At 59.8% G+C, this 56842-nt stretch carries 47 protein-coding genes, 9 pseudogenes and 1 riboswitch; of the genes and pseudogenes, 34 read left to right on the top strand and 22 right to left on the bottom strand.

What is annotated here, in order from left to right:
- The 3 genes from groEL to NKJ55_RS27715 form a co-directional block, all read left to right on the top strand.
- The coding region (gene groEL, locus NKJ55_RS27725; RefSeq protein WP_352452642.1) for a chaperonin GroEL at positions 1–899 on the top strand (899 nt) is incomplete at its 5' end.
- A gap of 285 nt (positions 900–1184) precedes the next feature.
- Positions 1185–1352, top strand: coding sequence for a hypothetical protein (locus NKJ55_RS27720; protein ID WP_352452641.1), 168 nt, complete (start codon positions 1185–1187; stop codon positions 1350–1352).
- 98 nt (positions 1353–1450) lie between these two features.
- A complete protein-coding gene (locus NKJ55_RS27715) occupies positions 1451–1606 on the top strand; it encodes a hypothetical protein (RefSeq protein ID WP_352452640.1) in 156 nt (51 codons plus the stop codon).
- Positions 1607–1668: 62 nt separating this feature from the next.
- Here the strand turns inward: NKJ55_RS27715 and NKJ55_RS27710 are convergent, their stop codons facing one another.
- On the bottom strand, positions 1669–2070 hold the full coding sequence (locus NKJ55_RS27710) for a hypothetical protein (protein ID WP_352452639.1): 402 nt from the start codon (positions 2068–2070) through the stop codon (positions 1669–1671).
- 258 nt (positions 2071–2328) lie between these two features.
- Here NKJ55_RS27710 and NKJ55_RS27705 point away from each other — a divergent pair, with 258 nt between their 5' ends.
- From NKJ55_RS27705 to NKJ55_RS27690, 4 genes and pseudogenes are all read left to right on the top strand, one after another.
- Entirely contained in the window at positions 2329–3411 is a 1083-nt protein-coding gene (locus NKJ55_RS27705) for an HPP family protein (protein WP_352452638.1), read from the top strand.
- Positions 3412–4324: 913 nt separating this feature from the next.
- Positions 4325–4831, top strand: a complete 507-nt coding sequence (locus tag NKJ55_RS27700; protein ID WP_352452637.1) for a hypothetical protein — start codon at positions 4325–4327, stop codon at positions 4829–4831.
- A gap of 167 nt (positions 4832–4998) precedes the next feature.
- Entirely contained in the window at positions 4999–6654 is a 1656-nt protein-coding gene (locus tag NKJ55_RS27695; protein WP_352452636.1) for an MFS transporter, read from the top strand.
- 32 nt (positions 6655–6686) lie between these two features.
- Positions 6687–7172: pseudogene (locus NKJ55_RS27690) on the top strand (ABC transporter transmembrane domain-containing protein); the annotation flags it as partial.
- Positions 7173–7198: 26 nt separating this feature from the next.
- On the opposite strand, the gene NKJ55_RS27685 reads toward NKJ55_RS27690, so the two are convergent.
- On the bottom strand, positions 7199–7816 hold the full coding sequence (locus NKJ55_RS27685; RefSeq protein ID WP_352452635.1) for a cold-shock protein: 618 nt from the start codon (positions 7814–7816) through the stop codon (positions 7199–7201).
- A 261-nt stretch (positions 7817–8077) separates the two neighbouring features.
- Positions 8078–8294: pseudogene (locus tag NKJ55_RS27680) on the bottom strand (3-methyl-2-oxobutanoate hydroxymethyltransferase); the annotation flags it as partial.
- Between the two features lie 147 nt (positions 8295–8441).
- Here NKJ55_RS27680 and NKJ55_RS27675 point away from each other — a divergent pair.
- Positions 8442–9404, top strand: a complete 963-nt coding sequence (locus NKJ55_RS27675) for an NUDIX hydrolase (protein ID WP_352452634.1) — start codon at positions 8442–8444, stop codon at positions 9402–9404.
- Positions 9405–9557: 153 nt separating this feature from the next.
- Here NKJ55_RS27675 and NKJ55_RS27670 read toward each other — a convergent pair whose 3' ends face one another.
- Positions 9558–9695 carry a hypothetical protein gene (locus tag NKJ55_RS27670; RefSeq protein WP_352452633.1) on the bottom strand — a complete coding sequence of 46 codons (138 nt, stop codon included), beginning with the start codon at positions 9693–9695 and terminating at the stop codon, positions 9558–9560.
- Positions 9696–9835: 140 nt separating this feature from the next.
- On the opposite strand from NKJ55_RS27670, the gene NKJ55_RS27665 reads away from it, so the two are divergent.
- Complete coding sequence (locus tag NKJ55_RS27665; protein ID WP_352452632.1) at positions 9836–10120, top strand: hypothetical protein; 285 nt, start codon at positions 9836–9838, stop codon at positions 10118–10120.
- A gap of 166 nt (positions 10121–10286) precedes the next feature.
- Here NKJ55_RS27665 and NKJ55_RS27660 read toward each other — a convergent pair whose 3' ends face one another.
- Positions 10287–10607, bottom strand: coding sequence for an isopentenyl transferase family protein (locus NKJ55_RS27660; RefSeq protein ID WP_352452645.1), 321 nt, complete (start codon positions 10605–10607; stop codon positions 10287–10289).
- A gap of 92 nt (positions 10608–10699) precedes the next feature.
- Positions 10700–10972, bottom strand: a pseudogene (locus NKJ55_RS27655) (isopentenyl transferase family protein); the annotation flags it as partial.
- 734 nt (positions 10973–11706) lie between these two features.
- On the opposite strand from NKJ55_RS27655, the pseudogene NKJ55_RS27650 reads away from it, so the two are divergent.
- Positions 11707–12046, top strand: a pseudogene (locus NKJ55_RS27650) (PIN domain-containing protein); the annotation flags it as partial.
- 227 nt (positions 12047–12273) lie between these two features.
- Here the strand turns inward: NKJ55_RS27650 and hemN are convergent.
- Positions 12274–13614: an oxygen-independent coproporphyrinogen III oxidase gene (gene hemN / locus NKJ55_RS27645; RefSeq protein ID WP_352452631.1), complete on the bottom strand. Its 1341-nt coding sequence runs from the start codon at positions 13612–13614 to the stop codon at positions 12274–12276.
- 1044 nt (positions 13615–14658) lie between these two features.
- Between hemN and NKJ55_RS27640 the strand changes: the two genes are divergently transcribed.
- The 12 genes and pseudogenes from NKJ55_RS27640 to NKJ55_RS27585 all read left to right on the top strand — a co-directional run bounded on the left by NKJ55_RS27640 (position 14659) and on the right by NKJ55_RS27585 (position 25587).
- Positions 14659–15816: a porin gene (locus NKJ55_RS27640; protein ID WP_352452630.1), complete on the top strand. Its 1158-nt coding sequence runs from the start codon at positions 14659–14661 to the stop codon at positions 15814–15816.
- A 14-nt stretch (positions 15817–15830) separates the two neighbouring features.
- Positions 15831–16040: pseudogene (locus NKJ55_RS27635) on the top strand (bifunctional hydroxymethylpyrimidine kinase/phosphomethylpyrimidine kinase); the annotation flags it as partial.
- 403 nt (positions 16041–16443) lie between these two features.
- Positions 16444–17976, top strand: coding sequence for a Fic family protein (locus tag NKJ55_RS27630; RefSeq protein ID WP_352452629.1), 1533 nt, complete (start codon positions 16444–16446; stop codon positions 17974–17976).
- Between the two features lie 15 nt (positions 17977–17991).
- Positions 17992–18114 carry a hypothetical protein gene (locus NKJ55_RS27625; protein WP_352452628.1) on the top strand — a complete coding sequence of 41 codons (123 nt, stop codon included), beginning with the start codon at positions 17992–17994 and terminating at the stop codon, positions 18112–18114.
- A 37-nt stretch (positions 18115–18151) separates the two neighbouring features.
- A complete protein-coding gene (locus tag NKJ55_RS27620) occupies positions 18152–19759 on the top strand; it encodes a prenyltransferase/squalene oxidase repeat-containing protein (protein ID WP_352452627.1) in 1608 nt (535 codons plus the stop codon).
- Between the two features lie 203 nt (positions 19760–19962).
- Positions 19963–20433 (top strand): annotated as a pseudogene (locus NKJ55_RS27615) (HsdM family class I SAM-dependent methyltransferase); the annotation flags it as partial.
- A 104-nt stretch (positions 20434–20537) separates the two neighbouring features.
- Complete coding sequence (locus NKJ55_RS27610; protein ID WP_352452626.1) at positions 20538–20693, top strand: hypothetical protein; 156 nt, start codon at positions 20538–20540, stop codon at positions 20691–20693.
- A gap of 71 nt (positions 20694–20764) precedes the next feature.
- Positions 20765–21247, top strand: a complete 483-nt coding sequence (locus NKJ55_RS27605) for a type I restriction enzyme subunit R domain-containing protein (protein WP_352452625.1) — start codon at positions 20765–20767, stop codon at positions 21245–21247.
- Positions 21159–21668: a type I restriction enzyme subunit R domain-containing protein gene (locus NKJ55_RS27600; RefSeq protein WP_502904518.1), complete on the top strand. Its 510-nt coding sequence runs from the start codon at positions 21159–21161 to the stop codon at positions 21666–21668. Before NKJ55_RS27605 ends, NKJ55_RS27600 begins: the two co-directional genes overlap by 89 nt.
- Positions 21669–22871: 1203 nt before the next feature.
- A pseudogene (gene glyA, locus NKJ55_RS27595) lies at positions 22872–23253 on the top strand (serine hydroxymethyltransferase); the annotation flags it as partial.
- Positions 23254–23307: 54 nt separating this feature from the next.
- Positions 23308–24483 carry a methionine adenosyltransferase gene (gene metK / locus NKJ55_RS27590; protein WP_352452623.1) on the top strand — a complete coding sequence of 392 codons (1176 nt, stop codon included), beginning with the start codon at positions 23308–23310 and terminating at the stop codon, positions 24481–24483.
- 111 nt (positions 24484–24594) lie between these two features.
- Complete coding sequence (locus tag NKJ55_RS27585; RefSeq protein WP_352452622.1) at positions 24595–25587, top strand: adenosine kinase; 993 nt, start codon at positions 24595–24597, stop codon at positions 25585–25587.
- 32 nt (positions 25588–25619) lie between these two features.
- On the opposite strand, the gene NKJ55_RS27580 is transcribed toward NKJ55_RS27585, so the two are convergent.
- Positions 25620–26294: a transposase gene (locus tag NKJ55_RS27580; RefSeq protein WP_352452621.1), complete on the bottom strand. Its 675-nt coding sequence runs from the start codon at positions 26292–26294 to the stop codon at positions 25620–25622.
- A 288-nt stretch (positions 26295–26582) separates the two neighbouring features.
- On the opposite strand from NKJ55_RS27580, the gene NKJ55_RS27575 reads away from it, so the two are divergent.
- Positions 26583–26834: an MFS transporter gene (locus tag NKJ55_RS27575; RefSeq protein ID WP_352452620.1), complete on the top strand. Its 252-nt coding sequence runs from the start codon at positions 26583–26585 to the stop codon at positions 26832–26834.
- A 61-nt stretch (positions 26835–26895) separates the two neighbouring features.
- Positions 26896–27729, top strand: coding sequence for a helix-turn-helix transcriptional regulator (locus tag NKJ55_RS27570; RefSeq protein WP_352452619.1), 834 nt, complete (start codon positions 26896–26898; stop codon positions 27727–27729).
- A gap of 317 nt (positions 27730–28046) precedes the next feature.
- Here the strand turns inward: NKJ55_RS27570 and NKJ55_RS27565 are convergent, their stop codons facing one another.
- Positions 28047–28298, bottom strand: a complete 252-nt coding sequence (locus tag NKJ55_RS27565) for a hypothetical protein (protein WP_352452647.1) — start codon at positions 28296–28298, stop codon at positions 28047–28049.
- A 551-nt stretch (positions 28299–28849) separates the two neighbouring features.
- Positions 28850–29050: riboswitch (cobalamin riboswitch) on the top strand.
- A gap of 95 nt (positions 29051–29145) precedes the next feature.
- On the opposite strand from NKJ55_RS27565, the gene metE reads away from it, so the two are divergent.
- Positions 29146–31491, top strand: coding sequence for a 5-methyltetrahydropteroyltriglutamate--homocysteine S-methyltransferase (gene metE / locus NKJ55_RS27560; protein ID WP_352452618.1), 2346 nt, complete (start codon positions 29146–29148; stop codon positions 31489–31491).
- 98 nt (positions 31492–31589) lie between these two features.
- Here the strand turns inward: metE and NKJ55_RS27555 are convergent, their stop codons facing one another.
- The 3 genes from NKJ55_RS27555 to NKJ55_RS27545 are packed head-to-tail and all read right to left on the bottom strand — an operon-like array spanning position 31590 to position 34030.
- Complete coding sequence (locus NKJ55_RS27555; protein ID WP_352452617.1) at positions 31590–31808, bottom strand: FMN-binding negative transcriptional regulator; 219 nt, start codon at positions 31806–31808, stop codon at positions 31590–31592.
- A 34-nt stretch (positions 31809–31842) separates the two neighbouring features.
- A complete protein-coding gene (locus NKJ55_RS27550; protein WP_352452616.1) occupies positions 31843–32745 on the bottom strand; it encodes a dihydrodipicolinate synthase family protein in 903 nt (300 codons plus the stop codon).
- Positions 32746–32797: 52 nt separating this feature from the next.
- Positions 32798–34030, bottom strand: a complete 1233-nt coding sequence (locus tag NKJ55_RS27545; RefSeq protein WP_352452615.1) for a trans-sulfuration enzyme family protein — start codon at positions 34028–34030, stop codon at positions 32798–32800.
- Positions 34031–34112: 82 nt separating this feature from the next.
- Between NKJ55_RS27545 and pdxR the strand changes: the two genes are divergently transcribed.
- Entirely contained in the window at positions 34113–35609 is a 1497-nt protein-coding gene (gene pdxR / locus NKJ55_RS27540) for a MocR-like pyridoxine biosynthesis transcription factor PdxR (RefSeq protein WP_502904517.1), read from the top strand.
- On the opposite strand, the gene NKJ55_RS27535 is transcribed toward pdxR, so the two are convergent.
- A complete protein-coding gene (locus NKJ55_RS27535; protein ID WP_352452646.1) occupies positions 35606–36232 on the bottom strand; it encodes a hypothetical protein in 627 nt (208 codons plus the stop codon). The genes pdxR and NKJ55_RS27535 overlap by 4 nt on opposite strands.
- A gap of 20 nt (positions 36233–36252) precedes the next feature.
- Between NKJ55_RS27535 and NKJ55_RS27530 the strand changes: the two genes are divergently transcribed.
- Positions 36253–36456, top strand: coding sequence for a phenylalanine--tRNA ligase beta subunit-related protein (locus NKJ55_RS27530; RefSeq protein ID WP_352452613.1), 204 nt, complete (start codon positions 36253–36255; stop codon positions 36454–36456).
- A 558-nt stretch (positions 36457–37014) separates the two neighbouring features.
- Positions 37015–37536 (top strand): helix-turn-helix domain-containing protein, encoded by a 522-nt coding sequence (locus tag NKJ55_RS27525; protein ID WP_051406236.1) that lies wholly within the window; start codon positions 37015–37017, stop codon positions 37534–37536.
- 277 nt (positions 37537–37813) lie between these two features.
- Here the strand turns inward: NKJ55_RS27525 and NKJ55_RS27520 are convergent, their stop codons facing one another.
- Together NKJ55_RS27520 and NKJ55_RS27515 are read right to left on the bottom strand one after the other, a co-directional pair.
- The gene (locus tag NKJ55_RS27520; RefSeq protein ID WP_023679673.1) at positions 37814–38869 is read right to left on the bottom strand and encodes a cytochrome-c peroxidase; all 1056 of its coding nucleotides are present in this window, start codon (positions 38867–38869) and stop codon (positions 37814–37816) included.
- Between the two features lie 800 nt (positions 38870–39669).
- The gene (locus NKJ55_RS27515; protein WP_352452612.1) at positions 39670–39972 is read right to left on the bottom strand and encodes a DUF982 domain-containing protein; all 303 of its coding nucleotides are present in this window, start codon (positions 39970–39972) and stop codon (positions 39670–39672) included.
- A gap of 560 nt (positions 39973–40532) precedes the next feature.
- Between NKJ55_RS27515 and NKJ55_RS27510 the strand changes: the two genes are divergently transcribed.
- Positions 40533–41003: a Ros/MucR family transcriptional regulator gene (locus NKJ55_RS27510; protein WP_352452644.1), complete on the top strand. Its 471-nt coding sequence runs from the start codon at positions 40533–40535 to the stop codon at positions 41001–41003.
- A 227-nt stretch (positions 41004–41230) separates the two neighbouring features.
- Here NKJ55_RS27510 and NKJ55_RS27505 read toward each other — a convergent pair whose 3' ends face one another.
- Entirely contained in the window at positions 41231–41443 is a 213-nt protein-coding gene (locus tag NKJ55_RS27505) for a cold-shock protein (RefSeq protein ID WP_023679670.1), read from the bottom strand.
- A gap of 342 nt (positions 41444–41785) precedes the next feature.
- Between NKJ55_RS27505 and NKJ55_RS27500 the strand changes: the two genes are divergently transcribed.
- The 3 genes and pseudogenes from NKJ55_RS27500 to NKJ55_RS27490 all read left to right on the top strand — a co-directional run bounded on the left by NKJ55_RS27500 (position 41786) and on the right by NKJ55_RS27490 (position 46381).
- Complete coding sequence (locus NKJ55_RS27500; RefSeq protein ID WP_352452611.1) at positions 41786–42040, top strand: hypothetical protein; 255 nt, start codon at positions 41786–41788, stop codon at positions 42038–42040.
- A gap of 957 nt (positions 42041–42997) precedes the next feature.
- Positions 42998–44416, top strand: a complete 1419-nt coding sequence (locus tag NKJ55_RS27495; protein WP_352452610.1) for a M16 family metallopeptidase — start codon at positions 42998–43000, stop codon at positions 44414–44416.
- A 509-nt stretch (positions 44417–44925) separates the two neighbouring features.
- A pseudogene (locus tag NKJ55_RS27490) lies at positions 44926–46381 on the top strand (NAD-dependent succinate-semialdehyde dehydrogenase).
- 744 nt (positions 46382–47125) lie between these two features.
- Here NKJ55_RS27490 and NKJ55_RS27485 read toward each other — a convergent pair.
- The 5 genes from NKJ55_RS27485 to NKJ55_RS27465 form a co-directional block, all read right to left on the bottom strand.
- Positions 47126–49159, bottom strand: a complete 2034-nt coding sequence (locus NKJ55_RS27485) for a class I tRNA ligase family protein (RefSeq protein ID WP_352452609.1) — start codon at positions 49157–49159, stop codon at positions 47126–47128.
- 305 nt (positions 49160–49464) lie between these two features.
- Positions 49465–50244 (bottom strand): phytanoyl-CoA dioxygenase family protein, encoded by a 780-nt coding sequence (locus NKJ55_RS27480; protein ID WP_352452608.1) that lies wholly within the window; start codon positions 50242–50244, stop codon positions 49465–49467.
- Positions 50245–50289: 45 nt separating this feature from the next.
- A complete protein-coding gene (locus tag NKJ55_RS27475; protein WP_352452607.1) occupies positions 50290–50754 on the bottom strand; it encodes an FAD-dependent oxidoreductase in 465 nt (154 codons plus the stop codon).
- On the bottom strand, positions 50751–52013 hold the full coding sequence (locus NKJ55_RS27470) for a lysine N(6)-hydroxylase/L-ornithine N(5)-oxygenase family protein (protein WP_352452606.1): 1263 nt from the start codon (positions 52011–52013) through the stop codon (positions 50751–50753). Before NKJ55_RS27470 ends, NKJ55_RS27475 begins: the two co-directional genes overlap by 4 nt.
- A 288-nt stretch (positions 52014–52301) precedes the next feature.
- Positions 52302–52451, bottom strand: a complete 150-nt coding sequence (locus NKJ55_RS27465; protein WP_502904516.1) for a hypothetical protein — start codon at positions 52449–52451, stop codon at positions 52302–52304.
- A gap of 1200 nt (positions 52452–53651) precedes the next feature.
- Between NKJ55_RS27465 and NKJ55_RS27460 the strand changes: the two genes are divergently transcribed.
- Positions 53652–54332 (top strand): OmpW/AlkL family protein, encoded by a 681-nt coding sequence (locus tag NKJ55_RS27460; protein WP_352452643.1) that lies wholly within the window; start codon positions 53652–53654, stop codon positions 54330–54332.
- A gap of 392 nt (positions 54333–54724) precedes the next feature.
- Here the strand turns inward: NKJ55_RS27460 and NKJ55_RS27455 are convergent.
- Positions 54725–54922: pseudogene (locus NKJ55_RS27455) on the bottom strand (ArdC-like ssDNA-binding domain-containing protein); the annotation flags it as partial.
- Between the two features lie 356 nt (positions 54923–55278).
- Between NKJ55_RS27455 and NKJ55_RS27450 the strand changes: the two are divergent.
- On the top strand, positions 55279–56451 hold the full coding sequence (locus NKJ55_RS27450; protein ID WP_352452605.1) for an IS110 family RNA-guided transposase: 1173 nt from the start codon (positions 55279–55281) through the stop codon (positions 56449–56451).
- Positions 56452–56842 lie beyond the last annotated feature (391 nt).

Raw genomic sequence — 56842 nt, 5'->3', positions numbered from 1 at the left:
ATGTCGAAGGCGAGGCCCTGGCCACGCTGGTCGTCAACAAGCTGCGCGGTGGCCTGAAAATCGCCGCCGTCAAGGCGCCGGGCTTTGGTGATCGCCGTAAGGCCATGCTGGAAGACATCGCCATCCTCACCGGTGGCCAGGTCATTTCCGAAGACCTCGGCATCAAGCTCGAGAATGTCGGCCTCAACATGCTCGGCCGCGCCAAGAAGGTGTCGATCTCCAAGGAGAACACCACCATCGTTGACGGCGCCGGCAAGAAGGAAGAGATCCAGGGCCGCGTCGCCCAGATCAAGCAGCAGATCGAAGAGACCACCTCGGACTACGACAAGGAGAAGCTGCAGGAACGTCTCGCCAAGCTGGCGGGCGGCGTTGCCGTCATCCGCGTCGGCGGTGCGACCGAGATCGAAGTCAAGGAAAAGAAGGACCGCGTCGATGACGCCCTCAACGCGACCCGCGCGGCCGTCGAAGAAGGCATCGTTCCCGGCGGCGGCGTCGCCCTGCTGCGCGCTTCGCTGGCCATCACCGTCACTGGCGCCAACTCCGACCAGACCGCCGGCATCGCCATCGTGCGTCGCGCGCTGCAGGCTCCGGCCCGCCAGATCGCGGCCAACGCCGGTGCGGAAGCATCGATCGTTGCCGGCAAGATCCTTGAGAACAAGGGCGCGACCTTCGGTTACAACGCCCAGACCGGCGAATATGGCGACATGATCGCCATGGGTATCGTCGATCCGGTCAAGGTTGTGCGCACGGCTCTGCAGGACGCGGCCTCGGTCGCCGGCCTGCTGGTCACCACCGAAGCCATGATCGCGGAGGCTCCGAAGAAGGAGTCGGTTGGCGGCGGCATGCCGGCTGGTATGCCCGGCGGTGGCATGGGCGGCATGGGCGGTATGGATTTCTAATCCAGCCCTCTATCAACCTACAGCGGAAAGGGCGGCAGCAATGCCGCCCTTTTTTGTGTGCCGAGCATGATCGACAGCTTTAGACGTGCAAGTCCTCTACCCAGCCTGATGGCAGCGAAGCGCAACGGCGTCGTCGTGAGACGGGGTCTGGCCGTGTCCTTTCGTTCAGCCGCTGGTCGAAACTCGTGCTGCCTTCCGCCGTGCCGTGGATCTTTACAGGGCTGCGAGAAGGCCTTGCCAACGGCTGGCAGACCCTGGTTGCGGTAGAACTCATCGCATCGTTCGATGGGCTCCGATTACCTGATGGCCTATGGTCGTCAGCTCTTTCAATTTGAACTCGTTCTTTCGGCCATGATCGTGGTCGGCCTGACCGAATTGGTGATCCACGGCCTGCTCACGATTGCCGAAAACTATCTGCAACGCTGGCGTCCGGAGACCCCACGATCAGCCTGATCACGATTGCAGGTCGGGATAGGCTGTCGCACGGCGCTTCCATCGCACCGCCGGCCTTCCGCTTCATCGGCCGACATATGCGGCCGCTTGCGGTGTCGATGGCGCTGCTCGCGATTTGGGAGTTGCTCGCCCATGCCGGCGCTGCTGACCCACGTTTTCTACCGCGGCTGGAAGAGGTGGCGGCCGCGGCATGGCAGAGTTCAGCCGAGGTGGCCTTGGCTCCAATCTTCTGGCGAGCCTGGAACGTGACCTGATCGGTTTCGTGTGTGGCAGTGTGGCGGAAACGCGTTTGGTCTGGTGATCGGATTTTCCCGCCTCATCGAACGCCTGAGAGGCTCGTGGTCGCGGTTGTATTACCGCTATTACGTGACCTGATCACGTTGACGATGCCAGCACCTTCATTGGCCACTTTCTGGACCATGTACGTCACATCAGGCTCCCCCGCCCGATCGACACGAGCCGGCTCTGTAACCAAGCCGCCGTCATATAGCGGTTCCACGACGGCACTGGCGGCAGTCGTCTTCTCAGCGGCTACAGGTGGACGTTTCAGCATGACGCCAACGAATCCGATGGTGGCAAGGACAGGCAGACCAAGCACCGCTAGAAGCTGTACTCCGCTGGAGTTCGCCTCGGAAGTGGAGCGACAAGGGCCTGATTTGTCTTGCCATGCCACATTGTCAGCACGCTTTTCGAAGCCTCTGAATTCCTTAGTGTCCATCCCAGCTCGACCTCCGACCATCCCCATTTCCGGCTGCCCGCGGCACGGCAGCCCTTGGCCTCTAGCTGCGCTCGAGCGGATCAGCGTGCCGTCTGCCTTCTCTAGCCGATCAAAATGTCTGCACCCATTTGGCAATGGCCGTTTCGCGCAAAAGTATTCCCCCGTGAGCCGACTTTCCGAATTGGCTTAACTTCCAAATCTGTGGCTTTGCCTGCATTGCGGAGCGCGGAGTTCCGACCACTCGCCCAAGGGTATGCCATGGCGTTTCGTCTCTTTGTTCCGATCCTTGCCGGTGCAACGCTGCGCGAGCGGCTGCTCGCCTGCATCGGGGCCATGATCGGCATCGCATTGACTGGCGTGATCAGTGCGCTGGCGAACGGGTCTGGCCCACATGTCGCACTGCTAGTTGCTCCAATGGGAGCATCGGCCGTGCTGCTCTTTGCCGTGCCTTCAAGCCCGCTGGCGCAACCTTGGTCGATTATCGGTGGCAATACGATTTCGGCGCTGGTCGGGGTGATCGTGGCGCATTTCGTGCGTGAACCCGTTCTTGCTACCGGCATTGCGGTGGCGCTGGCCATCGCCGCCATGTCGTTTACGCGCTGCCTGCATCCGCCGGGTGGCGCCGCCGCCTTAACTGCGGTGTTCGGCGGACCGGCCGTCTTCAGTTCCGGCTTGCTGTTTCCCTTCGTTCCGGTAGCGCTGAACTCGATCGTGCTGGTCGCACTCGGCTACGGCATCCATAAACTGTCGCGGCGCAACTATCCACATGTGGCGGCCCCCGCCCTTAAAAGCGCGCATGGAACCATCGATCCGCCGGCGCGGGAGCGGGTCGGCTTCCAGCCCGAGGATATCGATGCCGCGCTCGGCGCGCTGGAGGAAACCTTCGATATCGACCGCAACGATCTTGAGCGGCTGCTGCGGCAGGTCGAGTTGCAGGCGATGGTGCGCTCCCACCGCACCCTGCTGTGCGAGGACATCATGTCGCGCGATGTGATTTCGGTCGATGAACATGCGCCTGCCGACCAGGCGCGTCATTTGCTGCTCGATCACAACATCCGGACGCTGCCGGTGACCGACGCCGACGGCGGGCTGGTCGGTGTAGTTGGCCTGCGCGAGCTGACGAAGGCGACCGACGCGGTGAGGGCTGTGATGTCGAAGGCTGGCACCGCCTCTCCCGATACGCCGGCGATGAGCCTGCTGCCGGTCCTCACCGACGGCCGCAGCCATGCCGTGGTCATCGTCGATGCCGAGCGACGCATTATTGGGCTGATCACCCAGACCGACCTGCTGGCAGCGGCAGCGCGCGTGCACATGGCGGACACAACGCTGGCAGCGGCATAAAATAGTGATCCGGACTTGCTCAATCCGGGAACCCGATGGGGCGCCAATAGGATAGTGGTATTAAGTGCGGCCTTCCGCCTAAGACAATTCCTTTTTACGAGTAGATCAACCCTGAAACGCGACCGCGTGCTCAGGCATCTGGTTCACGTAGGCCAAGTACGACTGCAACAACGGAACACTCTTCAACCTTGCCGGTGGCCAGAGCCAGTCCGCTATGTCGACTAAAGGCGTGCGGACTACAAATGGAACCATCTGGTGGACGGCTCCTCTGCAACGATGGTAGCGCGGTTCGCATGTCCAAGGCTGGCTTGAAGCTCTACGTCGCGGGTTGAATGATCCTTGGCAAGGGTCGCGGCTCAGACGCCGAGGACGCGGTTCGCAATTCCATGCAGGTGGTCCTTTCCTTTGGTTCCTGCATTTCGCCTATGGTGAGGCGCGGCCGACTCCCCTCATGCATCACGCCGACGACCGCCGCTTCCTCGCCGCGCCAAGGGTTTGACTAGGCCGACGATAGACCATGCGATAAGCAATTCCGAAACGATGTGGCTTCCTTGCGCCAAGTCGGCTCTGTCGAACAGCGATGTCAACATGATCCTGAGTTCCGAGGGTTCGCCGCGCATCAATCCTATAACCTTAATGACGTTCCTGACTAGGAGGATGAGGCTGCTCCAACACGTCCACGGTGTTAGGAATTGCCATTGCACGAGTTGATCTCGGACTTCTTCGTCGCGCATCGCCAATTTCCAGCCCAATACCGCGCCTACGCTTGGTACCCCAACCACGCGGCCTATCGCCCTCATGCCCGCTTCGAGGACCCTCCAGGATCGGGCCTGTTCGGATAGGTGTGGGAGGCCGAGGCATCAGAGGGAACGGCCAGACGCTACCATGAGGATGCGCCATTTGCCGAAGAGCCGTGCCGTTACCTTCGCCACTGTGCGGAACGCGGGGCGACCGTCGCTTCAGCCATCAGGCTTTGGGTGTCATTTCTCCCCTGGCGGAGTCCACCGCCCCCGACAAAAAGTCTGACCTTTGCCAGTCTTCTACGGGCAAGCGTTCGCGCCAAAAGTTCAAAGCCGCGTCCATAACATTCAACAATGAAAGTCAGCCTAATCAGATCGAGCAGAAAGTCGTCGATGGCATGTGTGAGCGCGTGAGACTTTTGTTCAAGCTGAAGCAGCAAGGCGCGCGCCTCTTCGATCGCGGCCCGGCAACCGTCTGCGTCTATCAGGAATCAATCCTGTCTAAGATCTGCAAGCCCTCACCTCGCCCCAAGCCAGACCCAGCATCGAACGCCGTTGGAGAGAGTTTCCGACGAAAGAACATCGTCGCGTTTCGCGAAAAGGCATCGCTCGGCAAAGTGCGCGTTGATGAAGCATGCTGCGTCAAACTACAAGCAAGAATCCGGGCTCCACCCAGGTGATGTCTTCGAAGGCGGGGTGAGCCGGCTCGGACATGCGTCTCGGCCGCAACCCTTAATCACGAGGAACTGTGCCGCAAGGCAAACAGTTTCTCTCTATTCTTCTAGCCGCCACGGTTCAGCCTAGATTACATGGGAAACGGCAATAACGGAAAGCAAAGGTTGGCAAAATGAGTAGGGTGGCTGGATCAAATGAAGATTTGGCTGCACCAACGACCTTTGCGCCACTTTTGCAGCCCACCTTTCGGTCGATCTGGCTCGCCACGCAAGTCTCGAGCCTCGGCTGGTTGATGCAGACTGTTGCCATCAGTTGGCTGATGGCTACCATCTCGACTTCCGATCTGATGGTTGCGCTGGTGCAGGCTTCATCGAACCTGCCGGCTTTCATTTTGTCCGTGTTCGCCGGGGTTCTCGCTGACAATTTCAGCCGTCGCAGGGTTATGTTCGCCGGCCGCTGCCTTATGGTGATAGCATCTGCGATGCTGACCGCTGTTGTAGCGCTGGGCTTTGTCGACCCATGGATGATTCTCGGCTTCAGCTTTTTAATCGCATGCGGCGGCGCTCTCAACGATCCCGCCTGGCAGGCGTCGGTTGGCGATATGGTGGACCGGCGCGATGTTCCCGCTGCCGTTACCCTGCTTTCCGTTGGCTTCAACACCGTACGGACCGTGGGCCCGGCGCTCGGCGGCATCGTGGTTGCCTCCTTCGGGCTTTTGGCCGCTTTTACCGTGACCACCCTCACCTATTTGGTACCCTTGGCCACCATATGGCGCTGCAAGTGGAAGGTCCGCTCGTCGCCTCTTCCGCGCGAGTCGATGAGGAGGGCCATCTATGACGGGCTGCGCTTCACGGCGATGTCATCGGAAATCAAAGCGGCGATCGCACGCGGAACCCTCTTTGGCCTGGCGAGCATCGCCATACTCGCGCTGCTGCCGCTGATTGTCCGCGACCAGTTGGGAGGAGGCCCGCTCGCCTATGGCACGCTCATGGCAGGTTTCGGAACAGGCGCGGTCTTCGCCGGCCTCTCCAACAGCCTGTTCAGACGGAGCTTGTCGCAAGAACAGCTGATGAGGCTCTCCTGCGTCGCCTGCGCGGCGTGCTCCCTCTCCCTGGCGCTGACCTCTTCGATCGTCGTGGCGGCAATTGCACTTGCTTTGGGCGGCGCAGGCTGGGTCACTGCCTGGTCCGGGGTTGGCGTGAGCGTGCAGCTGGCAAGCCCGCGCTGGGTCGTGGGGCGCACGATCTCCATCTACTATGCATTGATAGACGGCGGCATAGCGGCCGGCAGCTGGGTGTGGGGCACCGTTTCCCAGAACCATTCGCTGACCTGGGCGCTAGAGGGTTCCGCTGCGGCCCTGCTGCTCGTTGCTGCAGCCGGCGTTCTGTTTCCTCTTCGCGAGCGCCGCGAGTCCGAGCCCGATCCTTTGGAGGAATTCGACGCCCCAGCTGTCGCTCTCAGTTTGAAGCCGAGAAGCGGCCCGATCGTGGTCAAGATCGAATATCTGATAGCCGAGAGAAATGTCGAGGCCTTCCTCGACCTCATGCGGCAGCGGCGTCATGTACACAGCCGCGTCGGTGCTCGGAACTGGACGCTCCAGCGCAACCTTCAGAAGCCTATGCAGTGGACAGAAACGTTCCGAACGCCGACCTGGACCGACTACCTTCGCCTCAATCATCGTCTCACGGAAGTAGACAAGGAACTGGACGAGCGTGTCTTCCAGTTACACGCGGGAGAGAAAGCGCCTCAAATGACGCTTTCGATTGAGCGGCCGACAAGCTCGGCCCGGAAACCCGACCAGTCACTCCTTCACCTTCCCCGTCATTGAAGCCTGACCTTCCCATATCTGGGCATCAGCGATCGTTAAAGATCCGGGTGATGGATGAGAATCTCGGCGGCATCCGTGTCGTGCGTGCCTTCGCCGCGCAGCCGCACGAGCTGGAAAAGTTCGACCGCGCCAAGCAGGACGCGCCTTGATCTCGCCAATGAGCGCGTTGACATCCGTGTCGGCAACACCAGCGCCATGAATTTCTCCGCCATGGGCCTGGTGCTCTGGTTCGGTGGCCAGAAACTGATCGCAGGTCAAATCAGCGTCGGCACGCTGGCCCTGTTGCTCACCTTCATGACCATTCTACAGATGCCGTGCGCTAGCTCGGATTGATGGTCAACTCGTTCGCGCGCGCCTCGACCTGCGGCACGCGGCTGTTCGAGTTGCTCGACGCCGAACTTGACATCGAGGACGCGGCGGGCGCCAGGGATCTCGTCGTCACCGACGGCGTGCTGCGCTTCGACAATGTCGGTTTCTGCTACGCGGGCTCGAGCGGCCGCCCGACGCTCTCCGGCATCCTTCGAGGCGAGCAATGCATCGCCGTCTAGGCAAGGCGAATGCTCCGGACTTCCCAGCCTTTCTTGCCTTGCCCGCATTCGACAAACACCTTCTGTCCCGCCACCAGCACGCTGAGCCCTGAGCGCGTCAGGGCGCTGGCATGAACGAAGACGTCCTTCTCACCGTTGTCAGGAGCAATGAAGCCGAAGCCCTTTTCGGGTTTGTACCACTTGACCGTGCCCCCGCTCTCCAGCTGCGCACCGGTTTCAACGAAGGTCCCTCCAGCGACGCGCGTATGTGACGGAGTTTTCGCGCGGAGATCGCCGATCTCCAGCACCTGCGCGACTTGATGACCTTTTGGACTTTTTTCGACCGTGATCTTGAGAGGCGTTCCCGCGGCAACATCCCGGGTTCCGGCCGCCTCTAACACTCGCACGTGCAGATAGGCCTCCGTGCCGTCCGACAGTTTGACGAAGCCAAAACCCTTGCTGACTGTGAACCACAATACCTCCGCATCGACAGGATCTGCCGTCACGGTCGGCGGGCGCTGAAAATAGCTTGGCTCGGAAGTCCGTTCCGAAAAGGAAACGGGGTCATCGTCATAGCGATGCCGGCGTGGCTCGCGATGGTCTCGATATTTGCCCATGATCATCTCGACTGGCATGGATGGCGCACTGCGCTACCGTCAAGATAATCTCAATCGGGCGACGCGTTTATGTCAAAAAGGCCGTGAAGACCGCAGCTGTGCCCGGCCTATCGGCCGAACCCTTTGAAACTAGATTCATTTCCCCTGAAACAATAGTGCCGCCGAGTCGATTTACTGACTCGCATAGGTTGTGTTGGAGTGAGAGTGCGATGATGCTGGCGCGGGCGCACTGGAAGGGCTTTATCAGGCATTCCGGAAAGCCTGCTCCGGGTTTCTTCAAAAGGAACCGAACGGCGGGTCGACGACCATTTGCGCCGGCTCCAGGCTACGGCGCAGGTCTGACCGTGCATGATCATCATCTCCAGCGTCACGCCCAGCGTCGACGCCAAGCCGTGGAGAACTATGCCGCGCTGTCGCCGACGAGAACAACGTCGCAATGTCGATCGACGAGCTTTGAATCGGCGCACTCAATGGGCCTCCTTCCCCAAGCACGGATGTCGCGTTGGCACTTTTTATGCAGCTGCGAAGAGCTAAAATCGCCACGACGGGTGGTGTTGACGCGCCGACAATTATCAGACAAAAACGGAATTCAATCGGTTCAGCGGCCTACGCGGCAGGGCTCTGCTCAACAACCTCGGGGACCATGGACGAACGCGCAAAAGGGATTAGGAAAGGCGGAGCTGGAGGCAAGGCCAACGACGTCAATGCGGACTTAATCGCCGTTGTGGTCGCCATGGACAGCAGCGCCCCCTGCGTTCTGACCATCCCGCAGGCAAACGCCCTGCCCTCGGGCCCGTTCGAGCTTGCTCACCGTTCGCTGCAGTCGGGCCTCAGGGGATGGGTGGAACAACAGACCGGCCAGCCGCTCGGCTATATCGAACAGCTCTACACCTTCGCCGATCGCGACAGGGTTGGCGCTGACGACCGCGTGGTCTCTATCAGCTATCTGGCGCTCACCCACCAAGACGAAGCTGGCGACCCGGCCGGGCGACACTGGGGAAGCTGGTACGACTATTTCCCGTGGGAGGATCACCGCTCCGGCACACCGGCGGTCGTGTTGGACGAATTGCGGCCGCGCCTGATGGAATGGGCGGATGGCACTGACGACAGTACGACACGCCTCGACCGACGACGGCGGGCGGCGATCGCCTTCGGCTTTGACGACCGCCATTGGAACGAGGAACTCGCGCTTCAACGTTATGAGCTGCTCTACGAAGCCGCCCTGGTGGAGGAAGCAATACGCGCCGGACATTCCGCTGCGCCCACCTGGGTCTCGGGCAGATCGATGATCGCCGATCATCGTCGCATCCTGGCGACCGGCATTGCGCGGCTGCGCTCCAAGATCAAATATCGGCCGGTCGTATTCGAACTGATGCCGCCGGTCTTCACGCTTTTGCAGCTGCAGCGCACCGTGGAGGCGCTTGCCGGCAGGCTCGTGCGTAAGCCGAACTTTCGCCGGCTGATCGAGCAGCAGGAGCTGGTCGAGGAGACCGGTGAGACAACCGCGGAAACCGGCGGCCGGCCGGCGCAACTTTATCGCTTCCGTCACGCCGTTCTCGACGAGAGGGTGATAGCCGGAACAAAATTGCCGCTCTCGCGGGCTTGACCCGCCTTGCGCCAGCAGCCCTGACGATGTCGCGGACGGCTTGGCCCTTGTGAGAACCGGGATTGTCGAGAATGACGATGGTCGCCCGGCTTCAGTGTTTTGTTGAGTTCGGTTTCGACATAGACGCGAAAGGCCTGCGTATTGATGGGTCCGTCAATGACCCAAGGCGGCGTGGGCCATCAGCCGCTTGCCGCGCACACCCCAGCCGCGCAACGGCGCCATGTTGGTCTTGACCCATGTTTCATCCAGGGAGACCAGGCGCGTAGGGTCAATGCGGGTCTGATAGCGCATCCATTGCGCACACCCGCGCATCAGCTTTGGCTTGAGCTGCTCGGCCGGCAGAACGGTTTTTTTGAAGCTCTTGCCCTCGCGGTGCAGGAAGCGACCGACGCTCGCAGGAGACCACGTTCAGCCAGTGCCGCCGTCAATTGATGAAGCGTCATGTTGGCATCTCGCTCAACCTCGCCCAGGACGAAAGCACGGTGCTCCCCGTCGATCAGATAGGGCCGATGACCACCCATCTTGCCGGGTGCCGCACTGCCACGGCGACGCTTGCGGCCTCGGGCGTTTCCTGGGCGAAGGCGGTGGCGATGAAAGCCGAGACGACGCCACAGACTGGGCTGGCGGATAGTAGTTCGCGAGTCAGCCACGGTAGCGGTCGTTACGAAGCGCGCAGCACTTTGTCATCGGTACATTCCGTCCCATGCCTGAAATGAGCAGTGCAGCCATGTCGCCTCCTCCGCAGTCACCGTGGCGAAAGCAATCCTTCCGCTGCCACACGGACCTAATGTCGCCTGGCACTAGCTTGCTTCAGCAAACCACTTAGCGCAATTCTCAGGAGCTACCGTGCCCGCACCGCAGGCGAGGTCCGGGGAGGCTTGCTCACTCAGTTTGCCATTCTGGAAAGTCGCGTTCTTGCCAACGCGCATATTCGAGATATTCTCTCGCAATCGCCTCTACAAGATCTTGTTGGAGCTCTTTGCGAAGGCACGGCATTTCGCTGATTGCCAAGCTGTGCTCTCTCGCAAAACGAATGGCGCAACGATATCCGTCAACGTCTTCCAAAGTGGGACGGACTGCATCTTCCTTCCACTGATCCGCAAGTTCCTGCAGCAACGAAGGTTGTCCTTCTCTTGTGACAAACATGTCTGTGACCCGACGCTTGGCTCTCTCCAGAAAGGCGTCCGAGTTGCCGAGCCGCACCGCCTTACATGCCACCGAAAAGCGCCATCCCAATGCTGACTTCGCGCCATTAAATTGAGAAGGGAGATCGAACCGCCTTCGAGGATGAGCCCCGGCTGGGAACTACGCTCATCCACTTGCATTATCAGCTTACGATGGGCGGTCTCGGCGTCGATTATGCCCGCGGTTAGCGGGCGCGAATCCAAGTAGATCCGCTGGGTAGATTGCAGTTCGGAATCCGAGGGACGCCCGCTGCCGGTGGCGATTTGAGGACAGCATTGTACACGATCCAGCGCAATGACCGGCCATCCGGTCTCTCGTGCAATTTGGATTGCCGCGTCTGTTTTGCCGCTGCAGGTCGGCCCGTAAATCAAATAGATTAGCATGTGTATGCCGCTTAGTTTATCGGAACTAACCGCCCCCCCAAGCACAAGATACTCGGTAGGCTTTCACCGGACTTGTCGCAAACATTTTGACAAGCGGCGATTATGCCCTGAAACGACGCCATTTTCGAACTTTGTGAAGTCCGAAAGGGCGCAAGCAGCCCGTTCTGGTCGTTCAGTCCAGTCACCAACGCCTCTGTTTGACGTTTGACGACGGTCCACTTTGCACATCTCATGCCGACTGTGACGCAACGCGGCACCGCAGGATGGTGACCTCGTTGTCTCCGGCAAAAGATCCTTGCGCGTCTTGGGTTAATCGAGGCGGCGGCGCACGGGCGCCTTATTGTCTCGGAACATGGCCAGGAAGGCGGCTGATCAACAAAAGTGGAAGACGGTGTCCCGACGACCTCACCGATTTGTGAGGCGACCGAGGATCTGCCCGACATCGTCGATCTCGTCCTCGAGGTGGGCCGTGTGCCGGCCGCGCCGCCAAAGCCTCCTCCCCTGCCGGTCCGGCTGGAAGCCTCGTCGAAACGGCACAGGAGTACACCAAAGCCGCCAGCGCCCAAACACACAGACCGCCGGCGGAAGGATTTGGCGCTTTTTGCGTGGCGTCCGCTCCGATTCCCCGGAAGGGCAGCTGGCTGCTGTTTTCTGGGCACTCGCTGCGCATCGCCGCTGCGCAACGCCGAACTGGACATCGAGCGGCTACGCGATGAACCGCATGGTCTGCCATTGTGAGGCTCTTGCTCGACACTAATAGCCTCTCCGAGGTGACGAGGCCGAGCCCTGACGCGCGCGTGCTGGAATGGATGACGGGCTCGATGAAGACCGCTCATTTATCAGGTTGTGTCGATCGCCGAGATCCGGCGCGGCGCTGCCCTCATAGACAAAGGTCGGAAACGTGACGCACTGGCCGGATGGCTCGCCCGGGACCTGCCGCAGCGCTTCGAGCCGAGAGTCCTGCCCGTGGACGAACTGGTTGCCCTGGCCTGGGGCGACCTGACGGGCCTCGCGAAGCGGCGTGGCCGCGGTCTGTCATCGATGGACGGGCTGATTGCAGCCACCGCGATTTCCTGACCCACCACATGGCGGGGATATTCATGCGCTGACGGCGAAACACCCAGATGTCCCGCACCTACCACGATCAATATGGAAACGCCTCGGTGGCAGCCACGAGGTCGATGTCATTGAAGATGAGATGAAATAGGCGGATCAGCTCTGCTTTTCGCATCCTTGACGCGCGCTTCATGACAGGCCTCGGCCAAGGGCGTCGAGTTTAGCTTCCGGTTGGATGCTTGCCCTCACCTGTGGCTATGCTTACGGCCATCCCGATCGAGAAAAGCATCGAACGCGGCAGCGACAGCGCGAATTACAAAGCGATGCTCCCGCCGTACGCGGACAAAACCGTTTTCGAAGTCCACTATCCCGTCCTCGGCCAGCATCGCCAAGCGTTCAGCTGAATCGAGAAGACGGATCGGATCAGATCCGTGGGCGGCACAGATTGCCTGCACATCGGCCTCGAGATCGCACATTAGTCGCTCGATAATTGCGGCTCGCACGCGGTCGTCGTCGGTGAGGCGATAGCCCTTTGACGTCGCCAGACGGCCAGCTGCGATGTGCTGGATGTAGGAATCCCGTGTAACTTCGTTTTGGACGTACCCCTCGCCGACGCGGCCGATAGCCGACGCGCCGAAACCGATCAGGGTTCTGCAGGTGGTGGCCGAGTAGCCCAGCGAGTTACGCCGCAGGCGACCCGTTTTCTGTGCCAGCGCGAGCTCGTCGTCCGGCAAGGCGAAATGGTCGAGCCCGATCTCGCGGTAGCCGGCGGCAATCAGCGTCGCGGCCACGGCCGCATACTGTTCGGCGCGGGCAGCGCTGCCCGGAAGAACTGCCTCCTCGATGAGGCGCTGATTCTTTACAAGCGACGGGATGTGCGCATAGCCGAACACCGCAAGCCGGTCGGGGCGCATTGCGACCGCCGCCCTCGCGGTCTCGACGCAGGACTGCACCGTTTGATGCGGGAGACCGAAGATGAGGTCGAAGTTGATGCGGCTTACTCCATGCCGGCGCAGCATTTCCACGGCAGCCGACGTCTGCGCCTCACTCTGAACCCGGTTGATTGCTTTTTGAACAATGGGATCGAAGCTCTGCACGCCGAGACTCACACGGTTCACGCCGGCTGCTCCTAAGGCCTCGGCCATCTCGGCCGTGAACGTGCGCGGATCAATCTCGACGGCAACCGTAGCTGTTTTCGTGAGAGCGAAGCGGCGTCGCAGGAACTCCATCAGAGCCAGGAACTCGGCTGGTCCTATGAGAGACGGCGTTCCGCCGCCGAAATGCATGTCGCTCACGGGCAGCGTCTGCGGCGCTCGCTCCGAGACCAAACGGATCTCGTCACGCAGGGCGGCCAGATAGTTGAGGATCGGCGCATCATGGCGGGTGATGGTGGTGGGGAAGCCACAATACCAGCAAGCTGATCGGCAGAACGGAACGTGGAAATAGAGCGACACCGGATCGTCAGCCGGCAGGTTCCTGAGCCATTCCTCATAAGCCTCGGCGCCGACCGCCCCAGAGAACTCCGACACAGTCGGATAGATAGTGTACCAAGGCAGGCCGGCCTCGCGATATTTTGTGGTCTGCAACAGTTACCGTCCCATGCTGATAACCACCAACCTTACCGCTGCGCTCGCCTGTGTCTTTGCGCTATGTCAGTCCGTTCCGCTTTGGTCTCGAAACTTGTATTTCTCAGCAATAGCGGCCGTTCAGTCTTGGCTGGACGGTCAGCGACTGGCCATGGCTGTTCCCGCCGCGACCCTCACGCGCACCGTTTGGTTCCACCATCCCTTCCCTTCAGCCTGCGCCTGGTCGAGTAGATTCTGCTGAGCGCGGCTGCCGCATCCAACGAGATAACACGGCGTTGGGACCAGACTTTGCTCGCCAGCTAGCGCAGCCCCATAGTGATCTCTGGCATCTCGATGAGCTCGTTGTGTGAATTGCTGGCAAGAAGCATTAGCTGTGGCGCGCCGTCTATCAGGACGAGAGGCTGCTCGACGCGACCGTCAGGTCGGCCGCAATGCCAAGGCCGGCGCGCCTACTGACTCCGTGGTGGAGGCAAGGCTGCGCGTTCAGCGCGTGATTACCGATCATCGCGCTCGCCAAAATGACGGCGTGGTACCGAGCGGTGCCGCCGCATGATGTCTCAACGTCGGGGCTCACAGCAAACAAAGCTGTCGCCATTGAACGAAACTGTCGCGAAGCGAACAGACGAACCGTAGCCGAAACGTTTGCCGTCGTGCTTGGGTTGATCCGCAAGGCAAAAAGGAAGGAAGAGCGAACCAAGGTCCGCCGGCACACTTGAGCTTCAAGCCGCAGCTGCGTCGTCAGGATGGCACGTCATTTGCAGTAGAAGCCTTTGTGACGGCCGCCCACAACTAGCGGAGATGACGGGGATGATTTGTACAGAAATGTTGGATGGCGTCGTTTCGGCGATTATTATATTTGTAATAACAATCGCATATTTGTAACAATAACACCCAATCATATTCTCAATTTCTGATGAATATCTGGCGTGACGAGCGCACCAAAACTGCTCAAATTCAACTCAATGCGCATCGTTATCGACTGTTTCCTTAGCAAGAGTTCATCACTGACGTCCATTCCTTTTACTCTTTGAACGGAGATCAACAATGAACATTAGGAGCCTCCTCCTCGGCTCAACTGCGGCACTGATTGCCGTTTCCGACGCTCGCGCCGTGACCGCCGTTGCCGAGCCTGACCCGACTGAGTACGTTAAAGTCTGCGACGTCTACGGCTCGGGCTACGTCTACATTTCAGGCACTGAGACCTGCGTGCGCATCGGCGGCTATGTCCGTTACGACGTCGGCTTGGGCCATGTCGGATTGGTTGATCACGCCAGAACCTCGGATGTGAGGACTGGTGAGCATCAGGGCACATGGCAAAACAACACGCGCTTCACATTGAAAACTTGGACCGGCCAGGAGACCGAACTCGGCACGTTGAAGACCTACACCGAAACCCGCATGAACTTCGGCAACCGCCACACTTCGGTTTCGGACAGTTCTCGGTCCTATGCCTTCAACGGAGACAGCACCTTGACTTTTGCCTGGATTCAGCTTGGTGGCCTCCGAGTTGGTAAGGACTGGTCGGCCTTCGACATGTTTATTGGCGGCGCGGGTGACGTACTCAACCAGACGCCGGTTCCGTACGGCGCTTTCGATACCAATGTGGTTCAGTACTACTTCGACGCCGGGAACGGCTTTTCGGCCGTGGTTTCGCTCGAAGAAGGCTCGGGCGTGGTCGGCACAATCGACAGCTACGCACCGCACGTAGTCGGCGGCTTGAAATACACACATGGCTGGGGCGCGATCACCGGCGTTGCCGCTTATGATAGCAACTACGAATCGGTGGCCGCCAAGGTCCGTGTCGACATCAATGTCACCAACGAACTGTTGCTGTTCGGAATGCTCGGCTACGGTTCCAACGGCAAGCTCAACGACGACTCCACGAACGCCATCGACGCTCATGGTCGCGGCTTCTATAAGAGTTGGGGCGGGAACTGGGCTTTCTGGGCTGGCGCCACTTACAAGCTCAACGAGACAACTTCGTTCAACCTTCAGCTCTCCGGTGATCAGCTCAAGAACCATAGTGTCGCTGCAAACGTCGCCTATGCGTTTCTTCCAGATTTCACAGTTACGGCGGAACTCGACTATGGCCGCTACGGCAACTTCGCCGTCGGCAAGGTGGACGCTTCCAACGTGAACTGGACCCACGCCAACAAGAAGAGCAGTGTCGGCGGAATCCTGCGTTTCGAACGCTCATTCTAACGGATGAAAGGGAGCTGAGGCAGGCATCGCATGTACTTGTCGTCGGCGGATCGGACTCCAGTGGGGGTGCCGGAATCGCGCGCGATATCGAGACGCTCTCCTCCATGGGCGTGCGCAGCTGCCTTGCCGTCACTGCGGTGACGGTGCAAACACACGACAGCGTCACGGACATCCTTCATCTGCAACCCGGTCTGGTGGCCGATCAGATGCGTGCAGCGATCTCGCGGGCGTCGCGGCGTAGTGAGCGCGGGCGCGGCCGTGATGATCGTGGCGGGAGGGAGAGGTAAGGAGCGTCTTTCCTTTGAGAATTCGCGTTTACGGGTACCCACGATGCACAACGGGCGAGTTTTTCAAAGAGGCGCGTCCTCCTTCGAAGCGCTTCGGAGGGCCAGGCTCCAGGCTCGCCCCGAGCCCCTGCGTAGCCTGCGGGGGAGCTGGGTCTCGGCCCATCCGGGTAACGATCCTTCGCGCGGCTATGGAAACGATCGCATTTGCCGATTATCGCATAAAAAACTTGTTATCGCACGGCTTAAAAAACTTGCAACTCCACAGCATCATTGACTTGTCGCCTATCAGCGCTATATACTTGTAATCGCACAGCTCTAAAAAAGTTGCAAAGGCACGGCCATGGCCAAGCCCCATGAAAAGCTCGCTGTATCACTGGCCGTCCTCAAAGAGCTGCAGGAGGGTGGGCGGCGCATATTCAAATCAGATGAGCTGACCCGCGTCCACCGGGAGCGGCTGCTGCAGAACGGGTTCCTGCGCGATGTTATCAAAGGCTGGCTCATGTCGACCGGCCCGCAGGCACGGCAGCAAGACACCACCCCTTGGTACGCGAGCTTCTGGGAGTTCTGCTCCCTTTACTGCAATGACCGGTTCGGCAAGGACTGGTTCCTCTCACCGGAGCAGTCGCTGCTTCTGCACGCGGAAGCGCCCACTATTCCGCCTCAGGTGGTGGTGAACGCCCCCAAAGGCACGAATAACAAAATCGACCTGCTGTTCGGCACTTCGCTCTATGACCTCAAGGTCAAGGAGATGCCGGCCGAACTGACAGAGAAAAACGGCCAGCGCGTGTTCACTGTCGAGGCCGCCCTTACCCGGGTGCCGGAAGCGTTCTTCCAGCGCGCCCCTATCGAGATGCAGATCGCCATGGCGTCGGTGCGCGACGTATCAACCGTTCTGGCCCTGCTGCTTGATGGCGGCCATTCCGCCGTGGCGGGACGGCTTGCGGGGGCCTTCCGTCGCGTAGGACGCGACTCCTTTGCCGATGAAATCGTGGCCGCCTTCAAAGCCGCCGGCTATGACGTGCGCGAATCCGATCCGTTCGCGGGACAAATTGGAGTGACAACTATTGCGGCGGGCGTACCGCCGTTGGTCGCCCGCCTGCGCGCGATCTGGCAATCGCAGCGCGAAGCCATCATCGAGATATTCCCGAAGGCACCCGGACTGCCGTCCGACAAAGACGCCTATATGAAGTTCGTCGAGGATATCTACGAAAGCGACGCCTACCATTCGCTGTCGATAGAAGGGTACAGCGTCACCCCGGAACTCATCGACCGGGTGCGCGAGGGGAGCTGGAATCCGGAGATTGATGAAGAGGACCGCAAGAACCGAGATGCGCTTGCCGCGCGTGGCTACTACCTCGCATTCCAGAAGGTCAAAGACTCTGTTGCCGCGATCATCAACGGCAAGCCAGCCGGCGCGTTGACGCGGGACACTCACCGGGAGTGGTACCGGGAGCTGTTCGCGCCGTCAGTGACCGCCGGCATCCTCAAAGCCGGCGCGCTTGCGGGATATCGCAATCACCCTGTGTACCTGCGCGGCTCGCAGCACGTGCCGCCGCGTACCGAAGCGGTGGCCGATGGTATGAATGAGCTGTTCGATCTGCTGGAGGCGGAGAAGGAGGCCTCCGTGCGTGCCGTGCTGGGGCATTGGCTTGTGGGCTATGTGCACCCCTATCCGGACGGCAACGGACGAATGGCGCGGTTCCTCATGAACGCGATGCTGGCTTCAGGCGGTTACCTCTGGACAGTCGTCAGAGTCGATGACCGGAAGGCCTACCTCGCAGGGCTGGAGGAGGCGAGCGGCAATATGAATGTGAAAACGTTCGCCGCCTTTCTCGCCGAACGGGTGAAGTGGTCTATGGAGAAGGCGGCGTGAGGTCGGTGGTGTGCCATGTTTAACTTGCTTGTCTCGGGCCACGGCGAGTGGTGGGAAACGCCGCCGTTCACGACAACCATTGACCGGTTCAAGGAATCTAGCGGCGCCGAGGCCGAGGCTATCGACCTCGCGCCCTGAAACATTGCGCCGGCTGGAGGAAATCCCGGCGCTTTTGATGTACGAAGTCGGGGCGGGAGGCCCGCACGCGCGCGTGGTCCGGCACAGCCGCATACGCAATGTCGTTCGGCGCGGACACGAACTGGCCTTCACCTTCGAGCCCGATCCGAAACATGCCTTTCTGGACCGGTCAGCGGTGTTGAGAATTGCGGACCGGCTGGGCATTCAACAGTTCGAACAGCACCGTACGCACTGGGCGATCAAGGATGGTGACATTCCGGCCGAGCTGATTGCCACCAGCACCGCTGAACGGGCGCAGCGCACCGTTGCTGTGGTTGCGGCAGAATATGTAGAAGCGCGCCGCGAGGGACGAAGGAGAGAAGCTGCCGAACTGGCCGAAGAACTGGAGGATTTTCCTCCCTCGCTGGAGAAAGCACTGCCGCTCGTGCCGGCGCGTATCCTTCAGCAGCCGACACCCGAATTATACCCGATCCTTGGGATAGAGCCCCGCACGCCCGAAGGCCGCAACGCCGTCGTGGCCGTCGTCGCAAGGGATCACAATGGGGAGGACTTGCCTGCCGACTGGTCTTATTCGCTGGCGTGGTTCCTGGACCTTTACGGCAGCGCGACGGAAGCGGGGCCCCTTGACGGCGCGCTGGCCGAATGCGCAACGCATATGATCGCGCTCGGCACTGGCGAGGGAGAAGCCGCCGCCCCGGTTGAAGATATCGGCTACGCACTCTGGCGCTGTTCGCGAAGCCCGAAACTTATCGGCGATCTGCGCCGGGAAATTGCGGTCCTGACTGATCGCCTCGTGGGCCGCCAGGAGGGTGGGGGCTACTGGAATGAAACTAGAGAAGGGGTTCCCCGGCCCGGCCTGCGCGCCACGGCCCTTGCGACAGTCGCCCTTCAGCGGCTTGGCGATGACCGCTACCACGACGCAATTCGGAAAGCCGTGTCATGGCTGATCACACAAGTTATTCCTGACACGGGCGCGCTTCCGCGCGACGCGGGCGACGACGATCCCGAGGTCATCGCCACGACACTCGCGATGGAGGCTATTCGCCGGTCTGATTTTGTCGATCACGTGCCCCACGTGCTGGCGGCTGGAGATGCCTGGCTGGTCTCCGGTCAGACCGTGCTGGGAGGCTGGCAGACAGAGCCGTGGGCAGAGGATTTTGTCGCGGCCTTGGTGCTTGAATATCTTGCGCGCCAAAACGAGATGCTGCCGCAGGTCGATGGCTTTCTCCTGATGGCGCGCGACTTCTTCCGCAAGCCAGAAGAGCTGCAGCTGGAAGGCGGCGCCAATAATCGGCGGCTTGCTGCAATAGCGACCGTGCATGCTGTGGAAATGTTCCTTTATGGGCTGTTTGAGCGGCGGGAAGATTTGGCGCTGTCAGCCTTCCGCGAAAACGGCACTGAGACGCTCGGCCCCCGGGAAGCGCTCGGCGCTCTGCAGGCTGCGTTGCAACGGATCGGGGTGCTGCACGCGCCGCAACGGCTGTCCCACCGCGACAATCTGAGTGCGTTGGTCGGGCGGCGTGACGGGATCATCCATCGCGCTCACGAAATTAGCGAAGCGGAACTCAGAGACGGGATGAAGCATGCCCGGCGCTTTATTGAAAAGTATGCCCGGTCGCTGCTCGACTTGAACCTGTTGCAGTGAATGTACGTGATTGAGAGGGATGATGAAAAGAAGCGATATTCCAAAGGATGTTATGGCGGTTATTCCGCAAGGCCGCGGAAGAATATGGGGGCAGCGATGCCCCGGCGACATGGCCCCGGATGTGCTGATGACCGGACGTTACCAGTTCGGCAGCAACGAGCGCCGATGGCGACGACATTCTCGGCGATGCCTACGAATATCTGATGCGCCATTTCGCGACTGAGAGCGGAAAGAGCAAAGGCCAGTTCTACACCCCCGCCGAAGTCAGCCGCATCATGGCGCAGATCATCGGCATTCGGTCCGCCAAGACCAGCGGCGATACCACCGTCTACGACCCGACCTGCGGATCGGGATCGCTGCTGCTGAAAGTGGCCGACGAGGCCGGGATCAATGTCACGCTGTACGGGCAGGAGAAGGATTCGGCCACCAGCGATCTCGCGCGCATGAACATGATCCTGCACAACACACCCACCGCGATGATCATGCAGGGCAACACCCTCACCGATCCCAAATTCCGCGACGGCGATGCGCTCAAGACCTTTGATTACGTCGTCGCCAATCCGCCCTTCAGCGACAAGCGCTGGAGCACCGGGCTTGACCCGCTTCATGATGAGCATGATCGCTTTAAGTCGTTCGGCGTACCGCCCGCCAAGCAGGGCGATTACGCCTACCTGCTACACATCGTCCGGTCTCTGAAGAGCGCCGGTAAGGGCGCCTGCATTCTGCCGCAGGCGTTCTCTTCCGCGGCAACGCCGAAGCCGAACTCCGGCGCAACCTTGTGCGCAAGGGATACATCATCCACACCTACAAATTCAGCGAGGCGGTGGAGGACGAAGTCGTTCTCGACCTCGTTTATGAAGCACGGGATATCGACCAGCGCCTGGGTTCAGAGGACAAATTGATCAGTGGTTCGATGCCAAAACCAAGGCCCTGAATGACTGGCAAAGGGATGAGCTGAAAAAGAAATGGGGCACGATGTAAAACGTGCTCAGCTCGCGATCCCGCATGGATCGTGTCGTCAGCGACATCGTCTTCGATTTCAGCGTGAAGCCCCGCCTGTCAAGCGAACGCGGCAACGCAATTCCCGTGGCCTCCAGCATCTACGAAGCCTGCAAGTACTTCGAGCTTTTTCAAAAGACCCCATTCCGCAACAAGTGCGCCCTGATCAAATCGTACAATCCGAATGCGCAGGACATCACAAAGGAAGAGACGGGCGCCAACACCGTTACCGACCGGCAGGTCATTTACAACACCTACACCGAGTTGCTGAAGGGCGTTGAGGCCAAGGGCGGTTTGTCCAAAACCGAGGTGTACGAGGAGGCGGCCAAGGCTCTTTTCACCAAGGAGCCGGCGAACATGAAGCTGCTGGTGGTCGTCGACAAGCTGCTCACAGCTTTCGATGCGCCACCCCTGCACCTATGTCTACATAGACACGTCTATGCAGGACCACGGCCTGTGCCAAGCGATTTGCCGGACCAATCGGCTTGACGGCGAGGACAAGGATTTCGGTTGTATCGTCGCCTACAAGGGCCTGTTCAAGAAGGTTGAGAATGCGATCGCGGTCTATACGTCGGAACTTGATCATTCCGACGACGGGTCGGCTCCGGATGTGCTGCTCAAGGACCGTCTGAAAAAAGGAAAAGAACGTCTCGATCAAGCCCTGGAACGCATTGTCCTGCTTTGCGAGCGTGTGGAGCCGCCGAAAGGAGAACTGGAATACATCCACTTCTCCTGCGGCAACACCGAAATCGCGTCAGACCTTAAAGAGCGCGAACCTCAGCGCGCGGCCCTGTACAAGGCAACCGCAGGGCTGCTGCGGGCGTATGCTAATATCGCGGATGAATGGATGCCGCAGGCTACAACAACGCCCACGTTGCCCGCATCAAGAAACAGGTCGAGCATTACCTGAATGCGCGGGACACTGTGCGTCTGGCCAGCAACGAAAGCCTCGATCTGAAGGCCTACGAGGCTGATATGCGGCACTTGATCGACACATATTTCAAAGCCGATGAGCCCCGCAAAATCTCACCATTCGACGGCATGAGCCTCCTTGAGCTCAGCTCGTTTGGGAGGACGTGCTGGACGATAGGGTCACCATTCCCCGCAAAATCAAGCAGTCCAGCGAGCGTAAAATCCAGGATCAAGCTGACCGCACATGGAATCTTCTCGCTACGCTTTACTACAAGGGGACAGGCCGTATCCCTTGGCGCCGGAAGAAGATCGGATTGAAAGGCAACCTTCTTTGTCATCTTTGCATCACGGTCGCTCGAGATTGACCGCCGCAAACCGGGAGCACGAGCGGGCCGGGCAAACGTTGCAACAGATCCTTCAAGGAAATTCATTGACTCTTAGCAACTCCGGTTCGCTGTGAATGGTAGGCTTATTGCAGCGTCTGAGGTCAGTGGGTCCAAACCGTGGCGCCGCTTATTCTCCGACCCGCCGAACTGCGTGCAATTTCGGCTAAAGGCAATGGCAAGAAGAGCGCCCATCTTGTTTGTTCGACACAGCCATATCGGCTCAAACAGTATCTTCACGGCCACCGACATTGTCCGGTCCGTGGACAATCAACCATATAATTTGGTTCGAAAGCCGCAACATCTGTGGATAACGCGAAATAACAAATTCAGTAGGACGAGTGCCCAGGCTTTCCAAGTGGCTTGGTCCTGACCATTGCTGACACTGGTCAGTCGCCTACGGACGGCAGCGCATTTAGATCGCCTTCGAATCCTAGGTCTTTGCGCGCACGCGGACCTAACTGTCTGCCAGCTAGCGGAGATTCTGGGTCTGCGTCGTGAGCACGTTGTACGACACGTCCGGCTACTGGCCAGAGCCGACTTTCTTTACTGCAACGAACAACGCCCGTGGTGCTCGTACCATCTCAAAGCAGCAGGTAAGGACGGCGGGCTGGTTCAGTTGTTGGTTGATCTCCTGCCCCACGGCGATGACTATCACAAACGAGACCTTCAACGGCTCGAAGCGACACAAGACGCGCCGTCGAAGGGGATCGCATGCTTGACCGTGAAATAGATCCAATTGGAGCGCGAAACCACCATGGACAACTCCGCCGACGGCGCCATCGCGCCGCCCGACACTTGCGGACGGTCTCGCTTGGCGGCCTCTGGCCCACGCGCTTGTGGACCGAGGTTATGACCTGGTCACCGGGGGCACTGACAATCACATGCTGATCCTTGATCTTCGCGATCGACCACTATCAGGCAAGGCCTATGCCGAGCGGTTAGCGAAGGCAGGCATCATTGCGAACTTTAATATGGTGCCGGGGGACCCGCGCCATCCTGAGGTCACAAGCGGAATTCGCCTGCGGGCGCCAGCAGTGACGTCAATGGGCTTGCGCGATGTGGAAACCGTGCAAATTGCTGGCTTCATGGACTCCGTCCTCCGGCGAGCCAGAAGACGAAGATCTCCATGCCTGCTTGCGAAGAGACGTTGCCGACCTGTGCGCTGCGTTCGAGGTCCCGGGCCTCACCGACAGGTAAGGTGGGCTAAGCAAAATGCCCCATACAACTCCAACACCCGAAGCGAGGCATTTCATGGCTAGGCAGTTCGTGTTCTCTTCCGAATCGGTTGGCGCGGGACACCCGGATAAGTTGGCCGACAACATCTCGGATGCCATCCTCGATGCCATCCTCCGCACCGATCCCAAGGCGCGCGTCGCCTGTGAAGCGTTGGTAAAATCAGGGATAGTCGTTCTGGCTGGCGAGATTACCAGCGATGCGCGGGTGGATTATAGCCAAGTTGCGCGCGATACGATTCTCGATATTGGATACGACGATGAGGCCGTCGGCTTTGACGGCCGGCGTTGCTCCGTCGTTCATGCACTCACCGAGCAATCGCCCGACATTAGCCAGGGCGTTGACGAGGGACGAGGGCAGGACCTCCAGCAGGGAGCGGGAGATCAGGGCCTCATGTTCGGCTACGCATGCCGCGAAACCGATACCTTGATGCCTTTGCCGATCCAGCTCGCTCATCGCTTGACGAAACGACAGGCAGATGTCCGGAAAGCACGACAGCTTGGCTGGTTGCGTCCTGACATGAAATCCCAAGTCTCAGTGCGCTATGAGGGGTTGCGCCCGGTCGCCCTGGATACCATCGTCGTATCGACCCAACATGACGAGCAGGTCTCGCAAGAGACGGTCCGCGAGGGCGTCATTGAGGAAATCATAAAGCCTGTCCTGCCGACCCACCTGGAGACGGAAGGCATCAGAATTCTGGTCAACCCGACGGGGAGGTTCGTAGTCGGCGGGCCGCGCGGCGACTGCGGTCTCACTGGACGCAAGATCATCGTCGATTCGTATGGTGGGATGGGTCGTCACGGCGGCGGCGCTTTTTCGGGCAAGGACCCGTCCAAGGTTGACCGCTCAGCTGCCTATGCGGCCCGGTATGTCGCAAAGAATATCGTCGCTAGCGGACTTGCGGACGTCTGCGAGGTGCAGCTTGCTTACGCAATCGGCGTGGCCAGTCCGGTTTCTGTCATGGTCAACACGTTCGGGACAGCGAGGGTTGAGGAAAGAAGGATCGAGCGCCTCATTCTTGAGTTGTTTGATCTCAGACCGAAGGGCATTATCAAGATGCTTGATCTCTTACGCCCTATATACCGCAAGACCGCGACCTATGGCCATTTCGGCCGTGAAGAGCCTGACTTCACCTGGGAGAAGACAGACAGGGCCGACGAATTGCGTCGCGAGGCAGGACTTGCCGCCCCGTGAGGGGCTGGCGCTGAACGGATTGGCAAGCGGAAAGGCCATTCCCACTGGCCAGACCCGCCCGCGGCCGGCATGCCAGAAAGCCGGTGGGTTTTTTGGCGGAGACATGAATTGATGCCGGACTATGACGTGCTTTGTATCGGAAATGCCATCGTCGACATCATCGCCCAGTGCGACGAGGCGTTCCTGGAGACGAACGGCATCATCAAGGGCGCAATGAATTTGATCGACACGAGGCGCGCCGAACTGCTCTACAGCCGCATGGGTCCGGCCATCGAAGCCTCGGGCGGCAGCGCCGGCAACACGGCGGCGGGCGTGGCCAGCTTCGGCGGCCGCGCCGCCTTCTTCGGCAAGGTCTCTAACGACGCGCTCGGCGAAATCTACGCGCATGACATCCATGCCCAGGGTGTCGCCTTCGACACCAGGCCGCTTAACGGCGAACCTCCGACGGCGCGCTCGATGATCTTCGTCACGCCGGACGGCGAGCGCTCGATGAACACCTATCTCGGCGCCTGCGTCGAGCTCGGCCCGGAAGACGTCGAGGCCGACAAGGCGTCGGGCGCCGCGGTCACCTATTTCGAGGGCTATCTGTGGGACCCGCCGCGCGCCAAGGAGGCGATCAGGCAGACGGCTAAGCTCGCCCACGCCGCCGGGCGCGAAGTGTCGATGACATTGTCGGACTCGTTCTGCGTCGACCGCTACCGCGACGAGTTCCTCGATCTGATGCGCTCCGGCACCGTCGACATCGTCTTTGCCAACAGCCACGAGATCAAGTCGCTCTACCAGACCGCGTCTTTCGACGAGGCGCTGGCGCTTATCCGCAAGGATTGCAAGATCGCCGCCGTCACCCGTTCGGAAAAGGGCTCGGTCATCGTGCGCGGCGACGAGACGGTCACCATCGAAGCCACCAGGATCCGCGAGCTGGTCGACACGACAGGCGCCGGCGACCTCTACGCCGCCGGCTTCCTCTACGGCTACACGCAAGGCCGCAGCCTGAAGCAGTGCGGCGATCTCGGCTCGCTGGCGGCCGGGCTGGTCATCCAGCAGATCGGCCCAAGGCCAAGGCAGAATCTGCGCCGAGAGGCCGAGCAGGCGGTATTGCTGTAGGTGGGGAGCCAAGAACCAGCTGCCCACCCTTCTTAATCCAGCCCGAGCCTTTTCTTCAGTTCCGCATTCTCCTTGCGGAGACGATCGGCAAGCAGGCTCTTTAGCCGCTTGTTTTCTTCCTCGAGCGCGACGAGATCCTTCAGCCCGTCACTGTCCGCCGCCGGCGCCGCCGCCTTCTTCCAAAGATAATATGTCTGTTCCGAGATGCCGGCTTGCTTCACCGCACTCTTGAGAGTAGCGCCGCCGCCGATCGAGGTCTCGATCTGCGCCAGCTTCTGGGCACGATCCTTCGCGGAGTAGCTCTTTCGGCCTGTTCGCGCTGACGGCGGTGCTTCAGTGGCCGCGGATATCGGCTTGGCGCCGTTCTTGCGGGCAGGCGAGCTCGCCTCAGCTTCTGGCTTCCTCGACCGCCGCGCTCTCGCCTTCGGTTTTGGCGTTTCCGTTTTGTCTGCCGGTTCGCTAACTACTGCTGACCCGGTTTCCAGGGGATTGGCCATGAAATGCTCCACTCGCGGTTCGTGCAACGGTTCAGCATCAAGGACCACTACAGTAGAGTCAACAAGCTGACGATTTAACGGCTCGACTTCCTTTGTTGTCTCGGCCATCGCCGCGGCGATGTCGAAATTGCCCCAGATGGAACGTGCGGATTTTTGATAATTGCGCTTTTGTTTGACTTCCACGGTGAATGGTCGCGTCTGCCGCCTCATAGTTCCTTCCTGAATAGGAGAATGAAGTCGCCGCTCGAATTTTTGGCGCTTCCTGCTTAGCGCGGAGCATTATCGTATAGCCGCTCAACGGGCAAGTGAGGCCGGTCTTCGATGGCTGACCCATCTGGGGGATTTGAGCGGCTTCGCGCGTCCTGCGCATGCCTGTAAGGCCGCCAAGTTTTCTGGGTTAGCAGGCGCGCACTGTGGCAGCTTGGCTTGTACGGCGAGGCCATGGTTGAGTGAGGCGAAATAAATCCAGCCCCGCGGTCAATCCCGAGGCTTCCCACAATGGCGAAGAGAACATCTTCACTCGTTCCTTTTGAGCACAAGACCTTCCGTTCGCTATGGTCGACTGCACTCATTTCGAACCTTGGCACCCCAGTGGAAGGTGCGGCGGCAGCTTGGCTGATGACGAGCATCGCAGCAGTAATTTTTGATCGCCCATTCGTGCTGTGTACCAGCCCTGTGTCTTGCGCAAGTGGTCACGAACGGCTGCCGGAGCCTCGAAGACGCCCTAAAAACACATGCTGCGATTTTTGAACACGCTTGACGTGTTGATTAATTCATCCACAATGCGTGTGTTGAACACGCGAGGTGAGTTATGAACATGAAAGAGCTTAGGGTTCGACTGGGCATGACTCAAAAAGATTTGGCAGAGCAGATGGCAACGACGCAACAGACTGTGGCCCGTTGGGAAACAGGCAAAACGCAGTTGAACGTCGAGCAGATCAAGGACCTTTGTCTCACGTTGAAATGCACGGTCGAGGAGCTGCTGGGCTGGAAGATTGATGTCGAGGAGTGGCGCACGAGCCCGTTTGCAATTGCCGATGCCGAAACGCGATACGGCACGCTCAGAATCAAGACGACTATTGGCAGCCGCCAATATCCTATCGATGAAAAGGCGCGTGAATCGATTTTACGTCAGTTGAAGGAACTTCATAATCTGCGTAGAAATAACACAAGCAGGCCATGGCTGTATTGTTGGAGCCTTGACAACAAAATACTCTTGATAAATCCGCAATATGTCCGCACCATTGAGCTTATCGGTGACGATGTAGAGGAGATGCCAGAGTATTATCATCCAGAAATCTATCGGGCTTTGGATGACTGGGATAAAGGTGAGGTTTCAGGAAAGCTGAAGAAAGAATGCGATGCCATCATCGCAGAGATGGGTGATCAGGAAGCCGTGCGCATGGCCTCCTATGTTCGCGTCACATATGACGACGGAGAAGATGAGTGGAACTTCTTGGATGAAGAAACCGCTACGACTTTCTTCGGATTGGAAGCTGCGACCTTTGACGTTCCCCAGTGTAGTTTCGCCGAAGTGGAGGAAGAAGGTTACTACCGAGCGCGATACGCCAACCTTGATCGCGTCGCGGTGATGGAGGTTCCAAGCGACCGTTATCACAGATTGACCGCGCCCGAGGAAGCTTAGAACCATCCGCGAAGGGCGCATGTTACATCTCGACCTTGCGTGGTGCGTTTTCAGTACGAGATGACGTTAAGCGTAGGTAGTGGCAGGTAAGAGTGCTCGACCAGAAGCTCAACTGCCTCCTCAATATCGCTGCCGATGTGCCGCAGGACACGTCCACGGGAGCGTGGATAGGCGTGAAGTTCCTGCACTCCACGGTCCGCTCTCCCATCGCCGGTGTGTGCCCGACGCCATCTTGTGGACGAGCTTGGCCGCCTGCACCCGGTTGTATTCCGGCTTGCGGTCCGCCTGGGCGGTCCGCCGCGATGGCTATCTCCATGTCAATCGGCGCCGAACTTTGACTGCCCGCTGCTTTTGATGAATTTGGCGAGGTCCCGCGCATAATCACTCTTGGTCTTCTCCTTGAGGCCCTGTGTCGCGAACTTGTGGTCCAGCAGGGCAAACAGGTCCAAGTCCCCCTCCCGTGGCGCTGGCTTGCCCTCACCGCCCTCGGCTTCCAATTGGGGAACCGCTTCTGCGCGCTGCACCGTGGCGATTGTCCGCCCAAGACGCATTACAAGATCGAACGCCAAACCGTGCGCGTGCACGACGATTTGCCGCTCAGGCCTCATTTGGACAGGACTTGAGCTGGCCCGGTGGTTTGAGCCGGGTTACCTTGAGCCGGTGGGCTGCGAACAAGCAGTTCGAGACATTGGCCTCGATCACTTCGCAACAGGCCGCTGCGCCGGGCCTCGGGGTGCTCCCCCCGAAATCGTTGTGTCGTATCACCGAGGGCATCACGGCCAACAGTTTCCACATGGGCAACAGCCTCGCCATTGAGCCGGATGTGGTCGCGAGCAGATCACCAACGAAGCGGTCGGAAGCTCGGAGCCGAAGTTCGACGCCGAGGTGGCGTTCGCATGATGCGGGAAGCAGCACCACGGCGCTTGCCGGTAGTTTGCCGCCGGCAGCCGACGAACTCCTATCCTCCTGGACCGCTGTGCGTTATTGCTTTGATTTACCGGCCGCTCAAGGCTTCCACAGTTTTCGCTTTCGAGGCGACCTTTGGAACATGCCAACGGAAATTTAACATAACGACATAAACATTTCTTTATGCGGCGTTGACAAAGAAGCGAACTGCTGTAATTGTCTCCCGCGTCGTGGTTCTCCGTACGGCGCTGCCGCAGCGGAGCTAAGAGGGAAGCCGGTGCGATGCCGGCGCTGCCCCCGCAACTGTTAGCGGCGAGCCAACCCCACTCATGTCACTGAGGCGAATAGCCTTGGGAAGACGGGTAGAGGCTATGACCCCGCGAGCCAGGAGACCTGCCACGGCGAATTACGTCCACGGGCGGGGTGTCTCGGTGGCCGCTGCAGCCTGGCGTTCGTGCCGGCCTGCTAGCGCCTTCCTTGTCACCGACGCCCCAACCATCGGGGTCTGGCATGACTGTCTCTCAGCAAATTCCTGTAGCAACGCTCGGCGTGCCCCGCTTCGGTCGTCGGCGAGAACTGAAATTCGCGCTTGAAAGCTACTGGTCCGGAAAATCGTCCGCTGCCGACCTTCTCACGACCGCGAAGGCGCTCCGTGCCGCTAGCTGGGAGGAGCAGCACGATCGCGGCGTGTCGAAAATCCCGTCGAACGACTTCTCGCTCTACGACCATGTGCTCGACACCGCAGCCATGGTCGGCGCCGTTCCATCCCGTTACGGCTGGAATAGCGGCGAGGTTCCACTTGACATCTACGTCGCAATGGCGCGCGGCAACCAAGGTCAGACGGAGGATTGTGGGCACGGTGGTCACCAGCATGCGGCTCATCGGCCTGGCGTAACCGCGATGGAAATGACCAAGTGGTTTGACACCAACTATCACTACATTGTGCCGGAACTCAACGATGATCAGACGTTCGCACTCTCGTCGACGAAACCGGTCGATTACTTCATCGAGGCTAAAGCTCTCGGCGTTCACACACGCCCCGTCATCCTTGGACCGATCACCTTCCTCAAGCTGGCGAAATCGCCTGCCGAAGGATTCGATCCCATCGCGCTCCTGCCGCGGCTGCTGCCCGTCTACGAGCAACTCCTGCAGAGGCTGAAGCTGTCTGGAGCCGACTGGGTGCAGATCGATGAGCCAGCGCTTGTCCTCGATCTGAACCCGAACGAACGAGCTGCGTTCGAATTCGCCTATGGCCAGCTGTCGAAAGCCGCGCCCGAGCTGAAGATCATGCTGGCTACCTATTTCGGGCCGCTGGGAGACAATCTCGAAACCGCGGTTTCTCTGCCTCTGGCCGGGCTGCATATTGATCTCGTGCGCGCTCCCGAGCAGCTGGAAACGGTGGGTCGGCTCGCACCGAAGGATCTGGTGCTCTCGCTTGGCTTGATCGATGGCCGCAACGTCTGGCGTGCGAACCTGCCCGCCATTCTCGACCGCATCAAACCGATCGTCGCCGGCTGGCCCTTGGACCGCGTCGAGATCGCGCCTTCTTGCTCGATGCTGCATGTGCCGATCGACCTCCGCATGGAGACGGAACTCGACGCGGACATCAGGTCGTGGCTCGCCTTCGCGGCCCAGAAGACCGACGAGTTGGTGTTGCTTGCCCGGGCCCTGTCCCAAGGCAGGGATGCGGTGGCAGGCGCGTTGAAAGCGTCTGCCGAGGCTGCCGCCACTCGCGTGACATCCACGAAGATCCATGACCCGCTGGTTGAGGGGCGGATCGCCAGCATTGACGACAGCATGAAGCGACGAGAGAGCGCTTTTGCCGAGCGCTCCAGAGTCCAGGCCGGCACGCTCGGGCTGCCGCCGTTCCCGACGACGACCATCGGGTCCTTCCCGCAGACGCCGCAGGTACGCAGGGCGCGGGCCGCTCATGCGAAGGACCAGCTGAGCTATGTCGACTACGAGACCTTCCTGAAGAAGGAGATCGAGGCTGCAATTCGCTGGCAGGAAGAGATCGGGCTGGACGTGCTGGTGCACGGTGAGTTCGAACGAAACGACATGGTACAGCATTTCGGCGAGCAGCTGTCCGGCTTCGCCTTCACTCAGCATGCCTGGGTGCAGAGCTATGGGTCGCGTTACGTGCGCCCCCCCATCATCTTCGGCGACGTATGGAGGCCCAATCCGATGACGCTGCGCTGGTGGCAATTCGCCCAGTCGCTTACGGAAAACCCTGTGAAGGGAATGCTCACAGGCCCAGTGACCATTCTCAACTGGTCTTTTGTTCGCGACGACGTACCCCGCTCCGAGGCATGCCGCCAGATCGCGCTTGCGATCCGCGACGAAGTGACGGATCTCGAATGGTCCGGCGCAAGGATGATCCAGATCGATGAGGCCGCGTTTCGTGAAGGATTGCCACTGCGCAAGTCTGACTGGAAAGACTATCTCGACTGGGCTGTCGAATGCTTCCGGATCGCCTCAACGGGTGTAAAGGACGCGACTCAAATCCATACCCACATGTGCTATTCGGAGTTCAACGAGATCATCGACGCGATCGCTGAAATGGATGCGGATGTCATTTCGATTGAGACGTCGCGCTCGAAAATGGAACTGCTGGACGCCTTCACGAGCTCCAAATATCCGAATGAAATCGGGCCCGGAGTCTACGACATTCACTCACCACGGGTCCCGGAAGTCGGCGAGATTTCGGATCTCGTCATGCTTGCCCGCGAGCGACTGTCCGATGCCCAACTGTGGGTAAACCCGGACTGTGGCCTCAAAACACGCAAATGGGAGGAGGTCCGCCCTGCCCTCATGAACATGGTTGCTGCAGCACGCGCGCTCCGGGAGAAAGTGTAGGCCGGAAGGTTTCCTGGTTGCTCACCATGTGGTGAGTTAGCGGCTGCCGCATGTGGGCCGTGAATGTGCCAAAACGCGATCACATCCTTTGAAATAAGTCACTCGAGCGAGAAAGTGCACTTTCCTTCGGCACGTGTACTAATCGCGCAGGAATAAAGGGAACCGTTTTCTCCCTGTGACGTGTCGAGTTCGAAGGGGATGTGATTGGCGTCGAGACCGCTCCGGCCATGGGTTATCAGCATGCCAAGTGCGCTGTTCTCGATCAGTTCGTAAAGGACTTCTCGGCTCGGTTCATCGAAATGCGCGGGTACATACATGACAGGTTCCTTCACTGGCCGCCGGGTTCGCTGTTCACCGGTTGACATCCGATGGCAAGCGTTCCAACGCGGCGGCGATCTGGCGCTTCGCTGCTGAGGGCAGAGGCAGGATGGGACGCGGGGGGTCGGCACGGCAAATGTCGAGCAATTCGGCAAGTGCATAGACGACGCGAAGGCTCGAGAACTCCTTGAAGAGGCTCCAGAGCGGCGCAAGCGTGGCATCGATCCGTCGCGCTTCGGCCGCATCGCCCTGTTGCGCCGCCGTGACGATCTTCACGCAGACCTCGGGCAGGATGCCGGCGAGGACGCTGTACCATGTGTCGGCGCCGGCGATCAGGGCCTCTGCAGCGTTCCAGTCGCCGCTGTAGCCGATCGAGAACCCTTCCGGCACAGTGCGCCTCTGGTCGGCCAGATGGCTCTTGATCGCATCGCCCTTGTCTGTCGGATTCTTGATAGCGACAATCCCACCCACCTTTGCCAGGCGGCTGACGAGTGCTGGGGTGAAATGAAAATGCGTCGTTCCTGGATTGTCGTAGACGACGATCGGCAGGCCGCTCTCGCACGCCACCGTCGAGAAATGTTCGAACACCTCGTCCTCAGTGAGCGGGGTGTAGGAGGCGGCGGCAAGCAGCCCCGCGGCAGCTCCAAGGGCCTTGGCGTCCTGCGCGAACCTCACTGCTTCATCGGTGCGCAACGCGCCCACACCCACCACGACCGGCGTTCGCCCGGCGATTTCGTCCAAGGTCTCGGCGAGCGTCCGTCGCCGTTCCTCGCGCGACAGATACATGTAGGTGCCGGTGCTGCCGAGAAGACCGATGGAGTCGACCTGAGCGGCGCAAAGCCGAGCAATCAGCCTGCGCAGAGCAACGGTATCGACGCGGCCGTCACGATCGGCGGGCGTGATGGGAAACGCGGAAAGACCGCTCAGGAATGCCATGGCAAGGCTCCAGGTTTGTGCGTGAGCGCAGGACTGGCCGGACGACAGGTCATCACAAGGCGTCCAGAGCCCGCCGCAGGTCGGCGATTAGGTCATCGGCGTCTTCAAGACCCACCGAGAGACGCATGAGGTCCTCGCCGACTCCATCGGCCAGATGCGCATCCTTGCGGATCGGCTGACGAGCACGGGTCAGGCTTGCCGGATGATAGATGAGGCTGTCGGCATCGCCGAGGCTGACAGCCCGGGTGATCAGGTTGAGCCGGTCCATCATCCGCCGCGCGCCCTCGAACCCAGCGTGGAGGCCAAAGGCCAACATGCCCGACCCTTGGGACATCTGCTTTCGCGCCGTCACCTGATCAGGGTGCGAGTCGAGGAAGGGATAACTCACCCATGCCACCGCCGGGTGCGCCTCGAGCGCCTGAGCCACCGCAAGGGCCGTGGCGCTGTGCCGTTCCATGCGCAGCGTGAGCGTCTTCAGACCGCGCAGGATCAGGAAGGCTGACATGGGCGAGAGCGCTGCGCCGGTGATGTAGCGCAGGCCCGTTTCGTGCAGCGTGCGGAGCGTTTGCGCGTCGCCGAGAATCGCCCCACCAAGGGCATCGCCGTGCCCATTGATGTATTTGGTCAGCGAGTGGAGCACGAGGTCTGCCCCATGTTCGAGCGGCCGCTGGAGCGCGGGCGAGGCGAAGGTGCTGTCGACTGCAACCTTTACACCGCGCGCGTGGGCGCGCTCGGCAATGGCAGCGATGTCGAGGATGCGGCTCAGCGGATTCACCGGCGTCTCGAAGAAAACAAGCCGGGTCCGCTCGGTGATCGCGGCATCGAGATTGTGAGGATCGGACAGGTCGACCGCGACGACCTTGATGCCGAAGCGGGGGACCGCCTGTTCGACCATGGCAAGCGTGTTCGCATAAAGCGTCCTGTGGACGATGAGTTCATCGCCTTGGGACAGGAGCGACAGGATCAGCGTCCCGAAAGCCGCCATCCCCGAGGCAACGACCAGACCTGCCTCGGCTCCTTCCAGATTGGCGAGCCGTTGCTCGAGGATCTCCGTCGTCGGATTGTATTCGCGCGCATAGAGCCTTCCGCCAAGCGCGGCGGCGGCCTCGTTCGCTGCCACGCTTTCGAATCCATAGGTCGAGGTCAAGAAGACTGGCGGCTGAACGGCATTGGAAAAGCCGGCCGGATCGTAGCCATGATGGATCGCCCGAGTGGCGAATCCGGGACCGGTGTCGTGGAGCGACCGCGTGAGAGCATCGGTTTCGGATTGATAGGAGCGGGTCATTCGGCCTCTAGATCTTTCTTAGGTTTCCGAAAGATTGACGGCAAACTGGCCAATGTGAAATATCCAGTTAGCAATGAATGAAATGGTCCAGTCTTCAAGTGCCGGTTCTGCAGGTCGCTCGCACGCGATGGGTGCACGCCAGATCTACGAGGCTCTTCGCGAGCAAATCCTCGGCGGCGTCTATGAAACCGGTAGTCAGCTGCCGTCCTCCCGCGGCCTGGCAAATGACCTTGGGGTTTCGCGAACGACGGTGACGGTCGCCTATGAGCAACTGACCGCGGAAGGTTTTATCGAAGTCCGTCAAGGCGCACGACCTCGCGTTGCATCCTCGCTGATCGGTCCTGAGACGAGCCGCACTGTCGCGAAACGAGTCGGCCCGGTTCATCTGTCCGCCTATGGCGAACGACTGCGCGTTACGCCGCCCTGGCCGGATTATCTGCCGACTGGACTGAAGGTCGATTTCCGCTATGGCGACCTGGCGCCGTCAGACTTCCCCGCATTGGTCTGGAAACGTGCGATGAACGAGGCGATGGGGCAGCGCCCGTTGCGTCTTGCCTATGACGATCCTCGCGGCTGGCGTGGGCTGCGCCAGGCGCTCCAGGGCTATCTCTGGCGCGCCCGAACGCTGAGTTGCGACCTCGAGCAGATCATCATCGTCAACGGTTCGCAGCAGGGCCTCGATCTGTGCGCTCGCCTGCTTCTTGATCGCGCCGACCGCTTCGTCATCGAGGACCCGTGCTACAGGATGGCGCGTCAGGTCTTTGCCAGTACGGGTGCCTTGCCCATCCCGGTCACCGTCGACGAGGACGGGATGAAGACGGAGTTGCTGGCGGGGATCGGGGCGCGACTGGCCTATGTCACGCCATCGCATCAGTTTCCGCTGGGCGGCGTCATGCCGATCGCGCGCCGCCATCAGCTTCTGGAATGGGCGCGGCACAACAACGCCTATGTGATCGAGGACGACTACGACAGCGAATATCGCTACGACATCAATCCGGTCCCTCCGCTGCACAGTCTCGAGGACCACGGGGCTGTCATCTACCTCGGCACGATCTCCAAAACGCTCTCGCCGATGCTGCGTATCGGCTACCTCGTCGTCCCGCCGGAATTGCAGGAGGTCTTCGCAACCGCCAAACAATTCGCGGACCGGCATTCGCCGGTGGCTGAACAGGAGGCTCTGGCCTCTTTGATCGAGAGTGGCGGCTACGAAAGCCATGTGCGGCGCGTGCGCAGGCTGAACGGCGAGCGTCGGGGGACGTTGTTGGGCGCCTTGCGGCGCAGCTTCGGAGATCGCATCGCTGTCCAGGGAGCAGAGGCCGGTCTGCACGTCGCCGTTTGGTTCAAAGACCTGCCGCGATCGCGGGAAACGACCCTGGTCGAAGCCGCCCGAGGCGCGGGCCTGGGGCTGCACCTGATCTCGCCCCTCTACGAGCGGCAATCGGACGAAGGCCACATCGATCGCGTGGGGCTTGTCATGGGCTATGCCGCCTTGAGCATTCGGCAAATCGAGAAGGGCGTTGAGATCCTGCGAGCGGTTATCAAGCAGGTGCAAGACGCGTTGCCGGGACACGGTGGCTAAAACGGCGGGGACGTGGCGTGCTGGCGAGGAAACCGACCCTTGGGCTGAACCGCATTTCGTTGCAAAGTCAACTGGACTGGGAAAACGCTATGCAACTGGTGCTGTTGATCAGGCCAGTTTGGCGGCAGATTTTCGTGCGAGACGAATTTCCGAGAGCGATGCATAACCGGCAAGGAAAGCTGCTTCACATCCATATCGCGCCCGCTGCCTTTTATGAAATGGAGGATCTGGCGGAGGCGTAGCTTGTTGCCGGCCGAGGCGGGCTCGAGCACCCGCAAGAGATAATCGACGATCTCTACCAGGCCTTGTCCACGGCCGAATGATGGAATTATCCAGCGCATGGTGCGGCATGCACCATGCCGATGCCAGAAGATCTGGACGCTCGACAAGCACCTTTCTTCAAACATTTCCCGAACCACCCGCCCAGCGCAAAGCCTCCCCATGAGAAAAGAGCATCCCATGTCTTTCACGCCATTGATTGCCCCGAGATCAAGGCCCGCTACCGGGATTTTCATCTGATCAGCATTGTGGTGCGGAACGCTGAAATCGACGTGCCGGATGCACAGGCGTTGAACGACACGATTGCGGCGGCGGAACAGGCGGCGCTTCGCGATGACGCCCAAAGGGACGCGCATCTTGCGGCGTGGGCCGTTGCCTACGAGGCTTTCGGCACAAAGGCCAATCGAACGCCGTGCTCGGCCGCCGCGCTTCTCAAGCGGGTGCGGAAAGATGGCTCTCTCCGCGGATTTCCCCACTGGTTGATGCCTACAATGCCGTCAGCGTGTTGTATGGCCTTCCGATTGGCGGGGAAGATCTCGATCTCTACCAGGGGTCCCGAGACTTTTAATTGCGAAGGGAGCGGAGCCATTCGACACGATCGAGCAAGGTGAAATGGTAACCGAGCATCCCGAACCGGGCGAAGTCATCTGGTGCGAGGTGTCACGTGCCGCCGCTGGAACTGGCGGCAGGGGCGGCGCACCATGGGTCACGGTCGATACCCGCGCCATGTGGCTCGTGCTGGAAGCCCTCGGCCCAATGTCAGCTATACAGATGACGGGCACCGGAGAGCATTTGATGGGACTTATCCAAGCGTTGTGCCCGGGTGCGCGAATCGAAACCGCGCGGATCAACGAGTCCACTACATCTCGTGTCCCTTAGGGCATGGCCCCATCTTTCGGAGAAACACCCCACTCAGCCCTGTCCGGATCTGGCGCTCCTTGCTCGCTCCGCTGGCCTACACAGTTGATTGCGAACGACCCAGAACGGCTCTCGAAAACGAGCGTCGAACGAAATCAGATCACTGCTTGTTCTCCCTTAGCGTTGTTTGGCGTACTTTTATCGCGATGCCTCCAGTGGGGATGGTCCAAATTGCGCAAGCTCGGTCGAGTGATCGCGGAGAAGCTTAATGTCGACTACATCGAAATTCATGGAGCGGTACGGACAACGGGTGCGAACCCGGGACGTCGTCCCGGTGTCGTCAGGCTCTCCCGTCCGGCTGAGCCTCAGTTTTCTTCACGGCGCGAATACTCCTGAGGCCGCCCGGATTCTCGTTAAGAGACAGCTGCCGCTCAGGACGGCCCACGCGATACTCACGGAGATGGTCGATCACGGCAAGGCGTTCGTGACGGTTCCTTGCGTCGACGACCTATTGGCACTGAAGAATGAACTGTCGTCCGCAGGCGTGATCGCGAAGGTTCATGCGCCGCGGCCGATAAGTGTTCGCGAAGTCCGGGATCGCACGAAGCTCTCTCAGGAGGCATTCTCCGTGAGGTATGGCCTCGATCTGGCAACGCTTCGAAACTGGGAGCAAGGTCGCTCGAAACCGGATGCAGCGGCGAATACTCTCCTTTGGACCATCGCCCGGAATCCGGAAGCAGTCGAAGAATCGCTGGACATGGAGGACGGAGTGGCTGCCCCTTCGCCCTAAGGGGGCCGATCACTTCGGCGCGCGGCAATTCGGCCGCCAGCGCGATGGCCGGCCGCCGCGCGGTATCGACAGCGCGCGAGCCTCATGCGTCAGACGCCTTCCTTGGCATGTCGCACGCCAGATCCCAAACATGATTCCATCGCAACGAGCTGGTGACGGAAGCAGTGTCTGCACTTTGGAAACGAGCCATTTGCGTTCTCATGGACGTCGCGACTCGTCTCGTCCAGTAAAAGTCGCAATCATTGTCAATTGCGATGTTCCGCAGTCAGCTGGCCGTTTATTTTCCTAAGATCTGCGTTATAGGCCGGGGTGTTGTCGCCGTTTCGGCGGGTAAGATGGGATAGGCGACCTCGGGTGCCTTTCCGGTCAGCGAGTTGAGGAAGGCAACAAGCAGGTCGACTTCTTCGTCCGCCAGTACCACGCCAAGCTGGGTGGTTCCCATGATGGCAACGGCCTGTTTCAGATCCCAAACCTTGCCCGAATGAAAGTATGGCGCGGTGAGTGCAACGTTGCGCAGCGGCGCCACGCGGAAAACATAGGAATCGTCGGCTGCATTGGTGACCGCAAATCGGCCCTTGTCTTTTTCCGGCAGGACCTCGGCGCTGGGCTGTTCCACGAGGCCGAATGGGTAATAGGCTTGCCCACCAACGTTGATACCGCCATGGCAGGACGAGCAGCCTTTGTCCATGAAAAGCGCCAGGCCCTGTTTCTGTTCGGAAGTCATGGCGGCGTCATCGCCATTCAGGAAACTGTCGAAGGGGGCCGGCGTGACCAGTGTCGCCTCGAAGGCTTCGATTGCCTTGGCGAGGTTGTCGAAGGTGACCCGATCGGCTTCAGCCGGAAAAGCTGCATCGAACCACTCGACATATTGCGGCATGGACTTGAGCGTGGTGATGACTTGGCCCGGTGTATTGGCCATTTCGATCCCGGCTTGGACCGGTCCCTTCGCCTGAGCCTTCAGGTCTTCGGCACGACCATCCCAGAACTGGGCGATGTTGAAGACAGCGTTCAGTACAGTCGGCGCGTTGCGCTGTCCCTTCTGCCAACCATGGCCGATCGAGGTTTCGTGATTGTCGTCGCCGCCGGTGGCCAGGTTGTGGCACGAGTTGCACGACAAGACGCCTGACGCAGAGACGCGTGGATCGAAGAACAGTGCCTTGCCGAGAGCGATCTTTTCCGGGGTGATCGGGTTGTTGGCGACTGCCGGCGTGGTGGGTGGCAAAGCCTTGAAAGTGGCCATTGCCGTTTCTCTGAGGTCTGCGGGGATCGAATCCGCAGCAAAGGCGGTGGCCGTCAGCAAGGGGACAGCCATCGTACTGAATAGGATTTTCATAAATGATCTCGCTGCGTCGTGCACGCAGCCACTCTGGGATATGCGGCTCATGAACGCCCTGCGCTAGATCAGTTGCGGGAGAGGACCGGGGGTCTGACACCTGTTTTTGCGGCAGAGCTTGGACCGTCCCGGAATTGAACGCTCTTCTCGATTGGATTTTGGGAGGCGGAGGATCGCTGCTCGGCAAGCGGCGGCGCCGGAGCCGTGCTCCGGTTCTCTCTGCGCCTTCAACTATGAAGAAATCGGGGCCACCGTGTCGGATTCGGTTTGGGGCCGGTTATCTGTTCCGCAGCAGGTCCTGCTCGACTTCCGCCTGCCTTCGCCAGATCGACCTTGGCCCAAATCGATCCGCGATAGTGTCTTGTAGCACCTTTGCGGGACGATCTTATTTCGACTGTAGAGGGCCGTTTGGGGTGAGCAGAATTACACGAATTTCAGAGGCGCCCGAGTAGCTGTTTTAATTAGCTTGTAGGCCTCCATAGAGCGAATATTGGCAGACGACGGAGCACAATTTTGGCTTCGTTTATCATCTTGCTTCGATGGGACAACTGCTTTGCAATCATTACACGGTAATTTACCATCATGAATTTGAGAACCAAGTCCCACGCAGTGATTTTCACACCGGAGGCGTTGCAATCCTATCGCGAGAAGCTGATTTACAAATACAACAAGATGATTAACATCGCCATAGCGCCGCAAAATATTGTTTGTTCGCTACACTACGCTCCAGATGCCGGCGAAATCTCGACACAATAACCTCGTCGGCGTACCCGCTCCAGCCTCACACACGACTGCGGCGCCTATACTTGCGCTTTTCCACTGCCCGACATGCAGGCAGCGAGCCATTGCATCGCCGAGGTTGCATCTTCCAATATGGCGACCTGTTTCGCAAAGCGGAAAACAGCCTTGCGCGCTGCGCTCGCAGGTTTTCGTCCGTTGTATGCATCAAAGCACGCCCTGAGGGCGGCTTCGTAGATCCGGTCTCTGCGATCTTCTGGCCATTCGTTGAGGAAATCGATAGCATCCGCAGGACTGGCAATCTCTTGCACGATGTGCGCTGCACGCCTTACGAAAAGTGGGCTGCTGAAAGTCCCTGAGCTCATTCGTTCCTCCCGACCTGCTGAAACCGCTAGTTTTGCGTGAACAGGCGCCTCCTCTACACCCGCCCACCATTGCGGAATGTGTTGTCACAGCGATAGCGGTTCAATAGCAAAGCAGCGGCTTGATGTCCTCGGTTTGCCAGCGGGTCAATCCCTAACATCCTGCTGCAAGAGCGGCTCACCGGATGAATCTAGATCGTTTCGACCATTGCGAATCAACGCTTGATAGTTCCTCCACGCGCCACCAGGAAGCGGCCACTGCTCTGCCATCGATTTCACAGCCAAAAAGAGAATGGCGAAATAGGAATACCCCGTTTCGTTTCGAGATTACTGGTCATTTTGGCGCAAAGCTTACGGCCGAGACGCGCCTGAAAATGCGCAAGCACCGCGGCAGGTCGCCAACAACGGAACGCATCAACGGACATGACGGCGCGATACTGCGCCATAGATCTCGCTGGACGAGCATCGCAATAATCCTGTCGAGACCTTGGTTGCTTTCAGCGGAGACCGCCACTATGAAGCGACGCTTCGCCGACTGTGTTTCACGCCGCCTGGAGAGTTTCATGACAGAAGAAGCCGAAAAAAACATCAACACCCTCATCGAGCTCACGGCCGATGTCGTCTCAGCCTATGTCTCCAACAATCCGATCCCGGTGGGGGATCTCCCTGCCCTCATCGGCCAAGTGCACGCGGCTCTGAAAGGGACGGCGGAAGGTGTCTCTGCAAAAGAGCCGGTTGCCCTTACGCCTGCAGTCCCGATCAGGAAGTCGGTGACACCGGACTACATCATCTCCCTTGAGGACGGGAAGAAATTCAAATCGCTAAAGCGCCATCTGTCGACCCACTATGGGCTGACGCCGGATGGATATCGGGCCAAATGGGGCCTGTCGGCGGATTATCCCATGGTCGCGCCGAACTACGCCGCGGCGCGCTCGTCATTGGCCAAGACAATGGGGCTCGGCCGCAAACCGAAAGCGCCGGAAGCGCCGGAGCCGGCCCCGACGAAGCGAACCCGCAAGAAGGTCGCGGCTTGATTTCGGCAATCGAGATTCGTTCTGGAGCGTTGGAGCCATCGGCTTAATCTGCGCGTCGTATAAAAAGGCGGGGCCAACCCCGCCTTCCTTTCAAACAACTTTGTTTCATGAGGAATTCGCGACGCCTGCAGCAATCTGCTGCCCTCAGTTTTTGCTCGCTCCTATCGAGCGGCCGTGAGGACCTCCGGACCTACGCGCCCACTCTTGCCAAGACGCAGGAGAAAATTTCAACCAGCTTTGCTGAGGCTGCCAGCGGAGGATTTGCCGGTGCGGCGATCCTGCTCGATCTCATAGTTGATCTTCTGGCCGTCAGCGAGGGTCGAGAGGCCCGCGCGTTCGACAGCGGAAATGTGGACGAAAACATCCGGACCGCCATTGTCGGGCTGGATAAATCCAAACCCCTTGGTGCTGTTGAACCACTTTACCGTTCCAGTAGGCATATACGTGTTCCTCCTTAACAATTGCAACGTTGGGCAGGCCATTAGGCCTGCCCGACTCATAGCCGAGACTTGGGCGCAGCAAAAAGCGAAAAATTGTTAAGCCCCAATCAGCTGGCGCACTCCATTTTGGCCGTAGTCGCCAAGCAGTGTCCTACACTACCGCTCGAGCATGGCCGGAAGCGCCCGATCCTTCCAACGCTCCTCAGCGCCACGTCTATGGCTGGTGCTTGGAGGCACGGGACGTAAGGCCGACCGCTGCTCGTGCCGCCAGGTCGAAGGCCGGGTAGTTCACGGAGCTACTTCGTGCATAACGGCTTGGCAAGCGCTTGAAGGAGTTTCGAATTGGATTGTTTCAAGAGGGTCGAGGGGTTAATCGATGCCACCAGCGTGGAAGCGATCGATAACGCGCGCGTTTTGCTGGACCAGTTCAAGGGCAAGTCAGAAACAATCGCCCAAGCGATCGACGACTTCCTACTTGATTTCATGACCTTGCTGTTTGTGGTAGAAGCTACCCGCGAGCGGTTCCACAATCCGGCGAGGCGGTTGGCGCGTATCAGATTGAGCAGGATCAGGCTGTTACTCACCCGATGCTCTTGACCTAAGGGACCACGCCGCCAGCGATGCGTTTGCAGCCGCAAAGAAGGCAAAATCTGTTCGCCGGCAAACCGAGCACAGCCAGGCGGTATTTACGCAGATGAATTCGATCGCGACCGCAAATTCTCCTGTTTGGTACCCAGCGACGACGGCAAGCGCGGACAGCTTCCGTGCTGCTGTCCTCCAGCGACAAACGTGCCTGCATGCCCCATCCAGGGCGAGCTCGACGGTTGTTTCTTACGTTTGACCAAGGTCCCGCGCAAACACTCCCCTTTCCCGCAGCAACTCATCAGGCTCAACGGCCTCGCGGCAGGCGCATTACGCCAGAAGCGCGCAACCGCATTGTTTTTTCCCGCCCGAGTCCTACGATCTTCGTTTTCCAGCGCCTCGCGGATATCGCCCAACTCGCCGATCTTTGATCAGATCCGTCTTCGCGCGCGAGCAGGCCCCGCGCTCGAGTTCGCTACGCTGCTCACGCCTCTGCCGTTCAGCATCGACCCGGTCTGGCTGTCGAGAACAGGGTTCCGCTGGGGCGACCAACATCTCCATTCTCACCGTCAGTGCAGCGGCCATTCGAAGCGCATCCTATACCCCTCCCCCGGCAGCGCGCCCAATCGTCTTCCGAACGAAGAAGATCCTCAGCCGCGCGCGCGTCGCGTTCGGCCCTGTCCGATGTCCGACAATGTCGGATGCGCAGCATGGCAGAGCCTGGTTTGTCCACATGCCTCGAACGGTTTCTGATCTGGCACGGTGCATGCTTGGTCATCCGCAAGGCGTCGCGGACCAAGGAGAATCCGTCCCATGATCACCTCACCAAGAAATACCGCCGCAGGTCTCCTGAGTGCATCCAAAGATGAGGCTCGAGTAAGGCCTGGCACCCTGAAGAGCTTATTCATCTGCCTCGGCGCTGCCCGCCGATCCTCCCACGGGGGGAGACGGGGACGCAGCGCCTTCATCAAAATGAGGAACAAATCACTTTGCCTCGAACCTTGCCTTTCGACCAGCCACCACAACCGGAGCCATCGATCGTCCGCCTGGCTGCGCAACGCGTTCATTGCCACCGCGCTGGCCCTGGTGACGACCGCTCCGGCTCTGGCCGCCACCGCCGGCGGCAAGGTGACGGATTTCCTGCTCGACAACGGCATGGAAGTGGTCGTCATCCCCGATCACCGCGCGCCGATCGTCACTCATATGGTCTGGTACAAGATCGGCAGCGCCGACGAGCCACCCGGCAAATCAGGCCTTGCCCATATCCTCAAGCATCTGATGTTCAAGGCAACGACCAACCACGCCGCCGGCGAGTTCGACCGAGCCGTCTCAGCCATCGGCGGCTACAACAACGCCTTCACCGCCTATGACTACACCACCTTCGTCGAGACGGTGGCGCCCTCGGCGTTGGGTGAGATGATGGGCTTCGAGGCCGATCGCATGTTCAACCTCATCCTCAACGACGATGATATCAAGACCGAGCGCGACGTGATCCTGGAGGAGCGCCGTTGGCGCAGAGAGACGAACCCGCAGGCTCTGCTGGACGAGGAGGTCAACGCGACGTTGCGGCAGAACCAGCCCTACCGCATTCCGGTCATCGGCTGGATGCAGGAGATGGAGAAGCTGAAAACCGACGCATTCACCATCTACAACAAATACTACCGACCGAACAACGCCGTGCTGGTGGTGGCCGGGGACGTAGAGCCGGAGACGGTGAAGGCGCTGGCCGAGAAGACCTATGGCAAGGTTGTGCGCGGGCCGGACCTGCCCCCGCGCAACCGCCCGGTCGAGCCGGAGCAGAACACCAGGCGCACAGTGACGCTGACCGATGCGCGCGTTTCGGTGCCGAGCTTTTCCACTCAATGGGTGGTGCCGTCCTATCATACGGCAGAGCCCGGCGAGGCCGAGGCGCTCGACCTGCTGGCCGAGATCCTCGGCGGCGGTAACCGCAGCCGGCTATATCAGGAGCTTGTCGTCAAGCAAGGCATAGCCTCGGCGGCCGGCGCCTCCTTCCAGGGCACCATGCTAGACGACACCAATTTCACTATCTCCGGCTCGCCGCGCGGCGATGCAAAGCTCGTCGATCTCGAAGCGGCGGCCGTTGCCGAAGTCGCCCGGATCGCCAAGGATGGCGTCACCAGCGACGAGCTGGACATGGCCAAAGACCGCTATATCCGCTCGGTGATTTTTGCGCACGACGAGCTGGACCACATCGCCAACATTTATGGCAAGACGCTCACCACCGGTGGCAATGTGAAGGACGTGCTCGAGAGGCCGGACCGCGTCCGCAAGGTCACCATTGACGAGGTCAAGGCGGTCGCCGCGCGTTATCTGGTGCTCGACCATTCGACCACAGGCTATCTTTTGCCGCAGCAACAGGCGGGGAATTGATCATGAGCTCCATCCCCATGCAAATGCGCCGGCCGGTCTTCCCTCGGCGCGCCTTCGCCACCCTGTTCCTCTCCATCCTCTTTCTCATCTTGCGGGCGCTCGCCCGGTAAACGGGATCTGTTTAAAGCCGCGAGGAGCGGTTTTCGCGGGCCTTGCCAGGCATTTGCCGGTTGAGGCGTCATTATTGGGGTGCGCTCCTCCTCAGGCCAGCCTCTCTTCGAGTGGATAGAGTCGCCGATTCGTGGTCCGCAGATTGTAGGCGCAGGCCACCAGCATCCACTCGGCGCGGCTGGCGAAGCCGATGTCCGTTGTTCAATCGTTCGACTAGTAGAATCGCGAGGCATCTTCTAGCGTATTCAGGTATTCTCCCTTTCCAGTTGGGTACCGTGGTCTACCAGCTGTCTGGCCGAGGCCGTATAAGGAACCCGGACGTCGCGGAGTACACACCGCACCTGCTAGATATACCTGCTGCGTTGAGGAGGAATCCGGTATTGCCCTTGTGCCTGCCGATGATCCGTCACCTGAGATCCCCCGACCTGTTTGGACTCATTGATCGCCTGCCGGCACTTGGCACGCGGATTAGCGAGCGGACATTCGAGGTCCTCAACCCGTCGACTGGCGAAGTGCTGGCAGAACTACCCGACATGGGTGTCGAGGAGACATGCGCTGCGATCGACAAGGCCTATCGCGCAGCCTGGATGGGCAGGGTTGACCGCACGTGAGCGCAGCGACGTTCTATGGCGATGGCATCAGTTGATCATCGACCACGCCGACGATCTCGCCGCGATTTTGACGGCGGAGATGGGCAAGCCGCTTGCCGAAGCCAAGTCGGAGATATCGCATGCTGCGGCCTATCTGCAATGGTACGCCGAGGAGGCCAATCGCGTCTATGGCGAGACGATCTCCGCACCATCGATGGAGCGCCGAATGCTGGTAATCAAGCAGCCCATCGGAGTTGTTGGCACGATAACGCCATGGAATTTCCCGGCCTCGATGGTGGCGCGCAAAATCTCGCCAGCCCTGGCGGCGGGCTGCACGATCGTCCTCAAGCCCGCTGAACAGACGCCCCTCGTGGCGGGAGCAATGTTCGCCCTCGCCCATCAGGCTGGCTTTCCCGAAGGCGTCGTCAACCTGATCTATGCGTCCGAAGGTGACGCGGTCGGCCGCGAACTTTGTACCAATCCCAAGGTCCGCAAGATCAGCTTCACCGGGTCGACTGAGATCGGGCGCCTTCTCATGCGCCAGTGCTCGGACCAGATCAAAAAAGTCAGCCTTGAGCTCGGCGGCAATGCACCTTTCATCGTCTTCGATGATGCCGATATCGATGCCGCGGTTGACGGTGCGATCCAGGCGAAGTTCCGCAATGCCGGCCAGACCTGCGTTTCGGCGAACCGCCTTTACGTCCAGTCGGGCGTTCACGACGAGTTCATCGAGAAATTCGTGCAACGGGCTCGCCAACTTCAAGTTGGTGACGGTTTCGCTCCCGGAGTGGACATCGGACCGCTCATCGACAAGCACGCTTTGGCCAAGATCGAATCCCATATTGCCGATGCCGTCGCCAAAGGCGGCACAATTCGATGCGGGGGCAAACGCATCGGCACGAATGGCACGTTTTTCCAACCGACAGTCCTGACCGGTGTCTCCAGCGAGATGACCGTCGCGCAAGAAGAGACATTCGGGCCGCTGGCACCGATTATTCGCTTCAAAGATGCGGATCAGGTCGTGCGTGAGGCCAACGACACGATCTACGGCCTCGCGGCCTACTTTTATGCGTCCAACCTGAAGCGTGTCTGGCGTGTGGCCGAGGCCTTGGAATATGGAATGGTCGGGGTAAATACCGGCCGGATGTCTTCAGAAGCGGCGCCGTTCGGTGGGATAAAACAGTCCGGCATCGGGCGGGAGGGATCCCGCCATGGCCTCGAGGACTACCTCGAAATGAAATATCTCTGCATGGGCGGCATCTGAATTTTCGGCTTGCAGGGTTCACAGACCGGGTAACCCAGCGAGCGATCTCCAAATATGTGAATTGTAGGATCGCTCCTCGATTGGGAACTGAGGGGCGGCTCCGTACCCGAGCAAACACGCAATCCTGAAGGAGCACCCTGGCTGGACTTATCTCTCGACGAGACAAGCCGTCTGCATTGTCGGCGAAGACCGCGTGCATGTGACGGAGGATACGTCTTGTGCACCATCGCGATCGCGCAATATCCGGTTTTTGGGGCAGAATTTTGAACCTGCTACCTTCCGATTGTCAGTAGCTCAGTTGTTCTTCGGCCGACTGCCGCGCCAGTACAGGCTCGGACAGAATCGAAGATACCATCAGGCAGGCATTCGCATTCGACATTTCCGGTGATCGGCGCACGATCCAGGGCGCGCCAGGTTGACCAAGCGCCTCGAACCGCATGACAGTCTTGACCGGCTGGAGGACGGAAATCCCGCGATGCCGAAGAGGTTGGTCAGCGCAGTCGAGCCCACACGGCATTTGCGGAACGAAACAGCAAGGGCTGGGAAGCGATCGGCCGAGCGGTCGTCGAAGGCGCGGGCCAGGGTGTCGACGATGCGTTGGTTCAGGTCCGCCAATCTGGTCTCTACCGTCTGATAGCGGGTTCGGTCGCCAGTGACAGCGAGTAAAGATACTTGGCATCATCGGCTTTGATTGCCGCGCAGATCTGGTCGAGATTGGGATAGCTCACTGGTGCACCTTTGGGCTCATAGTGCTTCCTCCTCATCGAGATGAGGATTGCCGGATTTGGCGTAGAACACCAACACGGGTCCGAGATCAAAGCGCGTCCCGGGCGCAAGGCGCTGGACGGACCGGGGCCATGTTTCGGTTGAGACGCCATCGATGCCTCGCGCCAGCGTTCTGGCGAATCGGGGCATCAGCGGAGCGAGTGTCGGTGCCAGGATCGCAGCGGCCGTCGTCTGAAGGGCTAGCGAAGTCCGATTGCGGGCGGGATAGAAACGTCGCGCCGCCGCATAGTCTTGCGCCCGACGGTAGATCACGCAATCGCGCACGAAATCGCAGACCTGAGCGGCCGCGCGCCGGACCGAGAAGCCTTCGTCCGAATAGGTGCGCTCCATCGCGGCGCGATAGATCTCTATGCGAGCAAAGAAGGCGCGGTCGACCGGGCTCCAGTCGCCTGCATCGGGTACACGGCCGGCAAAATCCTGCTTGATTTCCTGGTTCAACGCATCAAGCCAGTTCAGCCAAATCCCTTGGAATACCTCGTTCTCGGTGCGGCGCAGCGCGTCCAGCGTGAAATCCGTCCGCTCACCTTCCGGGCGTGTCAGGCCCAAATGGAGGCGCACGACGTCGACTGTCTCTGGGCTCAGAACCTCCTTGCCCCAGACCGCATGGCGGCAGCTGGTTGAGAACTTCTTGCCGTCGAGCAGGTAGAACTCGTTGACGTGATAGTGGATGCGTGGCGTCCAGTGGGAGAAGACCTCGGCGTAAAGAGCGGGGTAGAGTAGCGCGTGGTAGAACGAATTGTCGAAGCCGAAGAAATGGACAATCTGCCAGTCGTTGCCGGGCATCTCCGCCTTCCAGTCGCGACCCAGCAAGCGGCCGAGCGCCTGGATGTTGTAAAGAAAACCGAAGGCCATTTCCGGCCAGACCCAGATCACTTGCCCCGGGAACCCTTCGGCCGGCAGGCCCCAATCCGAGGGGTGGGTAATGGGCACTGAAAAGTTGCCGCGTCGGCGTAGGCGCGCGAAGAGATCCAAGATCCGTAGCGGGACGCCCGACGCCCTTAGATGCCGGTCGATATTGTCGTAGCATCGGTCCAAGGCAAGTTCCGGGCGGCGGACGGAGCCGACCAGGGGCGCCTCGGCAGACTGCCGCGACCGGGCTGCACCCAAGTCGTGGCAAAGGTTTGGGGCGCCGCATTCCTCGCAGATGTTGCCACCGGCGGAGCCGCCGCAATCGGGGCAGAGGCCGCTAACATCCGGCTCGTAAAGATAGTGGCCTGTCACAGCATCGAAAAGCGCGGGGCTCTGGTGCAGATCTACCGCCGTGCTGCTCAGAAGGCTGCGGAAACACGCGGCTTGAAACTCGCCGTAACCGTCATCGCCCATTGTGGGTTGGAAGCTGTGGACTTCACAATCGAGAAGTGCAAGCGTGGCGCGAATCTCGTCGGCGTAGTAGCGCGCCACGTTCGTAGGCGTCGATTGATCGGCATCGGCGCGTGTCGTGACGTAGCTCTGGTTGTCATCGCTTCCAGTGAGGTGATAGGCTTCGACTCCTTTCATGCGCAGGAAACGAGTATAGACGTCGGCGCCGAAATAGGGGCCAGAAAGATGCCCCAGATGCAGATCGCCATTTGGCGTTGGCGGCGTGGAGAAGACGAAGATCGGCCCGCGTGGAGCCGTGGTCTTTGCAGCGGCATCAAGGGCGGCCTCGCCGTCTCGCCAGTAGACATCGACGAAATCTAGGTCTTCGTTTCCGTCGTTGCGCAGCACATGGGCTTCAAAAGGGTGGAACAGAACGACATCGCCCGCCTCGACCGAGATTTCCCCAAGGTCGGTCCTGACCTTGCCCGATCCTGAGAGGATCACGAAGGCCTCGATTTCGTCGTGCCGATGGGGCTCGGATGTAACGCCCGGTGCCACCCTACCGAACGAAAACCCCGTGCCGGCGCTTCCCGTTCCAAGCGTGGCCATGTTGATACCGAACGCCCGGGACAGCGTCGTTCGAGAAAGCGTAGATTTCCGCATGACAAACCTAAGCAGTTGAAACAGTGGCATCTCCCGATGCCAACGCAACAGCCTCTTGTGCAAGTTGCGCAGAGAAGCGGCAGCCCAACCCGTTGGCGGCCCCGGCCAGAATAATGCGGCTCTGGGCCGCCAGGCGGGCGACGATGGGGGCGCCAGTCGGGCTGTAGGCGTCATAGAAGACCGCCCTGCGACCACTTCCACAATCCACGTGCCGAAGCGTCGTAACGGGCTGCGGTCGATGCTCCGCGAGCCCGCAAATCAGAACGCCATACTCTCCGCGCATTTTTGAGCGGTCGATCAGTTTCGTGTGCATGCTTCCGCCTGGCTGCGTAAGCTCAATCGCGATAGAAAATGCCATTTGGGGGCTTGAGTTTGTCGAGATCGGCCACTTTGCCCTCGGGCGGGTTAAGGGCGCGCTTAAGCACGTTATATTCAGCGCGGGTCGGTCCACCGGTTGAAGCACGCTGGAACACCAAATAGAGTGTCCGCCGCGAACGATTGCTTTTGTTCGGTCGTGAGTAGTGCGGTGCATAATCGTCGAAGATGAAGATGTCGCCAGCCTTCCATACTACGGATTCCCAGGAGAACATTTCGGCGACTTGAGGATCGATCACCCCACCGGCATCCATGGGAAACACCCCCTTCTTGTGGTTGCCGGGGCTGAAGAAAAGCCCGCCGTTTTCCGGGTCGGAGTCGTCGATGCCTATGGCAACCACCGCATGGACCATCCGGTCGGGGAGTTTGTGTGGAATGTGATAAATGTCTTGATGCGGGAGATAGCCGCCGCTGTCGGGGTAGTGGAAGATCAGCAACTCCTTGAGCCTGCGCGAATCTTCGCCAAGCAAATCCTCGACCGCTGACTTTATGCGCTGATCTTCTAAGAGCAAACGACGCAATGGATCATGGAAGTCGAGAAAATTCTCGATCTTGGAGATGATCTTTCGATTGTCCGTCGTCTTCTCGAACCACATGAGCCATTTATCATCGCTGACATCCCAGCGTGACATATCTTCGACAAAAGTAGAGATATCTTCCTGAGCCGCTGGAGCGAAGAACCTTTCGAGCCTGACGTATCCGTCTTTCTGCCACTTTTCTCTTTGTGCATCAGCCAACATGCGAAAAGCCTCCTGTTGGAAAGACTGGTTGGTCGGACATCCCAATTAGGGCAGTCGGGCGCTGGTCAAGTTGCGGGTCCACGGAGACGGACTCACGTCATGTGGGACGGCGATGCTAAGTGCGTTCCGCTCCGGCGGATATTGTCCGCAGAACCTCGGCGCGAGACTGCCTATGTCAGGCTCAGCCGGGTCCAGGGGTTCCGTAAACTGGGCCGGATCAATCGCTTCACCCGGTTCAGCCACGACACGCATCGCTAAAGGCCGGCACCATCCGCTCACCGCCGACCCAGCCATGGCCGCCAAGACCACGGCGCTCTTTCGAGTGAGCGACCTGGTACGGTCTTGACAGCCGTAGGGGAAATGCACGCCCCCAGAATAATGCGATGCGCCGCTTGGTCCAAAGGCTTGTTCGGTCACGATGATTTCAGAGAAACCTCCGGCCTTCGCCGCAGCGGAGGCGGACATCATTCCTAGGATGCCACCGCCGATGATCAAAAGTCTACGAGTCATATCCCGCTGCCCATTTCTTCGGCTACGGGGTCGGGCCAGCTCTCGATCGAGGTATGGCTGATGAAGCCCGGATGCTCGAGGTTCGCGCATGGCGCGCGCCCAAGAAGGCTATCGAGGATGCGGCGCGCGCGCCAGGCCAGCAGGCTTAGGTTCGGATCGGCCAGGCCGCGCTGCCCGAGGCTCGCGTTTTGTACGAAGATGCGTCTGTCACGCGGTCCGTCCCAGCTCACCGAAAAATCCTCGCGAATAGCTAATTCATTGTCGATCTGCTCCAGCCGGTGCGCGATGGGTTCCAAGAAGTCTGGCACCGCGTTCTCGTAACCGGTGGCCAGTATGACGATGTCAGCCGTGACTTCTTCGACCTTGACCATGCCGTGCTGCAGGGTCAGCCTGTGACCCGCGCCGGCGTTGATGCAGTGCGAGACGGTGCAGCCCGGCCGCAGTGTGATGTCGCATCGGTTTGGTTCGAAAAATGCGTGGCGGTACAGCGCCTGATAGATTGCGCGCAATGTGCTTTCCGAAATGCCGTCCGAGGCAAGCACGAAACGCCGCAGGAGCAGCTTACGCTGCGATTCGCTCATCGCCGCGAAACGATCCGAAAAGCAGGGCATGAACAACTCGTTTGTGAACGGGCTGTTGTCTAGAGGCAGATAGTTTTCGCGCTGCGAGACCCAAGTGATCGAGGCAGGCCGCCGTTCTTTCGGCAGGCCGACAAGGTGCAACATCACCTCGGCTCCCGACTGGCCTCCGCCAACCACGCAGACATGCTTTCTCCGCACCTCAGGATGGATGTGCAGTAAAACAGATGAGTGGAAAAGGTTGCGTCCAGTCCAGCCCTGAAACTGAGGCGGGATTTGCGCCTGCTTGCCAATGCCAACCACGACGTTTCTGGCGCCGAGAACCGCGTTATCGGTCCGCACCCGAAACGCGCCGTCAAAGCGGATTTCGTGCGCGGTCTCGCCGCCATGGACAAGTGGGTTCCTGTGGAAGGCCCAGTTCAGGTACTGCTCAAATTCAGCTCTGAACACAGCCTCGAACTGTGCGTTCAGGAAGTGGTACAAACGCCCGTTCTCGTGCAGGAAGTTTACGAAAGTGTAGGCTGATCGCGGATTCACCAGTGTGACCAGATCCTTGAAGTGGCTGACCTGGAGCTCCGAGGAATCGAATGCGATGCCTGGATGCCAGCGGAAGTCGACCTGCCGATCCAGGAACAGTGCCCCTTGTCCAACTTGCTCGTGTATCTGACACGCAAGGCTCAAATTAGACGGCCCAGCACCGACCCCAACGCAAGATAACTCCACTGCTTCCTCCTATAGAGTCTTCCCATTAGGCGGCTTGTTCGCGGCGAATATCGGCCATAGCCATTGGGCCCCCTCGCGGACGTTTCGAGCCCCGGTCCCGACCGGGTTTGCGAGAATTTGTCCAGCGCGTTCGGGTCGTCGAATGTAGACCCGAGCATTCCAGCGCGGTGACAATCGACGGGTCATGCCGGCGACGTGGGGCAATGACGTATGTCCTTTCCGCCCGTCTGGATGCCCGCGTCGCCGTCACGCGAGGAGCTTTCCAGGCCCATTAAGGTGTTTGAAGCCGGCGCAATCGCCCGCCTCGACCATGACGCGCCGGCCTTTCGGCGGCTTGATGGCAGGCGAGAGCGCGGTTTTCACTGCGGCGACGGCATTTTCGGTGGGCATGATCATGGAGGACGTCTCGCTGATGCGTTCGCAGAACCCAATGCATGGGCCGTGCCAGAGAAGGAAATTTTATTAAACAATGGGTTGGCGGATTTACGATCCTGTCCGAAATCCGACATTGAGGGGGACGCCTCACGGCGGCGCCCGATTTGCACGTCGATGTCGCCTTTTTCCGAATAGCTAATCGGGCACTTTCTGCACCAGAATACTTCTCTTATGGAGACCAGCACGACGTCTTCATGAACGGACAGTGCAGAACCTTATGTCTCTGCCGGACAGATCGCGATGTGCCTCTCCCATCGAGGTCGGCAGTTGCAAGAGCTGCCAGATCCTTCGCCCTATCGTGCCGTTGCACTGGCTCGATCCCGACATCCTCGTAGGCCGCGATCATGAAGAGTGACGCAATCCTCTCTCATGGGGAAGCAATTCTCTATGTTGGTGTCGGATCGATGCTCTTGATCAGATGGTTGCGGATGGGCGCATGCCCAGTCCTAAGCGCATCAATGATTGCGCGATATGGGACCTTCACCCTTCACCAACTGGATTGCCGAATCTCTGTAAAGATAGCCGGAAGACAATTGCATTATGACCACGCTGCCGGTTCCAAAAGCACGTGCGCCATTCGGTCCCTGCGACTCAATTCAGGCGGAGGGATGAGGCCGCAAAGCAGTCTTTTGCGCGCCCACCGGTGGGCCAGGATGGAGCCATCGTAAACGCAGTTATTCGATGATCGCCGCCGCGGAGTCCTCAGGCTGTGCCGCGCCCGACACCGGCGACGTAGTGGTCGTCGATCGCCCCGTCGCCGATGTCGGTCCGAAGCTCGGCCAGTTTCGCGGTGAGCTTCACTGCTTATTCCGCAGTGCCCACCGAACTCGCACAGGAGGTTCTATCAGGCGGTCACGGCTGCACTCGTTGTCGGGTCTCCGACAAAGTCGGACGTGAGACACACCGCAATCAGAGCCATATCATTGTTGTGAAATGATTTTCTTATTTGGCACGACACCTGCAGCGCAGTCCGCAAAACGCGCTGCGGCACGGAAAAAGGAGAAATCATCCCATGATCATGCGCGCCGAACCTGCGGTCGCAGCCGCGAAGCAAACTGGGCATGAGCGCTCCGCCAATATCAAGCCAATTCGAGCAAGATTTTTCGTAATTCAGTCCACATTTCTGAAGAGCAAGGAGAGAATACCATGGCGAGAAACCAAATGCGTGCGGCGCGGGGAGTAACAGCGGCCGTTATCGTCATTGTGATGGGACAGCAGGCCGTCGCGGCGGACCTTGCGCAAGCGGCGAGCGTCCCGCAGGCGGGAGCCTCGGTCACGGAAGCGCCAAGCCCTTGGCAGATCCGCCTGCGTGCGTTGGGGGTCGTCACTGAGGATTCGGGCTACGTCAATGCAGTGCCCGGCTCCGATCTTTCGTATTCGAACACCGTGACGCCGGAACTCGATATCTCCTATTTCTTCACGGACAGCATCGCCGCCGAGCTCATACTCGGCACCACCTATGCGAATATCGCGGGCCAAGGAGCGATCGGCGGGCTGGGCAATGTCGGCAAGGTTTGGCTGCTGCCACCCACGCTCACATTGCAGTATCATTTTACCGATTTCGGCGCATTCAAGCCGTATGTCGGCGCCGGCGTGAACTACACGATCTTTTATAACCAGGACGTCGGCAGTGCAGATGCTCTCCATGTTAAGAACACGTTCGGCACCGCGCTGCAGGTCGGGTTCGACTACATGGTGGATCAGCACTGGGGCGTCAACCTCGACGTGAAGAAGGTTTTCCTCAAGCCAGACTTCGACGTCACGGTCGACGGCGCGAAGCTGACGGGGAAGGCGGAGCTCGATCCCTGGTTGATAGGCGCAGGTGTCACCTACCGCTTCTGATAACGAAAGCGAAGGCACCTGCTGATAGCCGATCGAAATGAAGGGCGCCTTGTGCGCCCTTTTTCCGTCGGCCGTGAACGGGCGACAACTGAAGAAGCGGTTGTCGAGGGGCGGCCGCCCTCCTCCAGCGAACCAAGAAGGGTACCCCGTGGTCAATGCGGGCTCGACGAACGCCTGAAATGGAGGTGCTTAGATGCGCTTCGGACCAGGATGGCTATTGGGTATTGTTGATGGAATGCCAAAGTTAGGGTCTTTGCCCAGCATCAGTCTCCCGGACGTCATGTCAGAGCTATGCGCCTGCGTAAGGAGAGCACGGAGTTCCTCGACGCCGACAAGATGCCATGTTCAGCCATGCTGCGACAGCTGCTGTTCTTTTGCTGCAGGAGCGGTGGCTGGCGCCCAGAGGATGCATTCCTCGGCAGGCCAAGGCCTGCCCTTGCGCTGCCCCATGGCTTGACCCATGGCACGGTGCCGCGCTCCAGCTCGGCAATGATGCGGTCTGTGATCTCCTGATAAAGGCTGGCGCCGGGGCGCCTGCCCTTGCCTGCGCCAGCCTCTGTGCTGGCGGAACGCTTGCTGTTTGCATGCATCGTCTCATCCTCCGCTCGCCAATCGCCGCGCCTTTCCCCGGAAGATCCCATGGGTGGTGGAGGCAGCGCTCGATCCCGATCTCGCGTGCCTGCCCCGTGAGTGGGGTGGGCGGCAGAACGCGACTGGCTTGGCTCGCTGAACGAGGCAGGCTGCACCCGAAGGGCCGGAACGGAGTGGAGGATGTGAGCGGAGCGAACATTGCGGCCTGCCGCAGCGGGCCTAGAAAGGAGCGTCGCCCACCCCGCGAGCGGGGGCAGGCAACAACCAAAACCACATCGCGAAGCGATGACCGCAGCTGTGATCAACTCGCTTTGACCGGCACATTGCTCATGAACAACTTGAAGGGACAGAACACATGAAGGCTGAAAACGCGACTGAGATTGAAACCGATGCCGTCCATACGACACTCGGCGCTATCTTCCTGTCCCTGGAACTCAGTCGCTCGACCTGGTTGGTGACAAGTTTGTTGCCGTGCAACGGAGAGAAGATGTCAAAGCGCATCGTCAAGGCAGGCGATACGGCCGGATTGTTCGACCTTGTCCGCCAGCTGAAGGCGACAGTTCGGCGCAGAACGGGCCGTGACGTGCCGGTGATCGCAGTCCAGGAGGCTGGCCTGGACGGCTTCTGGATACATCGGATCCTTGAGCGTGATGGCATCGAAAGCCATGTTGTTGATGCGGCATCCATAGCCACGTCACGCAGGAAACGCCGGGCGAAGACAGACAAGCTGGACGGAGAGACCCTCCTTCGCGCCCTGCTTGCCTACAAGCGCGGCGAGCCGCGGGTCTGCGCCATGGTCGTTCCGCCATCGCCCGAGCAAGAGGACCGAAAGCGCAACAGCCGTGAGCGACGCGCTCTCATCGCGGAGCGGATCAAGATTGTGAACCGGGTCAAAGGGCTCTTGTTCTCACAGGGCATCATTGGATTTGAGCCGCTGAAGCGGGACCGGCGCACTAGACTGGAAGAACTCAGGACCGGAGACGGTCGTGAACTACCGCCGAATCTCAAAGCGGAGATTGTCCGTGCACTGGACCGGATCGAGCTCGTGCTTCGGCAAATCAAGGACGTGGAGGCAGCGCGCGACGAAGCGGCTCGCAAAGAATGCGAGCCTTCAAAAGTCGCCAATGGAATGTCGATGCTCAAGCAACTGCGCGGCGTGGGAGCGGACTTTGCCGAGGTGCTTTGGTCCGAGGGACTGTATCGCGAGTTCGCGAACCGAAGGCAGCTTGCCTCCTATGCCGGTCTGACACCGACACCATGGCAAAGCGGATCGATCAGCCGGGAACAGGGCGTATCGAAGGCGGGCAATCCGAGGCTGAGGACGGTGATGGTGCAATTGTCGTGGTTCTGGCTCTTGCATCAACCGCGATCGGCTTTGGCACAATGGTTCCAGGAGCGGGTCGCGCTCGACGGTGGCAGGCGCCGCAAGCCGGCCATCATTGCGCTGGCGAGAAAACTTCTGATTGCGCTGTGGAAGTATGTTCATCATGGTGCTGTCATTGAGGGCGCTGTCATGAAGCCGGCATGATCAAAGTACTTTCTTCCATCCGCCGGGATTGATCGCTCCCGGCCGATCCGGGGCGAACGAACCTCCCACCCTACTTGGCCCAAAATGCCGCCCGGAAGATTGGTCGCGTTCCCCTGAGCCTTACCGACGAAAGCGGGATGTTGGTGCAGCTGCCACTGTGCAGCGACCGTATGTGAGTTTGGATCGGTGTTGTCACCGCGCCAAGACGACAGGCTCGGACCTTGGATCACAACGCATCGAGGTTGATATGCGAAGACAGCCTTGACGACAAAGTCCCCATGTGAGCGACCGTATGTGAGTTTGGACCGGTGTTGTCACCGCGCCAAGACGACAGGCTCGGACCTTGGATCACAACGCATCGAGGTTGATATGCGAAGACAGCCTTGACGAC

This window comes from Mesorhizobium sp. M0106 (genome assembly GCF_040322715.1).
Classification (GTDB): Bacteria; Pseudomonadota; Alphaproteobacteria; order Rhizobiales; family Rhizobiaceae; genus Mesorhizobium.
This window is presented reverse-complemented; position numbering and strand designations above follow the sequence as displayed.

Excerpts from the sequence above, each read along its gene's own strand:
- NKJ55_RS27720 (WP_352452641.1), top strand. The coding sequence starts at position 1,185 with ATGGGCTCCGATTACCTGATGGCCTATGGTCGTCAGCTCTTTCAATTT.
- NKJ55_RS27715 (WP_352452640.1), top strand. The coding sequence starts at position 1,451 with ATGGCGCTGCTCGCGATTTGGGAGTTGCTCGCCCATGCCGGCGCTGCT.
- NKJ55_RS27710 (WP_352452639.1), bottom strand. The coding sequence starts at position 2,070 with ATGGACACTAAGGAATTCAGAGGCTTCGAAAAGCGTGCTGACAATGTG.
- NKJ55_RS27705 (WP_352452638.1), top strand. The coding sequence starts at position 2,329 with ATGGCGTTTCGTCTCTTTGTTCCGATCCTTGCCGGTGCAACGCTGCGC.
- NKJ55_RS27695 (WP_352452636.1), top strand. The coding sequence starts at position 4,999 with ATGAGTAGGGTGGCTGGATCAAATGAAGATTTGGCTGCACCAACGACC.
- NKJ55_RS27685 (WP_352452635.1), bottom strand. The coding sequence starts at position 7,816 with ATGCCAGTCGAGATGATCATGGGCAAATATCGAGACCATCGCGAGCCA.
- NKJ55_RS27675 (WP_352452634.1), top strand. The coding sequence starts at position 8,442 with ATGGACGAACGCGCAAAAGGGATTAGGAAAGGCGGAGCTGGAGGCAAG.
- NKJ55_RS27670 (WP_352452633.1), bottom strand. The coding sequence starts at position 9,695 with ATGCGCTATCAGACCCGCATTGACCCTACGCGCCTGGTCTCCCTGGAT.
- NKJ55_RS27665 (WP_352452632.1), top strand. The coding sequence starts at position 9,836 with ATGAAGCGTCATGTTGGCATCTCGCTCAACCTCGCCCAGGACGAAAGC.
- NKJ55_RS27640 (WP_352452630.1), top strand. The coding sequence starts at position 14,659 with ATGAACATTAGGAGCCTCCTCCTCGGCTCAACTGCGGCACTGATTGCC.
- NKJ55_RS27630 (WP_352452629.1), top strand. The coding sequence starts at position 16,444 with ATGGCCAAGCCCCATGAAAAGCTCGCTGTATCACTGGCCGTCCTCAAA.
- NKJ55_RS27625 (WP_352452628.1), top strand. The coding sequence starts at position 17,992 with ATGTTTAACTTGCTTGTCTCGGGCCACGGCGAGTGGTGGGAAACGCCG.
- NKJ55_RS27620 (WP_352452627.1), top strand. The coding sequence starts at position 18,152 with ATGTACGAAGTCGGGGCGGGAGGCCCGCACGCGCGCGTGGTCCGGCAC.
- NKJ55_RS27605 (WP_352452625.1), top strand. The coding sequence starts at position 20,765 with ATGGATCGTGTCGTCAGCGACATCGTCTTCGATTTCAGCGTGAAGCCC.
- NKJ55_RS27600 (WP_502904518.1), top strand. The coding sequence starts at position 21,159 with ATGCGCCACCCCTGCACCTATGTCTACATAGACACGTCTATGCAGGAC.
- metK (WP_352452623.1), top strand. The coding sequence starts at position 23,308 with ATGGCTAGGCAGTTCGTGTTCTCTTCCGAATCGGTTGGCGCGGGACAC.
- NKJ55_RS27585 (WP_352452622.1), top strand. The coding sequence starts at position 24,595 with ATGCCGGACTATGACGTGCTTTGTATCGGAAATGCCATCGTCGACATC.
- NKJ55_RS27580 (WP_352452621.1), bottom strand. The coding sequence starts at position 26,294 with ATGAGGCGGCAGACGCGACCATTCACCGTGGAAGTCAAACAAAAGCGC.
- NKJ55_RS27575 (WP_352452620.1), top strand. The coding sequence starts at position 26,583 with ATGGCGAAGAGAACATCTTCACTCGTTCCTTTTGAGCACAAGACCTTC.
- NKJ55_RS27570 (WP_352452619.1), top strand. The coding sequence starts at position 26,896 with ATGAACATGAAAGAGCTTAGGGTTCGACTGGGCATGACTCAAAAAGAT.
- metE (WP_352452618.1), top strand. The coding sequence starts at position 29,146 with ATGACTGTCTCTCAGCAAATTCCTGTAGCAACGCTCGGCGTGCCCCGC.
- NKJ55_RS27555 (WP_352452617.1), bottom strand. The coding sequence starts at position 31,808 with ATGTATGTACCCGCGCATTTCGATGAACCGAGCCGAGAAGTCCTTTAC.
- NKJ55_RS27550 (WP_352452616.1), bottom strand. The coding sequence starts at position 32,745 with ATGGCATTCCTGAGCGGTCTTTCCGCGTTTCCCATCACGCCCGCCGAT.
- NKJ55_RS27545 (WP_352452615.1), bottom strand. The coding sequence starts at position 34,030 with ATGACCCGCTCCTATCAATCCGAAACCGATGCTCTCACGCGGTCGCTC.
- pdxR (WP_502904517.1), top strand. The coding sequence starts at position 34,113 with ATGGTCCAGTCTTCAAGTGCCGGTTCTGCAGGTCGCTCGCACGCGATG.
- NKJ55_RS27525 (WP_051406236.1), top strand. The coding sequence starts at position 37,015 with ATGTCGACTACATCGAAATTCATGGAGCGGTACGGACAACGGGTGCGA.
- NKJ55_RS27520 (WP_023679673.1), bottom strand. The coding sequence starts at position 38,869 with ATGAAAATCCTATTCAGTACGATGGCTGTCCCCTTGCTGACGGCCACC.
- NKJ55_RS27515 (WP_352452612.1), bottom strand. The coding sequence starts at position 39,972 with ATGAGCTCAGGGACTTTCAGCAGCCCACTTTTCGTAAGGCGTGCAGCG.
- NKJ55_RS27510 (WP_352452644.1), top strand. The coding sequence starts at position 40,533 with ATGACAGAAGAAGCCGAAAAAAACATCAACACCCTCATCGAGCTCACG.
- NKJ55_RS27505 (WP_023679670.1), bottom strand. The coding sequence starts at position 41,443 with ATGCCTACTGGAACGGTAAAGTGGTTCAACAGCACCAAGGGGTTTGGA.
- NKJ55_RS27495 (WP_352452610.1), top strand. The coding sequence starts at position 42,998 with ATGAGGAACAAATCACTTTGCCTCGAACCTTGCCTTTCGACCAGCCAC.
- NKJ55_RS27485 (WP_352452609.1), bottom strand. The coding sequence starts at position 49,159 with ATGCCACTGTTTCAACTGCTTAGGTTTGTCATGCGGAAATCTACGCTT.
- NKJ55_RS27480 (WP_352452608.1), bottom strand. The coding sequence starts at position 50,244 with ATGTTGGCTGATGCACAAAGAGAAAAGTGGCAGAAAGACGGATACGTC.
- NKJ55_RS27475 (WP_352452607.1), bottom strand. The coding sequence starts at position 50,754 with ATGACTCGTAGACTTTTGATCATCGGCGGTGGCATCCTAGGAATGATG.
- NKJ55_RS27465 (WP_502904516.1), bottom strand. The coding sequence starts at position 52,451 with ATGATCATGCCCACCGAAAATGCCGTCGCCGCAGTGAAAACCGCGCTC.
- NKJ55_RS27460 (WP_352452643.1), top strand. The coding sequence starts at position 53,652 with ATGCGTGCGGCGCGGGGAGTAACAGCGGCCGTTATCGTCATTGTGATG.
- NKJ55_RS27450 (WP_352452605.1), top strand. The coding sequence starts at position 55,279 with ATGAAGGCTGAAAACGCGACTGAGATTGAAACCGATGCCGTCCATACG.